48 protein-coding genes and 4 pseudogenes are annotated in these 52141 nt (G+C 73.7%); 39 read left to right on the plus strand and 13 right to left on the minus strand.

Going from position 1 to position 52141, the window contains the following annotated elements; genetic code table 11:
• A pseudogene (locus ACSNN9_RS10815) lies at positions 1 to 567 on the minus strand (hypothetical protein); the annotation flags it as partial.
• Between the two features lie 232 nt (positions 568 to 799).
• Here ACSNN9_RS10815 and ACSNN9_RS10820 point away from each other — a divergent pair.
• The 8 genes and pseudogenes from ACSNN9_RS10820 to ACSNN9_RS10855 all read left to right on the plus strand — a co-directional run bounded on the left by ACSNN9_RS10820 (position 800) and on the right by ACSNN9_RS10855 (position 10522).
• Positions 800 to 2785 carry a TIGR03960 family B12-binding radical SAM protein gene (locus ACSNN9_RS10820; protein WP_436672898.1) on the plus strand — a complete coding sequence of 662 codons (1986 nt, stop codon included), beginning with the start codon at positions 800 to 802 and terminating at the stop codon, positions 2783 to 2785.
• A gap of 142 nt (positions 2786 to 2927) precedes the next feature.
• Positions 2928 to 3662: a TIGR03936 family radical SAM-associated protein gene (locus ACSNN9_RS10825; RefSeq protein ID WP_357881116.1), complete on the plus strand. Its 735-nt coding sequence runs from the start codon at positions 2928 to 2930 to the stop codon at positions 3660 to 3662.
• Between the two features lie 131 nt (positions 3663 to 3793).
• Positions 3794 to 6958 (plus strand): Rne/Rng family ribonuclease, encoded by a 3165-nt coding sequence (locus tag ACSNN9_RS10830; RefSeq protein ID WP_436672899.1) that lies wholly within the window; start codon positions 3794 to 3796, stop codon positions 6956 to 6958.
• Positions 6959 to 7076: 118 nt separating this feature from the next.
• The gene (locus ACSNN9_RS10835) at positions 7077 to 7589 is read left to right on the plus strand and encodes a hypothetical protein (protein WP_436672900.1); all 513 of its coding nucleotides are present in this window, start codon (positions 7077 to 7079) and stop codon (positions 7587 to 7589) included.
• A gap of 166 nt (positions 7590 to 7755) precedes the next feature.
• Positions 7756 to 8070: a 50S ribosomal protein L21 gene (gene rplU, locus ACSNN9_RS10840; protein ID WP_088975625.1), complete on the plus strand. Its 315-nt coding sequence runs from the start codon at positions 7756 to 7758 to the stop codon at positions 8068 to 8070.
• A gap of 11 nt (positions 8071 to 8081) precedes the next feature.
• Entirely contained in the window at positions 8082 to 8336 is a 255-nt protein-coding gene (gene rpmA, locus ACSNN9_RS10845; RefSeq protein ID WP_013288010.1) for a 50S ribosomal protein L27, read from the plus strand.
• Positions 8337 to 8427: 91 nt separating this feature from the next.
• Positions 8428 to 9870, plus strand: a pseudogene (gene obgE / locus ACSNN9_RS10850) (GTPase ObgE); the annotation flags it as partial.
• 202 nt (positions 9871 to 10072) lie between these two features.
• Complete coding sequence (locus ACSNN9_RS10855) at positions 10073 to 10522, plus strand: GNAT family N-acetyltransferase (RefSeq protein ID WP_436672901.1); 450 nt, start codon at positions 10073 to 10075, stop codon at positions 10520 to 10522.
• A gap of 30 nt (positions 10523 to 10552) precedes the next feature.
• On the opposite strand, the gene ACSNN9_RS10860 is transcribed toward ACSNN9_RS10855, so the two are convergent.
• A complete protein-coding gene (locus ACSNN9_RS10860; protein WP_436672902.1) occupies positions 10553 to 11212 on the minus strand; it encodes a DUF6766 family protein in 660 nt (219 codons plus the stop codon).
• A 77-nt stretch (positions 11213 to 11289) separates the two neighbouring features.
• Positions 11290 to 11769: a DUF4383 domain-containing protein gene (locus ACSNN9_RS10865; RefSeq protein ID WP_436672903.1), complete on the minus strand. Its 480-nt coding sequence runs from the start codon at positions 11767 to 11769 to the stop codon at positions 11290 to 11292.
• 258 nt (positions 11770 to 12027) lie between these two features.
• Here ACSNN9_RS10865 and ACSNN9_RS10870 point away from each other — a divergent pair, with 258 nt between their 5' ends.
• The 3 genes from ACSNN9_RS10870 to ACSNN9_RS10880 are packed head-to-tail and all read left to right on the plus strand — an operon-like array spanning position 12028 to position 13971.
• A complete protein-coding gene (locus tag ACSNN9_RS10870; RefSeq protein ID WP_436672904.1) occupies positions 12028 to 12807 on the plus strand; it encodes a hypothetical protein in 780 nt (259 codons plus the stop codon).
• A gap of 31 nt (positions 12808 to 12838) precedes the next feature.
• On the plus strand, positions 12839 to 13291 hold the full coding sequence (locus ACSNN9_RS10875; protein WP_088998863.1) for a phage holin family protein: 453 nt from the start codon (positions 12839 to 12841) through the stop codon (positions 13289 to 13291).
• Complete coding sequence (locus tag ACSNN9_RS10880; protein ID WP_436672905.1) at positions 13288 to 13971, plus strand: DUF3618 domain-containing protein; 684 nt, start codon at positions 13288 to 13290, stop codon at positions 13969 to 13971. The genes ACSNN9_RS10875 and ACSNN9_RS10880 overlap by 4 nt, the downstream gene beginning before the upstream one ends.
• Before the next feature lie 115 nt (positions 13972 to 14086).
• Here the strand turns inward: ACSNN9_RS10880 and ACSNN9_RS10885 are convergent, their stop codons facing one another.
• Both ACSNN9_RS10885 and ACSNN9_RS10890 read right to left on the minus strand, forming a co-directional pair.
• Positions 14087 to 15133 carry a glycosyltransferase gene (locus tag ACSNN9_RS10885; RefSeq protein WP_436672906.1) on the minus strand — a complete coding sequence of 349 codons (1047 nt, stop codon included), beginning with the start codon at positions 15131 to 15133 and terminating at the stop codon, positions 14087 to 14089.
• Positions 15130 to 15867, minus strand: coding sequence for a class I SAM-dependent DNA methyltransferase (locus ACSNN9_RS10890; RefSeq protein WP_436672907.1), 738 nt, complete (start codon positions 15865 to 15867; stop codon positions 15130 to 15132). Before ACSNN9_RS10890 ends, ACSNN9_RS10885 begins: the two co-directional genes overlap by 4 nt.
• Positions 15868 to 16010: 143 nt before the next feature.
• Here ACSNN9_RS10890 and ACSNN9_RS10895 point away from each other — a divergent pair, with 143 nt between their 5' ends.
• Together ACSNN9_RS10895 and ACSNN9_RS10900 are read left to right on the plus strand one after the other, a co-directional pair.
• Positions 16011 to 16646: an SRPBCC family protein gene (locus tag ACSNN9_RS10895; protein WP_436672908.1), complete on the plus strand. Its 636-nt coding sequence runs from the start codon at positions 16011 to 16013 to the stop codon at positions 16644 to 16646.
• Entirely contained in the window at positions 16643 to 17815 is a 1173-nt protein-coding gene (locus tag ACSNN9_RS10900; RefSeq protein WP_436672909.1) for a zinc-dependent alcohol dehydrogenase, read from the plus strand. The genes ACSNN9_RS10895 and ACSNN9_RS10900 overlap by 4 nt, the downstream gene beginning before the upstream one ends.
• 56 nt (positions 17816 to 17871) lie before the next feature.
• On the opposite strand, the gene ACSNN9_RS10905 is transcribed toward ACSNN9_RS10900, so the two are convergent.
• Positions 17872 to 19119, minus strand: coding sequence for a cytochrome P450 (locus ACSNN9_RS10905; RefSeq protein WP_436672910.1), 1248 nt, complete (start codon positions 19117 to 19119; stop codon positions 17872 to 17874).
• Between the two features lie 306 nt (positions 19120 to 19425).
• Here ACSNN9_RS10905 and ACSNN9_RS10910 point away from each other — a divergent pair, with 306 nt between their 5' ends.
• Both ACSNN9_RS10910 and ACSNN9_RS10915 read left to right on the plus strand, forming a co-directional pair.
• Positions 19426 to 19818 carry a hypothetical protein gene (locus ACSNN9_RS10910; protein WP_436672911.1) on the plus strand — a complete coding sequence of 131 codons (393 nt, stop codon included), beginning with the start codon at positions 19426 to 19428 and terminating at the stop codon, positions 19816 to 19818.
• Positions 19819 to 20009: 191 nt separating this feature from the next.
• Positions 20010 to 21374 (plus strand): cellulase family glycosylhydrolase, encoded by a 1365-nt coding sequence (locus ACSNN9_RS10915; RefSeq protein WP_436672912.1) that lies wholly within the window; start codon positions 20010 to 20012, stop codon positions 21372 to 21374.
• A 16-nt stretch (positions 21375 to 21390) separates the two neighbouring features.
• Here the strand turns inward: ACSNN9_RS10915 and ACSNN9_RS10920 are convergent, their stop codons facing one another.
• On the minus strand, positions 21391 to 21609 hold the full coding sequence (locus ACSNN9_RS10920; RefSeq protein ID WP_088992395.1) for a DUF397 domain-containing protein: 219 nt from the start codon (positions 21607 to 21609) through the stop codon (positions 21391 to 21393).
• A gap of 69 nt (positions 21610 to 21678) precedes the next feature.
• Between ACSNN9_RS10920 and pepN the strand changes: the two genes are divergently transcribed.
• From pepN to ACSNN9_RS10980, 12 genes and pseudogenes are all read left to right on the plus strand, one after another.
• Positions 21679 to 24195 carry an aminopeptidase N gene (gene pepN, locus ACSNN9_RS10925; protein ID WP_436672913.1) on the plus strand — a complete coding sequence of 839 codons (2517 nt, stop codon included), beginning with the start codon at positions 21679 to 21681 and terminating at the stop codon, positions 24193 to 24195.
• A gap of 71 nt (positions 24196 to 24266) precedes the next feature.
• Positions 24267 to 24863: a nicotinate-nucleotide adenylyltransferase gene (gene nadD / locus ACSNN9_RS10930; protein ID WP_358091177.1), complete on the plus strand. Its 597-nt coding sequence runs from the start codon at positions 24267 to 24269 to the stop codon at positions 24861 to 24863.
• A gap of 110 nt (positions 24864 to 24973) precedes the next feature.
• Entirely contained in the window at positions 24974 to 25384 is a 411-nt protein-coding gene (gene rsfS / locus ACSNN9_RS10935) for a ribosome silencing factor (RefSeq protein WP_121400206.1), read from the plus strand.
• Positions 25381 to 26007 (plus strand): histidine phosphatase family protein, encoded by a 627-nt coding sequence (locus ACSNN9_RS10940; protein WP_436672914.1) that lies wholly within the window; start codon positions 25381 to 25383, stop codon positions 26005 to 26007. The genes rsfS and ACSNN9_RS10940 overlap by 4 nt, the downstream gene beginning before the upstream one ends.
• A gap of 39 nt (positions 26008 to 26046) precedes the next feature.
• Complete coding sequence (locus tag ACSNN9_RS10945) at positions 26047 to 26964, plus strand: DegV family protein (protein ID WP_436672915.1); 918 nt, start codon at positions 26047 to 26049, stop codon at positions 26962 to 26964.
• Between the two features lie 4 nt (positions 26965 to 26968).
• Entirely contained in the window at positions 26969 to 27538 is a 570-nt protein-coding gene (locus ACSNN9_RS10950) for a DinB family protein (RefSeq protein WP_436672916.1), read from the plus strand.
• 108 nt (positions 27539 to 27646) lie between these two features.
• Positions 27647 to 27751: pseudogene (locus ACSNN9_RS10955) on the plus strand (IS5/IS1182 family transposase); the annotation flags it as partial.
• A gap of 671 nt (positions 27752 to 28422) precedes the next feature.
• Positions 28423 to 28731, plus strand: coding sequence for a hypothetical protein (locus ACSNN9_RS10960; protein WP_436672917.1), 309 nt, complete (start codon positions 28423 to 28425; stop codon positions 28729 to 28731).
• Between the two features lie 480 nt (positions 28732 to 29211).
• Positions 29212 to 30186: a helix-hairpin-helix domain-containing protein gene (locus ACSNN9_RS10965; RefSeq protein ID WP_436672918.1), complete on the plus strand. Its 975-nt coding sequence runs from the start codon at positions 29212 to 29214 to the stop codon at positions 30184 to 30186.
• Positions 30183 to 32612 (plus strand): ComEC/Rec2 family competence protein, encoded by a 2430-nt coding sequence (locus tag ACSNN9_RS10970; RefSeq protein ID WP_436672919.1) that lies wholly within the window; start codon positions 30183 to 30185, stop codon positions 32610 to 32612. Before ACSNN9_RS10965 ends, ACSNN9_RS10970 begins: the two co-directional genes overlap by 4 nt.
• A 124-nt stretch (positions 32613 to 32736) precedes the next feature.
• The gene (holA, locus tag ACSNN9_RS10975) at positions 32737 to 33717 is read left to right on the plus strand and encodes a DNA polymerase III subunit delta (protein WP_436672920.1); all 981 of its coding nucleotides are present in this window, start codon (positions 32737 to 32739) and stop codon (positions 33715 to 33717) included.
• Positions 33714 to 34220 carry a hypothetical protein gene (locus ACSNN9_RS10980; protein WP_436672921.1) on the plus strand — a complete coding sequence of 169 codons (507 nt, stop codon included), beginning with the start codon at positions 33714 to 33716 and terminating at the stop codon, positions 34218 to 34220. Before holA ends, ACSNN9_RS10980 begins: the two co-directional genes overlap by 4 nt.
• A gap of 167 nt (positions 34221 to 34387) precedes the next feature.
• Here the strand turns inward: ACSNN9_RS10980 and rpsT are convergent, their stop codons facing one another.
• Together rpsT and ACSNN9_RS10990 are read right to left on the minus strand one after the other, a co-directional pair.
• Entirely contained in the window at positions 34388 to 34654 is a 267-nt protein-coding gene (gene rpsT, locus ACSNN9_RS10985) for a 30S ribosomal protein S20 (RefSeq protein WP_436672922.1), read from the minus strand.
• Between the two features lie 238 nt (positions 34655 to 34892).
• Positions 34893 to 35879, minus strand: coding sequence for a phosphotransferase family protein (locus ACSNN9_RS10990; protein ID WP_436672923.1), 987 nt, complete (start codon positions 35877 to 35879; stop codon positions 34893 to 34895).
• Between the two features lie 45 nt (positions 35880 to 35924).
• On the opposite strand from ACSNN9_RS10990, the gene ACSNN9_RS10995 reads away from it, so the two are divergent.
• From ACSNN9_RS10995 to ACSNN9_RS11030, 8 genes are all read left to right on the plus strand, one after another.
• Positions 35925 to 36461, plus strand: coding sequence for a DUF4240 domain-containing protein (locus ACSNN9_RS10995; protein ID WP_436672924.1), 537 nt, complete (start codon positions 35925 to 35927; stop codon positions 36459 to 36461).
• Between the two features lie 170 nt (positions 36462 to 36631).
• Positions 36632 to 38509 carry a translation elongation factor 4 gene (lepA, locus tag ACSNN9_RS11000; protein WP_357871972.1) on the plus strand — a complete coding sequence of 626 codons (1878 nt, stop codon included), beginning with the start codon at positions 36632 to 36634 and terminating at the stop codon, positions 38507 to 38509.
• 333 nt (positions 38510 to 38842) lie between these two features.
• Positions 38843 to 39130: a GlsB/YeaQ/YmgE family stress response membrane protein gene (locus tag ACSNN9_RS11005; RefSeq protein WP_358091157.1), complete on the plus strand. Its 288-nt coding sequence runs from the start codon at positions 38843 to 38845 to the stop codon at positions 39128 to 39130.
• 279 nt (positions 39131 to 39409) lie between these two features.
• On the plus strand, positions 39410 to 39697 hold the full coding sequence (locus tag ACSNN9_RS11010) for a GlsB/YeaQ/YmgE family stress response membrane protein (RefSeq protein ID WP_357871969.1): 288 nt from the start codon (positions 39410 to 39412) through the stop codon (positions 39695 to 39697).
• 230 nt (positions 39698 to 39927) lie between these two features.
• Positions 39928 to 41217 carry a sugar ABC transporter substrate-binding protein gene (locus ACSNN9_RS11015; protein ID WP_436672925.1) on the plus strand — a complete coding sequence of 430 codons (1290 nt, stop codon included), beginning with the start codon at positions 39928 to 39930 and terminating at the stop codon, positions 41215 to 41217.
• Positions 41214 to 42200 (plus strand): carbohydrate ABC transporter permease, encoded by a 987-nt coding sequence (locus tag ACSNN9_RS11020; protein ID WP_357871964.1) that lies wholly within the window; start codon positions 41214 to 41216, stop codon positions 42198 to 42200. Before ACSNN9_RS11015 ends, ACSNN9_RS11020 begins: the two co-directional genes overlap by 4 nt.
• A gap of 23 nt (positions 42201 to 42223) precedes the next feature.
• Complete coding sequence (locus ACSNN9_RS11025; protein ID WP_436672932.1) at positions 42224 to 43054, plus strand: carbohydrate ABC transporter permease; 831 nt, start codon at positions 42224 to 42226, stop codon at positions 43052 to 43054.
• Positions 43055 to 43157: 103 nt separating this feature from the next.
• On the plus strand, positions 43158 to 43799 hold the full coding sequence (locus tag ACSNN9_RS11030) for an MOSC domain-containing protein (RefSeq protein ID WP_358091151.1): 642 nt from the start codon (positions 43158 to 43160) through the stop codon (positions 43797 to 43799).
• 86 nt (positions 43800 to 43885) lie between these two features.
• Here ACSNN9_RS11030 and ACSNN9_RS11035 read toward each other — a convergent pair whose 3' ends face one another.
• From ACSNN9_RS11035 to ACSNN9_RS11045, 3 genes are all read right to left on the minus strand, one after another.
• On the minus strand, positions 43886 to 44821 hold the full coding sequence (locus ACSNN9_RS11035) for a phytanoyl-CoA dioxygenase family protein (RefSeq protein WP_121400220.1): 936 nt from the start codon (positions 44819 to 44821) through the stop codon (positions 43886 to 43888).
• A gap of 189 nt (positions 44822 to 45010) precedes the next feature.
• Positions 45011 to 45871: a hypothetical protein gene (locus ACSNN9_RS11040; RefSeq protein WP_436672927.1), complete on the minus strand. Its 861-nt coding sequence runs from the start codon at positions 45869 to 45871 to the stop codon at positions 45011 to 45013.
• Positions 45872 to 45968: 97 nt separating this feature from the next.
• Complete coding sequence (locus ACSNN9_RS11045; protein WP_436672928.1) at positions 45969 to 46781, minus strand: enoyl-CoA hydratase-related protein; 813 nt, start codon at positions 46779 to 46781, stop codon at positions 45969 to 45971.
• A gap of 20 nt (positions 46782 to 46801) precedes the next feature.
• Between ACSNN9_RS11045 and hemW the strand changes: the two genes are divergently transcribed.
• The gene (gene hemW / locus ACSNN9_RS11050) at positions 46802 to 48025 is read left to right on the plus strand and encodes a radical SAM family heme chaperone HemW (RefSeq protein WP_436672929.1); all 1224 of its coding nucleotides are present in this window, start codon (positions 46802 to 46804) and stop codon (positions 48023 to 48025) included.
• A 40-nt stretch (positions 48026 to 48065) separates the two neighbouring features.
• Here the strand turns inward: hemW and ACSNN9_RS11055 are convergent, their stop codons facing one another.
• Positions 48066 to 48740 (minus strand): DUF4870 domain-containing protein, encoded by a 675-nt coding sequence (locus ACSNN9_RS11055; protein WP_436672930.1) that lies wholly within the window; start codon positions 48738 to 48740, stop codon positions 48066 to 48068.
• Positions 48741 to 48982: 242 nt separating this feature from the next.
• On the opposite strand from ACSNN9_RS11055, the gene hrcA reads away from it, so the two are divergent.
• The 3 genes and pseudogenes from hrcA to ACSNN9_RS11070 all read left to right on the plus strand — a co-directional run bounded on the left by hrcA (position 48983) and on the right by ACSNN9_RS11070 (position 52119).
• Positions 48983 to 50005 (plus strand): heat-inducible transcriptional repressor HrcA, encoded by a 1023-nt coding sequence (hrcA, locus tag ACSNN9_RS11060; protein ID WP_101412363.1) that lies wholly within the window; start codon positions 48983 to 48985, stop codon positions 50003 to 50005.
• 73 nt (positions 50006 to 50078) lie between these two features.
• Positions 50079 to 51223, plus strand: a pseudogene (dnaJ, locus tag ACSNN9_RS11065) (molecular chaperone DnaJ).
• A 161-nt stretch (positions 51224 to 51384) separates the two neighbouring features.
• Positions 51385 to 52119 carry a 16S rRNA (uracil(1498)-N(3))-methyltransferase gene (locus ACSNN9_RS11070; RefSeq protein WP_436672931.1) on the plus strand — a complete coding sequence of 245 codons (735 nt, stop codon included), beginning with the start codon at positions 51385 to 51387 and terminating at the stop codon, positions 52117 to 52119.
• The last annotated feature ends 22 nt before the right edge of the window (positions 52120 to 52141 follow it).

Consider the following 52141-nt stretch of genomic DNA (forward strand, 5'->3'; position numbering starts at 1 on the left):
GTGCTCGGGCTGCTCGGGCGGGGGCGCCGGGGCCGGCACCGGGGGGATCTCGGCCGACTCGCCCCAGGCCCGTTTGCGGGGCTTCGGCGGGGGAACCGCCGCCGAACCACTCCAGCGGGGCGCGGGCGGCTCGGCCGGTCGCTCGTCGGCGGGGAACATCCGGGTGCCCTGCGGCCCCACGGCCGGCGGGCCGTCGTCGGGCAGCAGGCGGGTGCCCTCCGGGCCGGTGCCGGCCACCCGCTCGGGCCCGTCGTCCCGCGTGCCCTCCGCCCCGGCGTCGCCGGTGTCGGGTGGCGCGGTGGCGTCGCCCGCGTCGTGCCGTGCGGCGGCGTCGCCGGCGTCCCGCGGCCCGCCGTCGCCCGCGTCCTGCCGGACGTCGGTCGTCGCGGTCGGCCCGGGGTCGTCGGTGGGCAGCTCACGGGTGCCCTCCGGGCCCGTGCCGCCGGTGGGGGCGGGCGCTGCGGGGGAGGTCGGGGGCTCCTCGGTGACCGCCGGATCGTGACCCTGGTCCTGACCCGGGGGGCTCCCGTCGGCCGGCCGGTCCGTGCCCGGCTGCGGCTGCGGCATCGCGGCAATCTCCTCTCGCGCCGGTCCGAGGTTAGTACCGACGCGCCAGCGGGGCGATTCCGGCCACCGCCGTCGCCGGCACCGGACAAGGCCGGGCGGCGTGTCGCGGGCCCTCGCGACGTGCCGGGGACGCGGTGACCGACCTGCCGGGACCCGGCGACCGGCGACCCGGGGGCGGCGGTGACCGGCGTGCGCGCGGTGGCCGCCGCCGGGCCGCGTACCCTTGGGCATCATGAGCGTCCCGTCCACCACGCCGCGCCCCGCCGCGGCCAATTCGGTCTGGCCCCGGCTGGAGCCGCTGCTGCCCCAGGTGACCAAGCCCATCCAGTACGTCGGTGGCGAGCTGGGCGCGGTGGTTAAGGACTGGGACGCGGCGGCCGTGCGCTGGGCGCTGATGTACCCCGACGCCTACGAGGTCGGCCTGCCCAACCAGGGCGTGCAGATCCTCTACGAGGTGCTCAACGAGCTGCCCGACGTGCTCGCCGAGCGGACCTACGCGGTCTGGCCGGACCTGGAGAAGCTGATGCGCGCCCACGGCGTGCCGCAGTTCACCGTCGACGCGCACCGCTCGGTGCGCGACTTCGACGTCTTCGGCGTCTCCTTCTCCACCGAGCTGGGCTACACGAACCTGCTCACCGCGATCGACCTGGCCGGCATCCCGCTGCTGGCCGCCGAGCGCACCGACGCCGACCCGGTGATCGTGGCCGGCGGCCACGCCGCGTTCAACCCGGAGCCGATCGCCGACTTCGTCGACGCCGCCGTGCTCGGCGACGGCGAGGAGGCGGTCCTGGAGATCACCGGGATCGTGCGGGAGTGGAAGGCCGAGGGCTCCCCGGGCGGGCGCGACGAGCTGCTGCTGCGCTTGGCCCGCACCGAGAGCGTCTACGTGCCGCGCTTCTACGACGTGGACTACCTCCCCGACGGCCGGATCCAGCGGGTCGTGCCGAACCGGGCGGACGTGCCGTTCCGGGTGCACAAGCGCACGACCATGGACCTGGACGCCTGGCCGTACCCGAAGAAGCCCCTGGTGCCGCTCGCGGAGACCGTGCACGAGCGGTACGCGGTCGAGATCTTCCGCGGCTGCACCCGGGGCTGCCGGTTCTGCCAGGCCGGCATGATCACCCGGCCGGTGCGCGAGCGCTCCATCACCACCGTCGGGCAGATGGTGCGCGAGGGGCTGGAGTTCTCCGGCTTCCACGAGGTGGGCCTGCTGTCGCTGTCGTCGGCCGACCACTCCGAGATCGGCGACATGTGCTCGGGCCTGGCCCAGCAGTACGAGGGCACCAACGTCTCGCTCTCGCTGCCGTCGACCCGGGTCGACGCGTTCAACATCGACCTCGCGCAGGAGCTGTCCCGCAACGGCCGGCGCACCGGCCTGACCTTCGCCCCCGAGGGCGGGTCGGAGCGCATCCGCAAGGTCATCAACAAGATGGTGTCGAAGGAAGACCTGATCCGCACCGTCGTCACCGCGTACACGAACGGCTGGCGGCAGGTGAAGCTCTACTTCATGTGCGGCCTGCCCACCGAGACCGACGAGGACGTCCTCGAGATCGCCGACATGGCCCACGAGGTCATCCGGGCCGGTCGGGCCGCCACCGGCTCGAAGGACATCCGCTGCACGGTCTCCATCGGCGGGTTCGTGCCGAAGCCGCACACCCCGTTCCAGTGGGCGCCGATGGAGCGGCCGGAGGTCATCGACGGCCGGCTCAGGATGCTCAAGCAGGCGATCAACGCGGACCGCTCGCTCGGCCGGGCGATCGGCTTCCGGTACCACGACGGCGAGCCGTCGCTGATCGAGGGCCTGCTCAGCCGGGGTGACCGCCGCGTCGGCGCGGTGATCCGCCGGGTCTGGGAGAACGGCGGCCGGTTCGACGGCTGGAGCGAGCACTTCTCCTACCAGCGCTGGGTGCAGGCGGCGGCCGAGGTGCTGCCCGCCTTCGGGGTCGACCTCGACTGGTACACCACCCGGCAGCGCGACGAGCTGGAGGTCCTGCCCTGGGACCACCTGGACTCGGGCCTGGACAAGGACTGGCTCTGGCAGGACTGGCAGGACGCGCTCAGCGAGTACGAGCAGGACGACTGCCGGTGGACCCCGTGCTTCGACTGCGGCGTCTGCCCGTCGATGGACACCGAGATCCAGATCGGCCCGACCGGGAAGAAGCTCCTCCCGCTCACCCCGATCAACGGTCTGAAGCTCCCCACCGGCGCCCAGCAGTAGCCCGCCGTGCGTCGGGTTGATCATGTGGCTATCGTCAGCGGCACGCGAGTCGCGAGCAGTGCCGTCACGATCAACCGGTTCCGACACGAGGAGCACGACGATCAGTAGGAAACCACAGCCAGAGGGCGGCCAGGCACCCGTCGTGCAGCGGGTCCGGATCCGGTACGCCAAGCGCGGCCCGCTGCGCTTCACCTCGCACCGGGACTTCGCCCGGGCGTTCGAGCGGGCGCTGCGCCGGGCGGGCGTGCCGATCGCCTTCTCCCAGGGCTTCACCCCGCACCCGAAGATCTCGTACGCCAGCGCGGCCCCGACGGGCGTGGCGAGCGAGGCCGAGTACCTGGAGATCGGCCTCCGCGAGCAGGTCGACCCGGCGGAGCTGCGCGCCGCCCTTGACGCCGCCCTCTCGCCGGGGCTCGACGTGCTCGACGCCGTGGTGGCCACCGGCGGGAGTCTTGCCGACCGGATCGAGGCGTCGCACTGGCGCATCGAGCTGCCCGAGGTCGACCCGGCCGTCCTGCAACGGGCGGTTTCCGCCTTCACGGCCGCCGAGGAGGTGCTGGTCGAGCGGATGACCAAGCAGGGCCGGCGCACCTTCGACGCCCGGGCGGCGGTGATCCGTATCGATGTGATCGCGTCGCCGGAGACGCCTTCCGGGGCCCCGGCCGTACCGTGTGCGATACTCGAACTGGTCGTGCGGCAGGTCACCCCCTCCGTGCGACCCGATGACGTCCTTTCCGGCCTCCGCGTGGTGGCCGACCTGGAGCCGCCGGTCTCGCCGAGGGTGATCCGGCTGGCACAGGGCACGCTGACCGCGCAGGATGCGATCGCGGATCCGTTGGACGCGGACCGCGACGGGGCAACCATCGGTGAACGCTGACCGTCGGTCAGCGTTCAGGTAGGCAGACTTCGGCGGTCGCGCACCGTGCGCGCCCGGCGGAAACACTTTTGCGGCGACCCTGCGTGGCAGCGCTCACCCGCGCCCGGGGCAGCCAGAACTGGAGAACGTCCATGCTCGAGAACGAGCCCGAGGGCGGCGAACGGACCGGTTCACAGCCGGCCGGCGAGACCGCCGACACCAGCACCGTCGAGAACTCCGCCGGGGCGGGGAACACCGCCGGCGCCGGCACTGACGCCGGTACCGCCGGCATCGGCACCGATACCGGCGACGCCGGCACCGGCGGGGCCGAGCAGGCCCCGGCCGCACCGGCCCGGCGGCGTACCACCCGGCGGCGCGCCACGCCGCTGAACCAGCCGGAGCAGACCGAGGCGCCGGTCGAGGCGTCGACGGCGCCCGTGCCGGGCAGTGGCGAGGCGCCCCAGGCCGAGGTGTTCGCTCCCGTCTCCGGCGACCTCGACGCCGCCCCGAAGGCGACGCGCCGCCGCCGCAAGGCCACCACCGCGAAGGCCGCCGAGGACACCACCGGACAGCCCGCCGAGGGCACCGGGCAGCCCGCCGAGGGCACCGGGCAGCCCGCCGGAGAGGCGCCGGTCGCGGCGGAGCAGGCACCCGCCGAGCCGGCCGCGCCGCCGGCCAAGGCCACGCGTACCCGCCGGAAGAAGGCGGCCCCCGCCGCGGCCGAGCCGGCCGCGGAGACCCCGACCGACGTCGCCGCGCCCGCCGAGGTCGCGCAGCAGCCGCCGGCCGCCGCCGGAATCGAGCCGGAGGCCGGCACCGGCTTCGGCGCCGCCGCCCCGCCCGCCGCTGTCAGCGGCGCGGAGAGCCGGTCCGGCGAGGTTCCGCCGGGAGTGGCGGTCACCCCGCCCGCCGAGGAGGAGCCGACCGAGGAGGAGCCGACCGAGGCGGCCGAGCCGGTCGTCGAGCCCGAGCCCGTGGTCGAGCCCGAGCCGCGCACCCGCCGCCGGCGGGCCGCGCTCTCCGCGCCCACCGTCCTGTTCATGGCTCCGCAGCCGGAGGACGTCCCGGTCGTCCGGGTCGTCGCGCCGGCCCCGGAGCCCGAGCCGGAGGAGCCCGCCGCCGAGGAGCCCGCCGAGCCGGCGCGCCGTCGCCGGCGTGGCCGCCGCGACGTCGAGGCGGTCGAGGTCGTCGAGTCCGAGGAAGCGGTCGAGGAGGCCGAGGAGGCCGCCGAGGACGAAGACGAGGACGAGGACGAGAGCGCCGCGGCCCGCCGCCGGCGCCGGCGTGGCCGCCGCGGCCGTGGCCGGGGCAAGGGCGGCGCGGAGGACGCCGAGGACGACGAGTCCGAGGAGGCCGCGCAGGCCGAGGCGGAGGAGCCCGAGGGCGACGAGGACGAGGACGCCGAGGGCGGCGACGCGCTGACCCGCCGCCGTCGCCGTCGTCGCCGCCGGGGCGCCGGCGACGTCGAGTCGGGCGCCGACGACGGCGTGCCGACCGTCGTCAAGATCCGCGAGCCGCGCAAGACCGTCGACGAGGTGCAGGGCGTCTCCGGCTCCACCCGGCTGGAGGCCAAGCGCCAGCGCCGCCGCGACGGCCGTGAGCAGCGCCGTACCCGGCCGCCGATCCTCAGCGAGTCGGAGTTCCTGGCCCGCCGGGAGGCCGTCGACCGGGTGATGGCGGTACGCCAGCGCGGCGACCGGACCCAGATCGCCGTCCTGGAGGACGGGGTGCTCGTCGAGCACTACGTCACCCGCAACTCCTCCGGCACGATGGCCGGCAACGTCTACCTCGGCAAGGTGCAGAACGTCCTGCCCAGCATGGAGGCGGCCTTCGTCGACATCGGGCGCGGCCGCAACGCCGTCCTGTACGCCGGCGAGGTGAACTGGGACACCAGCGGCCTGGAGGGGCGCGCCCGCTCGATCGAGCAGGCGCTGCGCTCCGGCGACTCGGTGCTGGTGCAGGTCACGAAGGACCCGATCGGTCACAAGGGCGCCCGGCTGACCAGCCACATCGCGCTCTCCGGCCGGCACCTCGTCTACGTGCCCCACGGCAACGCCTCCGGCATCAGCCGCAAGCTGCCCGACACCGAGCGCAAGCGGCTGCGGGACGTGCTGAAGAAGCTGGTGCCGGACGGCGCGGGCGTGATCGTCCGGACGGCCGCCGAGGGCGCCAGCGAGGACGAGTTGGCGCGCGACGTCAAGCGGCTCCAGGCGCAGTGGGAGGACATCCAGGCCAAGGCGGCCGAGGGCGGCGCCCCGGTGCTGCTCTACGAGGAGCCCGACCTGGTGATCCGGGTCGTCCGGGACCTCTTCAACGAGGACTTCCGCGAGCTGGTGATCGAGGGCGAGCAGTCGTACGACATGGTCGAGTCGTACCTGTCGCACGTCTCGCCCGACCTGGTCGCCCGGCTGCGCCGGCACGTCGGCACCGCCGACGTCTTCGCCGAGTACCGGATCGACGAGCAGATCATCAAGGGGCTGGACCGTAAGGTCTTCCTCCCCTCGGGCGGTTCGCTGGTGATCGACCGGACCGAGGCCATGACGGTCATCGACGTCAACACCGGCAAGTACACCGGCTCCGGGGGCAACCTGGAGGAGACGGTCACCCGCAACAACCTGGAGGCGGCCGAGGAGATCGTCCGCCAGCTCCGGCTGCGCGACCTCGGCGGCATCGTGGTGATCGACTTCATCGACATGGTGCTGGAGTCCAACCGCGAGCTGGTGCTGCGCCGGCTGACGGAGTGCCTGGGCCGGGACCGCACCAAGCACCAGGTCACCGAGATCACGTCGCTCGGGCTGGTGCAGATGACCCGCAAGCGGATCGGTGCGGGCCTGCTGGAGGCGTTCAGCGAGACCTGCGAGTGCTGCAAGGGTCGGGGCCTGATCATCCACACCGAGCCGGTGCCGGAGAAGCCGCGTTCCGGCAACGGCGCGGGGGAGAAGGTCAAGGCGGTCGCCTCGGCGGTGGCCGCCCCGGCGGCGGCGGAGCAGGGCGCCGGCTCCTCCCGGCGGCGGGCGCGCAAGAGCGCGCCGGCCGAGCGCACCGTGGCCGAGGTCGTCGAGACCGACGCCGACGTCGACGCCGCCCCGGACACCGAATACCACGACACCATGGGCTACGACCTGTCCCGCTACGAGGCGGACACGGCCGCCGCCGGTGAGGTCGCCGACAGCCAGACGGGCGAGTCGGCCCGGCTGGCCGCCCCGGACGACCCGGACGCGCTCTCCGACGCCGACGCCGACGGCGACGAGTCGGAGGGCGGTGCGGGCCGGCGCCGGTCCCGCCGCAGCGGCGCGCGGCGGCGCACCCGGCCGTGACCGGCTGATCGGTCCGACGTGTGGCAGGGCCCCTTCCCCGGCGATGTCCGGCGGGAGGGGCCCTGTCGTATGGTCGATCCCCGGCCACGATCGGCCGCCTGCGGTCAGGAGAAGAACGATGCGCCCTCTGCTCGCCGTCACCGCGCTCACCGCTGTCCTGTTCGCCGGCGCCGGGTGCGCGGCCGAGCGGCCGGAGCGAGCCGGCCCGCCCGGCGGCGCCCCGGTCGGCGGCGTCGCGCCGGGCGGGCCCGGTGGCGGGGCGACGGGCGCGGGGCCGGGGGCCGGCAGCGGGGCGGCCGCGGGCAACGCGCCCGAGGTGTGTGCCGCGGCACAGCGCGCCGGCGAGACCGCCGTGCGGACGTACGTCGAGGAGCTCGGCAAGATGGTCGCGGCGGTCGGGGCGAACGACGCCACGGCGGCCCGGACCGCCCGCGACCGCATCTCCACCGCGCTGACCGACTGGCGGAGCACGCTGCGGCACGAGTCGACCCGGGCCGAGGACGCGCAGCTCAAGACGCTCCTCGCGGACATGGCGGCGGAGGTCGGCACGCTGGGCACCGACGTCGACTCGATCGACGAGACCGAGCTCGACCGGCTCCGGCAGCGCCTCGACCAGCTCTGCGCCCGCTGACCGACGGGGCCCGGTTTGGGTGTCGGCCCTCCGATGGCGTACGCTGGCCTGCGGTGCACTTTGGTGTACCGAGTTCTCGCGTGCCCGCGCCGCCGTGCCTCTGCTACCCGGCGAGCCGCCGCGGGAACACCCGCCAGCAGCCTCAACGACAGGGAGTCCGCCTCCGATGTACGCGATCGTCAAGACCGGCGGCAAGCAGTACAAGGTCGCCGAGGGCGACGTGATCGAGGTCGAGAAGCTCGTCGGTGCCCCCGGCGACGCGGTGAAGCTCACCGCGGTGCTCCTCGTCGACGGTGACGACCTGGTGACCGACGCGGCGAAGCTTGCCAAGGTCGCGGTGTCCGGCGAGATCGCCGCGCACACCAAGGGCCCGAAGATCCGGATCCACAAGTTCAAGAACAAGACCGGCTACCACAAGCGCCAGGGTCACCGCCAGCCGTTGACCCAGGTCAAGGTGACCGGCATCTCCAGCGGGAAGTAGGTCGTCCTCAGATGGCTCACAAAAAGGGTGCGTCCAGCTCGCGCAACGGCCGTGACTCCGCGGCGCAGCGGCTCGGCGTGAAGCGCTTCGGTGGTCAGGTCGTCAGCGCGGGTGAGATCCTCATCCGTCAGCGTGGCACCAAGTTCCACCCCGGTGACCTGGTCGGCCGCGGCGGAGACGACACGCTCTTCGCGCTGGCCGCCGGTTCGGTCCAGTTCGGCACCAAGCGCGGTCGCAAGACCGTCAGCATCGTGCCGCAGCAGTAGTTCGAAGGCGTTGCGGGCCGCGGACCTCGTGTCCCGCCCCGCTTCGCTTTTTTCGTGCGGGGCGTGAACCTCGCTGGAAGGATTGACGTCCGTGGCGACGTTCGTTGACCGGGTCGTCCTGCACCTGCAGGCCGGCGATGGCGGGCACGGTTGTGTCTCGATCCACCGGGAGAAGTTCAAGCCGTTCGGCGGCCCCGACGGCGGCAACGGCGGGCACGGCGGCAGCGTGTCCCTGGTGGTCGACCCGCAGGTGACGACACTGCTGGACTTCCACTTCCGCCCGCACGTGAAGGCCGAGAACGGCAAGGGTGGCGCCGGGTCGAACCGCGACGGCGCGAACGGCCGCAACCTCGTGCTCAAGGTGCCGAACGGCACGGTGGTGCAGGCCTCCGACGGCACCGTCCTGGCCGACATGGTCGGCGCCGGCACGACCTTCGAGGTGGCCCGGGGCGGGCGCGGCGGGCGGGGCAACGCGTCGCTGGCCAACGCCCGGCGCAAGGCCCCCGGCTTCGCCGAGCTGGGCGAGCCCGGCGAACAGCTCGACGTGGTGCTGGAGCTCAAGAGCGTCGCCGACGTCGGGCTGGTGGGCTTCCCGTCGGCCGGCAAGTCGTCGCTGATCTCGGTGATCTCGGCAGCCAAGCCGAAGATCGCCGACTACCCGTTCACCACCCTGGTGCCCAACCTGGGCGTGGTCCGGCTGGACAACCACACCTTCACCGTCGCCGACGTGCCCGGCCTGATCCCGGGGGCGGCCACCGGCAAGGGCCTCGGCCTGGAGTTCCTCCGGCACATCGAGCGCTGTGCGGTGCTGGTGCACGTCATCGACACCGCCACCCTGGAGCCGGGCCGGGACCCGGTCGCCGACATCGACACCATCGAGGCCGAGCTGACCGAGTACGGCGGCCTGGCCGACCGCCCCCGGCTGGTGGCGCTCAACAAGATCGACGTGCCCGACGGCCGGGACCTGGCCGAGATCGTCCGCCCCGACCTGGAGGAGCGCGGTTTCCGCGTGTTCGAGGTCTCCGCGGCGACCCGGGAGGGGCTCAAGGAGCTCATGTACGCCATGGCGGAGCTGGTGGAGCAGGGCCGCAGGGCCGCGCCGCCGGCCGAGGCGACCCGGATCGTGATCCGGCCGCAGGCGGTCGACGACGCCGGCTTCACCATCGAGGCCGCGACGGACGGCGCCTGGGTCGTGCGCGGCGTCCGGCCCGAGCGGTGGGTGCGGCAGACGAACTTCGACAACGACGAGGCCGTCGGCTACCTGGCCGACCGGCTGGCCCGCCTCGGCGTCGAGGAGAAGCTGGGCAAGGCCGGTGCGGAGCCGGGCGACCTGGTCCGGATCGGCGAGCGGGAGTTCGACTGGCAGCCGACCCTCTACGCCGGGGCCGACTTCATCCCCGGCAACCGGGGCACCGACGTCCGGCTGGAGGAGAAGTCCACCCGGGCGTCGGCCGCGGAGCGGCTGGCGGCCCGCAAGGCCCGTCGGCAGCGGCCGGAGGACGAGTTCGAGGGCACCGACGCCGACGTCTCGGACGACGTCGACCTGTCGGACGGGGACGGCTTCGACGGGGCCGGCCCGGCCCGGGACGCCGGCCCGGCCGACCGGGTGGGCCCGTCCCACGGGCTCGGCCCGTCCCGCGCCGCAGCCGAGGACGACGCCGAATAGCTCGTCGCGCTCCGTGAGCGGGTCGACTGCCGGAAACCTGCCCGAAATCCCCGCCACCTAGCGTGGCCTGATGCTGATCGAGTCACGCCCCGCCACCGATCCGGAGATCGACGCCCTGGTCACCGCCCAGCAGCGCGAGCTGCGGGCGGCCGACGGCGGGCTGGACGGCCAGGCGACCGTCACCCACGACGACATCCGCTACCTGGTGGTGGTCGCCGACGGGCGGGCGGTCGCCTGCGGCGGGATCCAGGCGCTCGACGCCGACACCGCCGAGGTGAAGCGGATGTACGTCCGCCCGGCGTACCGGGGGCGGGGCGTCGCCCGGCAGCTGCTGAGCGCCCTGGAGGAACTGGCCTTCCAGCAGGGGCACGCGGTGGTGTGCCTGGAGACCGGCACGTACCTGCCGGCCGCGATCGGGCTCTACACCTCCAGCGGGTACGAGCCGATCCCGGTCTACGGCGAGTACGTCGCCAACCCGTACAGCGTCTGCTTCGCCAAGCGGCTGCGCGTGCCGGCCTGACGGCGGCCGGGCCCGGCGGTGGCCGGTCGGTCAGTCGCCGGTGTGCGCGTGCACGGCGGTGACCGGCTTCGACTCCGGCGACGCGTGCTGACGTAGGAAGATGCTGAGCACGATCAGCGTGCCGACCGCGAGGAACTCGCTCTGCCAGTTCTGCATCGACTGGAACCAGAACTCGCTCGTGCCGAGGAACTCCCACACGCCGATCGGCGGCGCGCCGCTCTGCAACGCCTGCTGCTCGTTGTAGTCGGCGGTCCCGCCGAGCAGGTGGCCGACGAACGAGCCGGCGAAGATCAGTAGCAGCGCGATGGAGAGGCTGTTGCGGTAGACGACCAGGGGCAGTCCGCCGGCGCGTACCGGCCAGGGGGAGTCCGGGGTCGCCCGCCGCTCGTCGTCCTCGGGCCGGTCGGTCTGCCCCACCGGCTTCGACTCCGCCGAGCCGCGCTGCACCAGGTAGGCGGTGAGCAGGACGTAGCCGCCCATCTGGAGGAACTCCGACTCCCAGTTCTCGAAGACCGACTCCATGAAGTGCCCGCTGCGCAGGTACGCCGGCCAACTGGTCGGCGCGGCCCCGAACTCGGCCAGCTCCTGGTTGTGCGTCTGCCAACCGAACACGCTCTGCAGCACCAGGAAGACGAGGAACGCGCCGAACATCGCCACGGTCAGCGCGTTGTCACGCAGCCATCTCGGCATGTGGACCTCCTCGTCGACGGACCTCCGATCTCCGTGCCCGGACGGCCCACCAGGCAAACGCCGCGACGGTACGAGGGTCAGGGGCGGTCGAAGGGGTCGTCCAGCCGGGTGCCCGTGCCCACCTGGTTGGAGAGCAGCAGCCCGAAGGCGAGCATGCCGAAGCCGAGGACCAGGTGCAGCCAGTTGTCGGCGTCGTTGACCGGGATGAAGTTCGCCGCGCTCTCCCGGTCGATCGCGAAGCCGTACAGCCACAGGCCGAGGTAGAGGGCGCCGCCGCCGGCGAGGAAGACCCGCGCCCCGGCGACGCTGCGGGCCAGCAGCAGGCCGGCCAGCCCGAAGCCCAGGTGCAGCGCGTTGTGCAGGATCGACACCTGGAACAGGCCGAGCAGCCGGGCCTCGGAGTGGTGGCCGGCGAACGTCATGTCGTCGTAGCCGGTGGTGATGCCGGGGATGAACCCGAGCACCCCGATCAGGGCGAAGACCCCGGCCGCGGCCGCGGCGGCGAGCTGCACCCTCGGCTTCGGGCCCCGCGGGCCGCCGCGTCCGTTGCGTGCCATCGCTTCACCTCCGTGGACCCGCGGAACGCCCTGCCCGCGGCGCCGGCTGCGGGGGGACCGGCCGTCACTGTGCGCGACGGTGTCGCCACCACCCGACGATCCTCCATTTTGTAGACCGTCGGCGACGCGGCGCAGGAGAAGTCACGAAGGAGGTATGGAACCGGCGACGGAGGGTAGGTCAAGAGATGCGACGGCAGGAACGGCCGGCGCATCCCCCCAGCACAAACCCGCGGAGACTATCCGAGCGGAAGGGAAATCATGACCTACGATCTGTCACCCACGACTTCCACGTACGGGCAGGAGTCGAGCAACGGCGGCGGTGTCCGCGAGCAGGCCCGTCAGGTCGGCTCGGAGGCCAAGCAGGCCGGTGGCGCCGTCGCCGAGACGGCCAAGGAGCAGGGCAGGGAGGTCGTCGGCGAGGCGAAGCTCCAGGCGCGCAACCTCTACGGCGAGGCCCGCAGCCAGCTCGCCAGCCAGGCCGGCGACCAGCAGCGGCGTGCCGCCGGCGGGCTCCGCTCGCTGGCTGACGAGATGCGCTCGATGGCCGAGCAGGGCGGTCAGGCCGGGCCGGTGAGCGAGATCGCCCGCCAGGCCGCCGACCGGGTGCACGGCGTGGCCGGCTGGCTGGAGCAGCGCGAGCCCGGCGACCTCATCGCCGAGGTCCGCGACTACGCCCGCCGCAACCCGGGCACCTTCCTGGTCGGCGCCGCCGTGCTGGGTGTGCTCGCCGGCCGGCTGACCAAGAACATCTCCGCCGCCGGCGACGGCCAGAGCGGCAACGGCTACTCGGGGTACGACTCGGGCGCGGGCTACGACCCGGACCGGACCGCCGTCATCCCGACCCCGCCGGCCCCGCGCGCCGTGCCGGACGCCGTGCCGCCGGGCGGCTACCTCGACCCGACCCCGGGCGCGTACGTCGACCCGCAGACCACCACCAGCTACGCCGACCCCGCCGGTGGCGTCGGCCAGCCGCTGCCGCCGGTGAGCCAGACCGATCCGCTGCCGGGCGTGCCGTCGACCGGGACCACCCGTCCGTGAGCCAACGAATCACCCGAAGGGAGGCGGCGGCATGAGCATGCCGACGCAGGGGGCGGGGCTGGACTCCGGCTACCACCCCCACGACGCGGACGAGGTCAGGGGCAGCTCGATCGGTGAGCTGATGCGCCAGGTCACCAGCGACCTGTCCACCCTGATGCGGCAGGAGGTCGAGCTGGCCAAGGCCGAGATCCGCCAGGAGGGCAAGAAGGCGGGCAAGACCGCCGGCTTCTTCGGCGGCGCCGGCTTCGGCGGCTACATGGTGGCCCTCTTCCTCTCGCTGGCCCTCTGGGCCGGGCTGTCCAACGTGATGGACGCCGGCTGGGCGGCGCTGATCGTGGCCGTCATCTGGGGCGCGATCGCCGCGGTCCTCTACTCCAAGGCCAAGAAGAGCGCCGAGCACATCCGCGGCCTCAAGCAGACCAACGACAGCGTGCAGCGGATCCCCGACGCGCTCAAGCCCCACCCGCAGGAGGTCACCCGATGAGCACCGACCCCGACCAGATCCGCCGGGAGATCGAAGCCACCCGGAACAACCTGAGTTCCGACGTGGACGCGCTGGCGTACAAGGTCAGCCCTGCCCGCATCGTCGACGACCGCAAGCAGCGGGCCCGCAACGCACTGCAGAATGTGAGGGACAAGGTGATGGGAACCGCTTCCGACCTGGGTCACAGCACCAAGCACGGCGCCCACGCGGTGGGCGGTCACGCCTCCTCGGCGGCGTCCACCGTGAGCGACAAGGCCCACTCGGCCGCCTCGACCGTCAGCGACAAGGCGCACTCGGCCGCCTCGACGGTCGGTGACGCCGCGCAGCGCGCGCCGCAGGTGATCCGGCAGAAGTCCGAGGGCAACCCGCTGGCCGCCGGCCTGATCGCCTTCGGCGTCGGCTGGCTCGCCTCCTCGCTGATCCCGGCCACCCGCCGCGAGCAGCAGGTGGCGTCGCAGGTCAAGGAGAAGGCCGGCGAGCACGCCGGGGTGGTGAAGGAGAAGCTGGGCGAGGTCGCCAACGAGCTGAAGGAGGAGCTGCGCGAGCCGGCGCAGCACGCCACCCAGTCGGTTCGGTCCACCGCCCAGGACGCGGTGCACGCCGTCAAGGACGACACCCGGTCGGCCGCGCACGACGTGAAGGACCAGGCGCAGCAGTCCCGCGAACAGGTGCGGTACTGACCAGCCCGTTCACCGTACGCCGCAGCTCGCGGCCACTCCCGGAGCATGTTCCGGGGAGTGGCCGCGAGCTGCCGTGTGCGTCCCGGCCGGGTCCCGGTCGCGGGGCGGGGGCGCGTCAGCGGCGGTGGCGGCGGAGCGTGCGCTCGAAGTGTGCGGCGCGACGCACCCGGCCGCCGGCGTAGCGGACCCCACCGAAGAGCAGGCGCCGGCCGACGGCGAGCCAGCCGCACACGCCGCGCTCCAGCACCCAGAACGGGGCCGCCAGGGCGGTCGCCGGCGGGAAGACCGCCGTGCCCCCGCCCTTGCGGCGGCCCGCCTCGGCGAGCCCCACCGTGGTCACGGCCGCGCCGAGCAGCAGCCCCGGTCGCCGGGCCGCGACCGCCGCCGCCAGCGCCGGCAGGACCGCGAGCGAGCCCACCAGGCGGACCGGTTGGGCCAGGTCGTCGTACGCCTGACGGACCCGCTGGCCCAGGAAGTGGGCGGTGTCCGGCGGCAGCCGGCGTACGTGCAGCCAGGCGGGCGCCGCCTCGGTCCCCCCGTACGCGCGCACGGTGCGGATCAGCTCCAGGTTCTCGAAGAGCACGTCCGGGTCGTACCCGCCCATGGCGAGGAAGGTGCTGCGGCGTACCGCCAGGGTGCCGGGGTAGTCGGCGCCGAGCGCCCGGTTGAGCAGGGTGCGCCCGGTGTCCCACCACGCGTGCCAGGGCAGCGGGTCGAAGTAGTTCTGCGGGCGGACCAGGTCCACCCGGTCGAGCAGCCGGTGCACGGCGCGCAGCCCCGCCTCGTCGTACCGGACGTCGTCGTCGGCGATCACCACGTGCTCGTGCCGGGCCGCGCCGACGCCGGTGAGCACCCCGGTCACCTTGCCGTTGACGCCGCGCAGGGCGGGATCCGGCCGCAGGTGCCGGACCAGGCCGCGCCAGGTCTCGCCGTGCCGGGCGAACAGCTCCGGGGACGACCCGTCGACCACGGTCACGTCGACCAGGGTGCCCAGCCAGCGCAGGTACGCCGTCAGCCCGGCCAGGTCGGCGTCGTCGGTCCAGCGCAGCGGCAGGACGTACGCGACGGGAAGCCGGCGCCCGACGCCCCCCGCCGGCGACGCGACGGTGCCGTGGCGGTCGCCGCCGGGAGCGGCGCCGGCCGGGCGGGCCGGGGCGCTCACGCCTGCTCCGGGCGGCGGTAGACGGAGACGTGCTCGCGGCTCTGGTCGGTGAACGGCCGGCCGGTCCAGTCCTCCCACCGGTGCTCGCGGCGCATGCCGGCCAGCTCGGCCATCAGGTCCAGCTCCGCCGGCCAGGCGTAGCGGTGGTTGGCCGGCAGCAGGTGCACCCCGGCGTTGCTGAGCCGGACCTTCGTGGTGGTCATCCGCTGCTCGGCGGGGTGCAGCAGGGCCGCCTCCAGCAGCACCACGTCCTCCGCCACCCGCACCGGCCGTAGCGCGCCGCCGGCGCGGAAGGCGCCCGGGTCGGGCACCCACGCCTCGACGACGAACCGTCCGCCGGGGCGCAGGTGGGCGGCGGCGTTGCGGAAGCAGGCCACCTGCGCGGCCTGGTCCGGCAGCGCGAAGATCGTGTTGAACGCGAGCACCACCAGGGCGAACTCGCCGGGCACCCGGGTCTCGGCGAAGTCGCCGACGGCCACCTCGACGGCGTCCCCGCCCGGCTTGGCGCGCAGCCCGGCGGCCATCTCCGGGGAGCCCTCGACGCCGGCGACGGTCAGTCCCCGGGCGACCAGCGGCAGGGCGAGCCGGCCGGTGCCGATGCCGAACTCGCAGACGGGGCCGCCGTCGGCCAGCGCGGCGAGCCGATCCACCGCCGCGTCCGGTGTCAGGTGCGCGTACGTCTCGTCGTAGACCTCCGCGACGTGCCGGCCGTACTCGCTGGCGTCGAAGGACACGGTGCCTCCCGGTGGTGGTGGGTGCCCGCAGCAGGTGCCCGGTTATCGGCGGGCCAAACCGGTGCGTCGTTTCGGTCGGGCGGTGCCGGGTAGCGCAACCGGTGCGGGTGGTCCATCCCGGGCGCCCCGGTGGAGGAGACGTGATGACCAGCAACGGAACGAGGTGGGCGCTGCTCGGTGCCACCACGGTGACCGTGGTCGGCGTCGGTCGGGCGGTGGCCCGTCGACGACGCCGGCACCAGCCGGAGCGCCGCGACGGTTGGTACGTGGTGCGGCGCGGGGTGACGATCGACCGGCCGGCGGAGGCGGTGATCGGCTTCTGGACCGACCGGGAGCGGCTGGACCGGGCGCTGGCCGAGTGGGCGACCCTGGAGCAGCTCGACGACGACCGGTGGCGCTGCGTGGCACGGGACCCGGCCGGCGGGGGCACCGAGTGGCGGGCCGAGATCACGGTCGAGGGCCCCGGGCGGCTGCGCTGGCGGGTCACCGACGGGCCCGAGCAGGAGGGCACCGTCCAGCTGACGCCGGCGCCCCGGGACCGGGGCACGGAGGTCCGCGCCGAGCTGCGGTGGCGCTCCGGGCCGCTGCGCCGGGCGTTCGGGCTGCTCGGCGGCGACGATCCGGACCTGGCGCTGCGCGACGCGCTGCGCCGGGTGAAGGCGCTGGTGGAGTGCGGCCAGGTGATCGACACCCGGCGCGACCCGTCCGGGCGCGGACCGGCCCAGGAGAAGGCGACCGACAAGGTCCGCGACAGGCTGACGACGGGGGGACGGGCGTGAGGGCGCTCTGCTGGGAAGGCGTCGGCAAGCTGGCCGTACGCGACGTGCCGGAGCCGCGGATCCGCGCCGAGGGCGACGTCATCGTCAAGGTCGGCGCCAGCAGCGTCTGCGGCTCCGACCTGCACCTGATCAACGGCTTCCTGCCGGCGATGCGGGAGGGCGACGTCCTCGGCCACGAGTTCATGGGCGAGGTCGTGGAGACCGGCCCGGGCGTGCGGCGGCTGCGTGTGGGCGATCGCGTCGTGGTCGGCTCCGTGGTGGCCTGCGGCGGCTGCTGGTACTGCCGCACGGAGCAGTACTCGCTCTGCGACAACTCCAACCCGCAGCCGGTCTTCACCGAGAAGCTCTGGGGCCACTCGCCGGCCGGCATCCTCGGCTACTCGCACGCCGCCGGGGGCTACTCCGGCAGCCACGCCGAGTACATCCGGGTGCCGTTCGGCGACGTCGGGGCGTTCAAGGTCCCCGACGGGGTGCCCGACGACTCGGTGGTCTTCGCCTCCGACGCGATGCCCACCGGCTGGATGGCCGCCGACTTCTGCGCGCTGAAGGGCGGCGAGGTGGTCGCGGTGTGGGGTGCCGGCGGGGTCGGCCAGATGGCGGCCCGGTCCGCGCAACTCCTCGGCGCCGAGCGGGTGATCGTGATCGACCGGCTGCCGGAGCGGCTCGCCACCGCCGCCGAGCGGCTCGGCGTGGAGACAATCAACTACGCCGAGACCGACGTGCTGGAGGCGCTGCGGGAGATGACCGCCGGCCGGGGACCGGACGCGTGCATCGAGGCGGTCGGCATGGAGTCGCACGACGTCGGGCCGGTGTACGCGTACGACAAGGCGAAGCAGACCGCCCGGCTGCAGACCGACCGCCCCACCTCGGTACGACAGGCGATCATGGCCTGCCGCAAGGGCGGCACGGTGAGCATCGTCGGCGTCTACGGCGGCCTGGTGGACAAGTTTCCGCTGGGCGCGGCGATGAACAAGGCGCTGGTGTTGCGGATGGGACAGATGCACGCCCAGCGCTACATCCCGATGCTGCTGGACCGGATCGCGGCCGGCGAGATCGATCCCGGCTACCTGGCCACCCACCCGATGCCGCTGGAGCAGGGCGCGCGGGGCTACGAGATGTTCGAGAAGAAGGAGGACGGCTGCCTGCGTACCGTCCTGCACCCGGCCTGAGCGCGCCACGACCGCACCGCCCCGGGGCCGACGAGGTCCCCGGGGCGGTGCCGTGGTCAGGCCGTGCGGCGGACGTTGGCGACCACGAACCCGCTCGGCGGCAGCGCCGGCATCCGGCGCAGGCTCAGCGCCAGGTCCTGCGGCGGCACGTCGTACCGCATCGTCGTGGTCAGGTTCGTCACCGCCCGCTTCATCAGCTCGATCGTGATCCACTCCCCGGCGCAGCGGTGGCCGGTCAGGTGCTCGCCGCCGCCCTGTGGGACGAGGGCGAACGGGTCGCCCCGCCAACCGGTGAAGCGCTCCGGCCGGAACCGCTCCGGTTCGGGCCAGAGCGCCGGGTGGTGGTTGGTGCCGTACAGGTCGAGCAGCACCCGCCGACCGCGCGGGAAGTGGTAACCCTGCCAGTCGAACGAGCGGCGGACCCGGGCGGCGGCCACCGGGAAGAACGGGTAGTAGCGGCGTACCTCCTGCACGAAGTTCTCGGCGGCCTCGTCGCTCTCGCGGACCCGCTGCCGCCAGGCCGGGTGGTCGTGCAGGGCCAGCGCGGCGAAGACGACGAAGCGGTCGACGGCGACCGTGGGGCGCAGCACGTTGAGCACTTCGACGGCCGCGATCCGGCGGGGGAGCAGCCGGCCGTGGGCGTCCCGGTGCTCGGCGATCACCCGCAGCGCGCTGCCGTCGGGGGCCGGGAGCGTGCCGGCGCGCACCCGGTCGACGAGCCGGCCGACCCAGCGTTCGCCCTGGCGGCGGCCCCACAGGCCACGCCAGTGCCGGGGGCCGAGCGCCGCCGGCCCCTCGATCATCGCGTGCAGCTCGGCGGTACGCCGGTCCACCTCGGAGTCCGCGAGCGGCACGCCGGCCCAGGCGCAGACCGCGCGGGTCAGCATCCGGCCGACCTCGTCGTACAGCACCACCGGCGCGCCGGACTCCCAGGTCGGGACGCGGGCCCGCCACTCGTCGTCGAAGAGCTGCGCGAGGTGCCGGACCGCGGTCGGCGTCATGATCGACATGAACATGGCCTTGCGGTCGGCGTGCTCCGCCCCGTCGAGGCCCTGCACGCCGCCGCGGCCGGTCAGCGTGCGCTGCCCCCGCTTCGGCATCGCGCCCGCCCGGACGAAGCGCCCGGTGTCGTAGAAGAGCTCCGCCGCCGGCCGGCCGCGCAGGCAGATGGTGGGCTCCAGCAGCAGCCGGGCCTGGAAGATGTCGGTGCCGTGCCGGTCGCAGCGCCGGCCGACGAAACGGTAGCCGTCACGCAGGAACGCCACCGAGCTGTCGGGGCTGCGCTCCGTCGGGATGGTCGCCATCGGGCCTCCTGACCGGGGGTGGTGGCCGTCGCCGGCCGGGTCCTGTCCGTGCCTCTGCGTCTACCCAGGCCGGCGCGGCTGAATCTCGGGCCCGGGTCGGCCCGGCCCGCGGCCGGCGCGGAGACGTGCGGGGGAGGGGCCAGCGGGCGGCGACCTCCGCTGGCCCCTCCCAGGGCCGCGGAAAGCTGGTTGTCTCGGGGGAGCGGTCCGCCGGGCCGTCGCCGGCGTCCCGCCGGCGGCAGCCGCGACGGAACCCGGCGGTCCACCGGAGGAGGGGCCCGCCCACGATCGCCACGGGGAGGACTCATGCGTGACAACAGGCCGGCGTACTGGCGGCAACGGCAGGCGCTGGGGGCGCTCGGCACGGCTCGGGAGGTCGCCGGCACGTCGTTGATCACGTCGTCCCGCCGCTCGGCCCGGCCGGACCGGTTCTTCACGGTGCACCTCGGCTTCACCGCCTCCGACCTGGCGTCGGCCCGGGAGTTGGCCGTCGGCTACGCGGAGGCGCTGAGCCTGCTGCGCCCCGAGGTGGCCCTGGGCGCGTCGGCGCTGTCGCCGGCCGACGCCTGGCAGCGCGCCGAGCGGCTGTTCTGCGGCGCGTCCGGCCCGGACGGCGAGCGCTGCGCCGACGTGTCCGGCCATCCCGGCTTCCACCACGCCCCGGGGCCGGGCGGGCTGGGCTGGGGCGACGGCGACTGACCCCGCGGCATCGACAGCCCCCTATTGCCTTGCCCGTCTCGGCGCGGGTAGCTTGGCACCGTTGCCGAGCCGGGCCGGCCTCGCACCCGTACGTCGCACTCGTCACGAGCGCGCCGCGCACCCCACAGGCGTGCGCCAGGGCAGGCGTGCCTGCGCCCCGATCCGTCGGGGCCTCACCCCTGAGGTAGGCAATGAAGAGAAGGCTTCTCACCCTCGGCGCCGCGTTCCTGGTCGTCGTCGCGTCCGTCCTGGTGTTCGTCAAGCCGGCGGACGCGGCCGTGGGACTGCACGTCGAAGGGCGCACCATCGTCGAGGCGAACGGCCGGCCGTTCGTCATGCGGGGCGTCAACCATCCCCACGTCTGGTACACGGGCCGGACCGACTCGTTCGCCGACGTCAAGGCGCTCGGCGCCAACACCGTCCGGGTGGTGCTGGGCAGCGGCAAGCGGTGGGGTCCCTCCACCGACGTCGCGAACGTGGTCTCGCTGTGCAAGCAGAACCGGCTGATCTGCGTCCTGGAGGTCCACGACACCACCGGCTACGGCGAGGAGGGCGCCGCCGCGTCGCTCGACGAGGCCGTCGACTACTGGATCAGCCAGAAGAGCGCGCTGGTCGGCCAGGAGGGCTACGTGGTCATCAACATCGGCAACGAGCCGATCGGCAATGTGAACGCCGGCCAGTGGACCGCCGCGACCACCGCCGCGATCACGAAGATGCGGGCCAACGGCTTTGAGCACCTGCTCATGGTCGACGCGCCGAACTGGGGCCAGGACTGGCAGTTCGTCATGCGGGACAACGCGCAGACGATCCTGGACGCCGACAGCCGGCACAACACCGTGCTCTCCATCCACATGTACGCGGTGTTCAACACGGCCGCGGCCATCACCGACTACCTGGACCGGTTCGAGGCCAACGGCTGGCCGCTGGTGATCGGCGAGTTCGGCTGGCGGTTCAACGCCAACGAGGTCGACCACGAGACGATCCTGGCCGAGGCGCAGGCGCGTGGCCTGGGCTACCTCGCCTGGTCGTGGAGCGGCAACACCGACCCGATCCTGGACATGGCCACCGACTTCGATCCCGCGCGGCTCACCACCTGGGGTCAGCGGATCTTCAACGGCGCCAACGGCATCAAGGCCACGGCCAGCGAGGCCACGATCTTCGGCGGCGGGCCGACGCCGACGGCCACGGCCACCCCGACAGTCACGCCCACGGCCACCCCGACGGGCTCACCGACCCCCACCCCGACCGGCGGCGGCAAGGCGTGCGCCGCCGACTACCGGGTGGTGGGTCAGTGGCAGGGCGGCTTCCAGGGCGAGATCCGGGTCACCGCCGGAGATTCGGCGATCAGCGGTTGGACGGTGACGTGGACCCTCGCCTCCGGCCAGGCCGTCACCCAGGCATGGAACGCGACGGTCACCACCAGCGGATCCGCCGTCACCGCCCGCAACGTGAGCTACAACGGCAGTCTCGGCGCGGGCGCCGCCACGACCTTCGGCTTCCTCGGTTCGTGGAGCGGCACCAACGCCGTACCGCCCCTGTCCTGCACCGCCACCTGACCGACGGGCGTCGCCGTCAGTCCAGGTCGAACTCGCCGTCCTGGGCGCCGGCGACGAAGGCGTCCCACTCGGCCTGGGTGAAGACCAGGACGGGGCCGTCGGGCTCGGCGGAGTTGCGCATCCCGATCAGGTCGTCGACGAAGGCGACCTCGACGGCGCTCTCGGACGTGTCGCCCTCGGCCCGCTGCCAGACCGCCCGGGAGAGGTCGAAGTCGCCCTTGGGGTGCGAAGCCATCGTTCAGTCCTCCAGTGCCACGGGTCATGGGGGAGACACGTACGGTTCCCCATCGGGCAGGATAAGCGGATGCCGAGCCTGACCCGTGTAGAGGCGAGCGCGCGTGGCGCGGCGATCACCGTCGAGTCCTATCAGGTGGACCTCGACCTGAGCGGCGACGGCGAGCGGTTCCGCTCCGACGTCACCATCCGCTTCCGGGCGACCCCCGGCGCGGAGACCTTCGTCGAGGTCCAACCCGCGAAACTGCTGGCGGTACGCCTCAACGACCGCGACGTCGACCCGTCCACGCTGGACGACAACCGGCTGCCGTTGACCGGGCTGGCCGAGGAGAACACGCTCACCGTCGCCGCCGAGATGGCGTACTCGAACACCGGCGAGGGGATGCACCGCTTCGTCGACCCCGCCGACGGCGAGACCTACCTCTACGCGATGTCGTTCCTGGACAACGCGCAGCGCCTCTTCGCCGCCTTCGACCAGCCCGACCTGAAGGCCCCGGTCACCGTGTCGGTCACCGCCCCGCCGCACTGGGTCGTCGCGGCCAACGGTCAGCTCGCCGCCACGCCGCGCCCCGGGCGCTGGGAGTTCGCCCCGACGGCGCCGCTGGCCACGTACTTCGTCTCGCTGATCGCCGGCCCCTGGCACGTCCGGCGCGCCGAGCACGACGGCATCCCGCTCGGCGTCTACTGCCGGCGCTCCCTCGCCGAGCACCTGGACGCCGACGCCGAGGAGATCCTCACCGTCACCAGGCGGTGCCTCGACCGGTTCCACCAGCTCTTCGCCGAGCGCTACCCGTTCGGCAAGTACGACCAGGCGTTCGTGCCGGAGTTCAACGCCGGCGCGATGGAGAACCCGGGCCTCGTCACCTTCCGCGACGACTACGTCTTCCGCTCCGCCGTCACCGACACCGAGCGGGAGCAGCGCGCCACCACCATCGCCCACGAGATGGCGCACATGTGGTTCGGCGACCTGGTCACCATGCGCTGGTGGGACGACCTCTGGCTGAACGAGTCCTTCGCGGAGTACCTCGGCACCCGGGTGACCGCCGAGGCGACCCGCTTCGAGGCGGCCTGGACGACCTTCGCCCTGCGGCGCAAGGCCTGGGGCTACGCGGCCGACCAGCGCCCCTCCACCCACCCCGTGGCGCCCGAGGAGGTCGCCGACGCCGCCGAGGGCCTGCTCAACTTCGACGGCATCTCGTACGCCAAGGGCGCCAGCGTCCTGCGGCAGCTCGTCGCCTGGCTCGGCGACGACGCCTTCCTCGCCGGCCTCAACGCCCACTTCGCGAAGCACCGGTTCGGCAACGCCACCCTGGCCGACCTGCTCGGCAGCCTCGCCGCGGCCAGCGGGCGCGACCTGTCCGGCTGGGCGGAGCGCTGGCTGCGCTCGGCGCAGGTCAACACGCTGCGCGCCGAGGTCACCGTCGACGCGGACGGCCGCTACACCGAGGTGGCGATCGGGCAGACCGCCCCCGCGTCGCACCCGGTGCTGCGCCCACACCGCATCGGCGTCGGCCGGTACGCCGCCGACGGCACGGTCGTCCGGACGGAGGTCGACCTCGACCCGGACGCCGACGGCGGCCGGACGGTGCTCGCCGGGCTGGCCGGCGAGCCGGCGGCCCGGCTGCTGCTGCCCAACGACGGCGACCTGACGTTCGCCAAGATCCGGCTCGACCCCGCGTCGGCGGACGCCGTGCCGCTGGTGCTGCCCGGCCTGGCCGACCCGCTGGCCCGGGCGCTGCTCTGGGGCGAGGCGCTGGACGCCGCCATCGACGGGGAGCGGCCGGTCGCCGGCCTGGTCGCCCTCATCGCCGCCGCCCTCCCCGCCGAGACCGAGGTGATCATCGCCGAGGACGTGCTCGCGCTCAGCCGCTCGCTGGTCGACCGCTACCTCGACCCGCTGGCCCGCGAGGCCGCCCTGGCGCAGGTCGCCGCCGCCTGCCGGACACTGCTCGACGGGGCCCCGGCCGGCGGCTCGTTGCAGCTCGCGGCGGCCCGGGGCTGGCTCGCCGCCAGCACCGACGCCGACCGGCTCGCCGGCTGGCTCGCGGGCCGGGACGTCCCGCCGGGGCTGGCGGTCGACGCCGAGCTGCGCTGGTCGCTGCTGCTCCGGCTGGTGGTGCTCGGCGCGGCCGGCGAGGCGGAGATCGCCGCCGAGGCCGCGGCCGACCCGAGCGCCGCCGGCGCCGAGCGGGCCGCCCGCTGCCGGGCGGCGCTGCCCGATCCGGCCGCCAAGCGGGCCGCGTGGGAGATCGTCGTGTCGAACACGGAGCTGTCCAACCGGCTCGTCGAGGCGACCGCGGAGGGCTTCTGGCAGCCCGAGCAGGCCGAGCTGACCGCCGGCTACGTCGAGCGGTACTTCGCCGACATGCCGGCCGCCGCGCGCTCGCGTACGCCCTGGGTGGCGGACCAGATCGCGAAGTCGGCCTTCCCCCGCTACGCCGTGGCGCAGCCCACCCGGGAGGCGGCCGCGGCGCTGCTGGCCCGCGACGACGTCACCCCCGGCCTGCGCCGGGTGGTGACCGACGCCGACGACGACCTGCGGCGGGCCCTGGTCGCCCGGACGGCGGTCGCCGCGGCGGCGGCCTGACGCCGTCCGCCGGGCGGGACGGTCCGGCGGCCCCCCGGGGCCGCCGGTTCCGCCCGGCCTAGGATCGCGGGGTGGAGGAAGACATCCGGCGGGTCGGCATCATGGGCGGCACCTTCGATCCGATCCACCACGGGCACCTCGTCGCGGCCAGCGAGGTGGCGGACCGGTTCGGGCTGGACGAGGTGGTCTTCGTCCCCACCGGTCAGCCGTGGCAGAAGGCGGACGAGCCGGTCAGCCCGGCGGAGGACCGCTACCTGATGACGGTCATCGCCACCGCCTCCAACCCCCGCTTCCAGGTCAGCCGGGTCGACATCGACCGGGGCGGGCCCACCTACACCGTCGACACCCTGCGCGACCTGCACGCGGAGTACGGCCCGAAGGTGCAGCTCTTCTTCATCACGGGGGCGGACGCGCTGGAGCGCATCCTCTCCTGGAAGGACCTGGACGAGATCTTCGAGCTGGCCCACTTCATCGGCGTGACCCGGCCGGGCTTCGAGCTGACCGCCGCGCACCTGCCGGCCGACACGGTGAGCCTGGTGCAGGTCCCGGCCATGGCCATCTCGTCCACGGACTGCCGCGCGCGGGTCGCCCGGGGGGAGCCGGTCTGGTACCTGGTGCCGGACGGTGTGGTGCAGTACATCGCCAAGCGGCGCCTCTACCAGTCGTGATTCGGCCCGCTATGGGGCGGTTCGGGCGGGTAACGCGCCAGAACTGACGAGTCGGGATTCCGCCGGGTGTGAGACGCTTGGAGGATCGCACGGTTGATCGAAGGAGAACGGTGACAATTTCCGAACGCGCCCACGAGTTGGCCATCGCCGCCGCCCAGGCCGCGGCCGACAAGAAGGCGCAGGACATCGTCATCATCGACGTGGGCGACCAGCTCGCCATCACCGACGCGTTCCTGCTCGCCGCGGCTCCCAACGAGCGTCAGGTGCTCGCCATCGTCGATGCCATCGAGGAGCGGCTGCTCGAGCTGCCGGAGAAGGCCAAGCCGGTCCGGCGCGAGGGCGAGCGGGGCGGCCGGTGGGTGCTGCTCGACTACGTCGACATCGTGGTGCACGTCCAGCACACCGAGGAGCGCGAGTTCTACGCCCTCGACCGGCTGTGGAAGGACTGCCCGACGATCCCGTTCGTCGACCGGGACCTCGTCGACGCCGAGTCCGGCACCGGCTCCACCACCGCGGAATGACCCGCCTGATCATCTGGCGGCACGGCAACACCGACTGGAACGCCGCCAGCCGGGTCCAGGGGCAGACCGACGTGCCACTGAACGACCTCGGCCGCGAGCAGGCCCGCAGCGCCGCGCCCCTGCTGGCCGGGCTGCGGCCGGACGCCATCGTGGCCAGCGACCTGAGCCGCGCGGCGGACACCGCCGGCGCGCTGGCCGCGCTGACCGGGCTGCCGGTGCGCACCGACCCGCGGCTGCGGGAGCGGCACTTCGGGTCCTGGCAGGGGCTGGCCCTCACCGAGGCCGCCGAGCGCCACCCCGCCGAGTTCGCCCGCTGGCGGGCCGGCGACCCGGATCCGGGCGCCGGCATCGAGACCCTCGACGACCTCGGCAAGCGGGTCGGCGCGGCCCTGTCCGACGCCGCCGACGCCGTGCCCGGCGGCACCGTGGTGGTGGCCACCCACGGCGGCGCGGCCCGGCAGGGCTGCGGCCACCTGCTCGGCTGGGAGCACGCCGTCCTGCGCACCATCGGCTCGCTGCAGAACTGCCACTGGACCGAGCTGCGCCACGACGACACCCGGGGCTGGCACCTGCGCGCCCACAACGTCGGCCTGATCACTGTGCCGGCCACCGAGGCCGTCTGACCCGGGCGTTCCCCGGCGACATCGGCTAGCGTGCCGGGCATGCCCGTCGCGGTCGTCACCGACTCCACCGCCTACCTCCCGCCCGAGCTGCTGCGCGCCCACCGGCTGACGGTGGTGCCGCTGGCCGTCGTGCTCAACGGCGCCGAAGGGCTGGAGGGGGTGGAGACCACCCCCGCCGACGCCACCCGGGCGCTCGGCGGCCGGCGCGTCTCGGTGAGCACCTCGCGCCCCGCCCCGGAGCAGTTCGCCCGGACGTACCGGGAGTTGTTCGACGCGGGCGCCGACGGGATCGTCTCGGTGCACCTGTCGGCCGAGCTCTCCGGCACGGTGGAGGCCGCCCGGCTGGCCGCCGCCGAGTTCGACGACCGGGTCGCGGTGGTCGACAGCCGTTCGACCGGCATGGGCCTCGGCTTCCCCGCCGTCGCCGCCGCCACGGCCGCCGAGCGGGGCGGGGACCTGTCGGGGGTACGCGACGCCGCGGTGGCCGCCATCGCCCGCACCGGCATCTGGTTCTACGTCGACACGCTGGAGTTCCTCCGCCGGGGCGGCCGGATCGGTGCCGCCGAGGCGCTGCTCGGCACCGCCCTGTCGGTCAAGCCGATCATGCACATGCCGGACGGCGCGATCGTCCTCAGGGACAAGGTGCGTACCGCCAGCCGGGGCGTGGCGCGACTGGTCGACCTGGCCGTCGAGGCCGCCGGCGACGCCGAGGTGGACCTGGCCGTGCACCACCTCGCCGCGCCGCAGCGGGCCGAGGCGTTGTTGGAGACGCTGAAGGCCCGGCTGGGCGACCGCCTGCACGACTCGTACGTCTCGGAGGCCGGCGCGGTGGTCGCCGCGCACGCCGGGCCCGGCCTGGCCTGCGTCGTCGTGCACCGCCGGCCCCCGGTCACCGGCTGGGGCGCGTCCTGTCGATCATGCGGCGCGGCGCCGACACCTGACCGGATGCCATCGTGACACCATGAAGGACGACCTGCACAGTTACCTGAAGGGCGGCCGCGGCGCGCTGCTCTGGAAGCTCGACGGGCTCAGCGAGTACGACGTCCGACGCCCGCTGACCCGGACCGCGACCAACCTGCTCGGTCTGGTGAAACACGCGGCGGCCATGGAGATCCTCTACTTCGGCGTCGTGTTCGGCCGCCCGTTCGAGCGGGAGCTGCCGTACGTCGGCGACGCCGCCGAGACCAATGCCGACATGTGGGCGACGGCGGACGAGACCCGCGAAGAGATCGTCGCCCTGTACCGTCGCGCCAGCTCCCACGCCGACACCACCATCGACGCCCTCGCGCTCGACCACGTCGGCCGGGTGCCATGGTGGGGCGATGCGGCGGTCACACTGCACCACGTCCTGGTCCACGTCGTCGCGGAGACACAACGGCACGCCGGCCACGCGGACATCGTGCGCGAGCTGATCGACGGCGCGGCCGGGCTGCTGCCCAGGAACGACAACCTGCCGCCCGCTGACGACTTGTGGTGGCGGGACCACCGCCAGCGGGTGGAGCAGGCCGCCCTCGACGCCGGCAACCGCTAGGCGGTGCCTTCAAAGGATCTTGGTGTCGGATGGCGTGGCGCGTGGGTCGGCGTTGTGGGTCGTCTGACGTCGGGTGGGGGCACTGTCGGAGGTACCTGCCGTCGGCGGGACCGGCGGTCTCTACAACGGCGCAACGTCGTAGCGCGCTGCTTCAACCGGCTCAAGCAGTGCCGCAGCGTCGCCACCCGCTACGACAAGACCGCTACCTCGTACCAGGCCACATCACCATTGCCGCGCTACTGCAACAACTGTGAACTTTTGAAGACACTGCCTAGGGCAGAACCAATCTGCAATTGGTCCACGCCTGGGGACCTGACCGCGACTCGTTAACTCGCCTCCGCGCCGATCGCCATCACCACCTCAAGAGGAAGTAGCTCGCGGCCAACAACAGCATGGTGCGGCAGGTCAAAGGACTAATTACGGACCGGCCAGCGCCGCTCCGTGGTCACGCCCTCTGGGGGCTGACCCAATTTGACGGACAGTGACCACCGACTACGTCCGCCACGGCACCACCGACCTGTTCTCCGCGTGGGACGTGGCTCATCGGCCAGACCCAGCGCATGCATCGCCACCAGGAGTTTCTGCGCCTCCTGCGTCGTGGCTCACCCTTGGTCGAACTGGTTGCGCGAACCAACCTGCCGCGAACCACGTCGGTCGGCCCACCGCAGTCTCGCCGACCTGAAAGCCGATGTCACCGTCTGGATCGCGGCATGGAACGCCGACCCAGGCGTCTACCTGGACCAAGGCGGCGGACGGCATCCTCGAAACAACCGTCGAGGCCTATCAGCGAATGGACAGTTGCCAACGCCAGGCGCGATTGAATTGACAATGGTTGATTCTCGTGGCAGGCTCGCGGGCATCCATTCGAACAGAACGGAGCTTCAATGCGCGCGATTCGAAAGGTCCTCGCTGCCACCGCCGTCACCGGCGCGACCGCGGTGTCCCTGCTGGCGGGTGCGGCCCCCGCGTCCGCCGACGCGGGAGTCAACGCAGTCGGCTGGTACACGGGTTACGGCTCGGGATCCTCCGCCTCGTCCGCCATCTGGTCCGCGGAGAACGACGCCAAGTGGAAGGCACAGATGGGCGGCTTCAACGCCTTCCTCGACTGCCGCACGACCTACAGCAGCAGCACGAAGATCAGCGAGTACTACTACACCGCCAACGTGCAGTTGTACTGCTACACCTTCAACTGAGCCACCGCTCGCCGATCGCTGCAAGGAGTTCGTCGGGCACCGTCAGGCGTGCTCCTTCCGGTCGTCGGCGATCTGCCCGGGGCGCGGAGGGCGTACCAGCTCGTCCGCAAAACGCACGACGTCGCCGCGGTGCGTCCGCTGGTCGACCGGCACTCCGCTCCCCGGGCTCCTTTTCTCGCCGCCACCCCAACAAGATCGTTATCTGGTTCGACGAGCCGTGCCGTCGCAGCGTCCAGCGAGGAGCCGTACGACGGCGGCGATGAGCACCGGGAGGGCGCGGAGCAGCAAGCGCGCCAACGCGACGGACGCCGCGGACGGGGTAGGCGAGCGGTCTCGGTCCCGATGCGCGCTGAGCTGCGGTTCTTCGCCGCCCTAGCACACCGCCCGCATGATCAGGCGGTTGTCCACAGGCGGCGCCGTCGTCCACAGCCGGACCCCGGCCGGCCGCGCGCCCGGGGCTCGCGGACCTAGCTTCGCGTCGTGTCAGCAGACGAGGAGACGGTGGTCCGGGAACGACTGCGCCGGCTGGTGGCGGGCCGGCCGTCGCGCGCCGCGCGGGCGCAGCCGGGCGGGCCCGCCGAACCCCTGGAACGGCCCGGCGAACCCGCCGGGCCGTCCGACGACCGTCAGGGGCCGGCCGGGCCGTTCGGCGATCATCGCAGGCCCGCCGGGCCGTTCGTCGACCGTCCGGGCTCGGTCGGGGCGCCGGAGCCGGTCGTGGCGCTGCCGCCCCGCACACCGGCGTCGCCGGCCGGCGCGGCGGCGCTGCCGGAGCCCGGCCCCCCGGCCCGCGCCCCGGGGACGGCGTCCCGGTTGCCGGGGCCGGGGGCGTTCGACCCCGGGCGGCGGGGGGTGCGGGCGCTGGCCGCCGTCGCCGTCCTGGTGGTGCTCGGGGCCGGCTTCTGGGCCTGGCGGTCCCGGCCGCAGGCCGAGCCGGTCCGCCCGGTCGTCACCGCCGAGGCGTCCGGGCCGGCGGTGACCGGCCTCGCGGAACCGGCCGCCACCCCGACCGGCGAGCTGGTGGTCGCGGTCGCCGGCAAGGTGCGCCGGCCCGGGCTGGTCCGGGTGCCGGCCGGGGCGCGGGTCGCCGACGCCGTGGCGGCGGCTGGCGGGGCGCTGCCCGGGGTGGACGTGGCCCTGCTCAACCCGGCCCGCAAGGTCACCGACGGGGAGCTGATCCTGGTCGGCGTCGCGGCCCCACCGGGCGCGGCGCCCCCGCCCGGGACGGCTGCCGGCGGCGCGCCGGGGGCGCCCGGCGCGGCTGGCCGGCTCAACCTCAACACCGCGACGCTCGCGCAGCTCGACGCGCTGCCGGGCGTCGGCCCGGTGCTCGCCCAGCGCATCCTCACCCACCGCGACCAGCAGGGCGGCTTCCGCTCGGTCGGCGACCTGCGCCAGGTCGACGGCATCGGTGACGCCCGCTACGAGCAGCTCAAGGACCTGGTGACGGTGTGACGGCGGGCAGCGGGTTCAGCCCGTCCGGGCCCGGGGCGTCCGGCGTCGGCGGTCGGGGCGAGCGGGTCGCGGCGGCCCTCGACCTGCGGCTGGCCGGCCTGGCGGTGGCCACCTGGCTCGCCGCGCTGGCCGGGCTGCACCTGACCGCCGGCGCGACCCTGCTGGTGGCCGCGGTGGCCGCCGGGGCCGCAGGGGCGGGCGGGCTGCACCTGGCCGGCGTCCTCGGGCGGCCGGCCGCCCCGACCCGGCGGTACGGCTGGATCGCCGTCGCCGTGCTGCTCGGCGTGGTCTGCGGCGCGTCGGCGACCGCGGCGCGGCTGTCCGTCCGCGACGCCGGGCCGGTCCGGGCCCTGGTCGAGGAGCGGGCGGTCGTCACCGCCGACCTGGTCGTCCGCGACGATCCCCGTCCCGTACGCGGGGCCGCCGGGCGCCCGGCCACCCTGCTCGTGCCGGCCGGGCTGACCCGGTTCACCGGCCCGGACGGGCGGTGGGTCGCGGCGCCGGCCCGCGTGCTGGTCCTCGCCACCGATCCCGGCTGGAGAGGGCTGCTGCCCGGGCAGCGGCTCACCGCCGAAGGGCGGCTGGCCGCACCGCGCGGCGGCGACCTGACCGCGGCGGTGCTGAGCGCGGCCGGGCCGCCGGTGCCGCACGGGGCCGCCCCGTCGCCGCAGCGGGCCGCCGGGTCGCTGCGTGCCGGTCTGCAACGCGCCTGCGCGCCACTCCCCGACGAGCAGGGCGGGCTGCTGCCCGGCCTGGTGGTCGGCGACACGAGCCGGCTGCCGTCCACCGTGGAGGAGGACTTCCTCGCCACCGGCATGACGCACCTGAACGCGGTCTCCGGCTCCAATGTGGCCATCGTCGTCGGCGCGGTGCTGCTGCTGGCCCGCTGGGCGCGGGCCGGGCCCTGGCTGGCCGCCGGGCTCTGCGGGCTGGCCCTGGTGGGCTTCGTCGTCCTGGTCCGCCCCTCGCCGAGCGTGGTACGCGCCGCCACCATGGGCGCCATCGGGCTGGCCGCGTTGGCGGCCGGGCGTCCCCGCGCGGCGCTGCCCGCCCTCTCCGCCGGGGTGGCCGCGCTGGTGCTGGTCGACCCGGAGCTGGCCGGCGACGCCGGCTTCGCGCTCTCCGTGCTGGCCACCGGCGGTCTGCTGCTGCTCGCCCCGAGGTGGCGCGACGGGCTGCGCCGCCGCGGGGTGCCGGCCGGGCTCGCCGAGGCGCTGGCCGTGCCGGCGGCCGCGCAGCTCGCCTGCGCCCCGGTGGTGGCCGGGATCTCGGGCACGGTGAGCCTGGTCGCCGTGCCGGCGAACCTGCTCGCGGTGCCGGCCATCGCGCCCGCCACGGTGCTCGGGGTGCTGGCGGCGACGGTGTCGCCCGTATGGCCGGCCGGGGCGGAGTTCGTCGCGTGGCTGGCGAGCTGGCCGGCCTGGTGGCTGGTCACGGTGGCGCGGCACGGCGCGCGCCTGCCGGCGGGCACGCTGCCGTGGCCGGGCGGGGTGACGGGGGCCCTGCTGCTGGCCGGGCTGACCGTCGCGCTGCTGGTGGCCACCCGGCACCCGGTGGTCCGCCGGCTGGTGGCGGTGGTCGTCGTCGCCGTGGTGGCCGGCACGCTGCCGGTACGGCTGGCCGCCCCCGGCTGGCCCCCGGCGGGCTGGGTGGTCGCCGCCTGCGCGGTCGGCCAGGGCGACACCGTCGTGTTGCCGGTGGCGGCCGGCCGGGCGGTGGTGGTCGACGCCGGGCCCGACCCGGGGGCGGCGGACGGCTGCCTGCGCCGGCTGGGCGTACGGGAGGTGGCGCTGCTGGTGGTCAGCCACTTCCACGTCGACCACACCGGCGGCGTCGCGGGCGTGTTCCGGGGTCGACCGGTGGGCGCGGTGCTCACCCCGCAGTGGCCGGAGCCCGCCGCCGGGCGGGAGCTGGTCCGCGCCGAGGCCGCGGCGCACTCCGTCGACGTGGTGGTGGGCGGGGCCGGCTGGCGGTACCGGGAGGGTGGGGTCGAGTTCACCGTCATCGGCCCGCCCCATCCGTTGCGCGGCACCCGGTCGGACCCCAACAACAACTCGTTGATGCTGCTCGCCACCGTCTCCGGCGTACGGATCCTGCTCGCCGGGGACGCCGAGACCGAGGAGCAGCGGGCGCTGCTGGACGACACGGCGCCCGGCGGGCTGCGGGCCGAGGTGCTGAAGGTCGCGCACCACGGGTCGGCCTACCAGGATCCGGCCTTCCTGGACGCGGTCCGCCCCCGGATCGCCCTGGTGCCGGTGGGGGCGGGCAACACCTACGGCCATCCCAATCCGGCGGTGCTGGGGCGGCTGGCCCGCGGCGGGGCGCGGGTGCTGCGTACCGACACGGAGGGGGACGTGGCGGCGGTGCTCGGCCGGGGAGGTCTCGGGGTGGTGACGCGCGGCACGCCACCGGGCCGGCAACCGTAGGAGATCGATGCGGATTGCCGGCTTTAGCGGCGCACTGAGGTAAATGTCTGGATTTGCACTGAGTGCGGGCTCTGCCGCCGGAGTGCCGACGAGCAGACTGGATCCGGCCGTCGACCGTGCGAATATGGGCGGCGTGACCGCCGCCAGCCTCGCTCCTATTCTGCTCGTCCTCGGCGACGAGGAGCTGCTCGCCACGCGCGCGGTCACCGAAGCCGTCGCGAAGGCCCGCAGCGTCGACCCCGACGTGGACGTCCGCGAATACCAGGCCGGCGCCCTCGTCGTCGGCGAGATCGCCGAGATGCTCAGCCCCTCCCTCTTCGGCGGGCGGCGGGTGCTGGTGCTCCGGGCCGGCCAGGACGCCCGCAAGGACCTGGTGGCGGCCCTGCTGGCGTACGCGAAGAATCCCGATCCGGAGGTGCAGCTGATCGTGCTGCACCTCGGCGGGGCCAAGGGCAAGGCGTTCGCCGACGGACTGAAGGCGGCCGGCGCGACGGTGGTGCCGGCGGCCAAGCTCAAGGGGCACCGCGACCGGGTGGCCTTCGTCCGGGACGAGATCCGCCGGGCCGGTGGGAAGTGCACCGACGACGCCGCCGAGGCGCTCATCGCGGCGGTCGGCAACGACCTGCGCGAGCTGGCCGCCGCCTGCTCCCAGCTGATGGCCGACACCGACGGCCGGATCGGCGCCGACACGGTCTCCCGCTACTACCGGGGGCGGGTCGAGGTGACCGGCTTCACCGTCGCCGACGCCGTCATGGTGGGCGACGTGCCGGGGGCGCTCGAGGCGCTGCGCTGGGCGCTGCACGTGGGGGTGGACCCGGTGCCGATCGCCGACGCGATCGCCGACGGCGTCCGCACCGTGGCCCGCGTCGCGTCCGCCGGTCGGGGCGACCCCTACCAGTTGGCGGGCACCCTGGGCATGCCGGCGTGGAAGATCAGGTCCGCGCAGCAGCGGGCCCGTGGCTGGACGCCCGAGGGGCTGGTCCAGGCGATGCGGGCCGCGGCGGAGTGCAACGCGGCCGTCAAGGGCGGCTCCGACGACCGCGCGTACGCGCTGGAGCGGGCCGTCTTCTCGGTCGCCGCCGCCCGACAGGGTGGCGCCCGGTGAGCGGTGCACCCCGCGGCTCGTGGGCCACGATCCCCGCCGACGAGGAGCGCTACCGTCCGCTCTACGCGCGCCTCCTCGGGCTGCGCTTCGTCAACCCGGGCGGGGTGCTCTGCTTCCTCTTCTTCGAGGGCGCCGTCGCGCTCGCCGCGCTGCTCGCCCTCGCCGAGCTGGTCACCTGGTGGGCGGTGGTCATCCTGCCCGCCACGGTGGCCGCGATGGTGAAGCTCAACGACATGGTGGCCGCGATGGTGGTCCGCTCCGCCGCCCTCGTGCCCGAGCAGGAACGGGACCGCTTCCGCCAGCAGATGGAGCCCGTGGTCGGGCGGGCCAGGGTCGACTGGGTCACGCACAGCGTGCCGGGCGTCGTCGTCACGGCGTCGCCGGTGCCGCGCGCCGCCCGGGCCGGACGCGACCGGCAGGGCCACGGAGACCCGCGCCACGGCGCGGGGGAGCGGGACGCCGGGCTCGGGCCGCAGCCCGCCCGCCCTGATCCGCTGGCCTGACGATCCTGCCGACCGCCGGCCCGCCGACAACCGATCGCTGACCTGGCGACGACGAAAGCCCGGCGGGGGAAGACCCCGGCCGGGTGGTGGTGCGCAACGTCGAGCGCCAGACAGCCGGAAGCCCCGGGAAGTGCCCGGGGCTTCCGGTCAGGTCTGAGGTCGCCTCGTCAGGCGGAGAGCGACACCACGCGCCTGGCGATCGCGGACTTGCGGTTCGCGGCCTGGTTCGAGTGGATCACGCCCTTGCTGACCGCCTTGTCCAGCTTGCGCGAGGCGTCGCGCATGAGGACGGTGGCCTTCTCGACGTCACCGGCCTCAGCAGCCTCGTTGAACTTCCGGACGGCGGTCTTCAGCGACGACTTGACCGACTTGTTACGCAGCCGGCGCTTCTCGTTCTGCCGGTTGCGCTTGATCTGGGACTTGATGTTCGCCACGCGACAGCCTCGTCTTGATAGCTCGGGTTGGTCTGCTTCCGCGCGCGACGAGCATGCGTCATCGCTGCGCGAAGAGCCAGGTTACCAGGTCGCCCGGGACGAGCCAAAACGGCTCGGTCCCCGCCCTGGTGGGCACCGCGTCCCACGGCCCGGCAACCGGCCCGGTGCGCCCCCGCGCGACCGCCCCACGCACGGCCGGGAGCAGGCTCGGCGGGCCCGCCGGCTGACCGGCGTCCGGTCAGGTCCAGCCCTGCCGGCGGGCGAGCCAGGCGAGTGACTGCTCGCCGCTCCACCGCTGGTGCGCCGGGAGGTGCGGCGACGCGGTCCCGGGCGTCGAGGCGGCGGTGGTGAGGAAGTAGCCGGAGAGGGCGGCGAGGGTGGCGTCCAGCGCGTCGGGGGGCGCGCCGGCCGCCGCCGGGTGGCGGGCGAAGAGGGCGTCGGCGTCCAGGCCGTCGGCGTACGCGGTGAGCAGCAGGGTCACCAGGTCGAACCAGGCCGGCCCCCGGCAGAGCCACGTCCAGTCGCAGAACCAGGCCCGCCCCGCCCCGTCGACGAGCACGTTGTCCAGCCGCAGGTCGCCGTGGATCAGGCCGGTCGCGCCGGCGGCGTACGCCGGGAGGCGGGACTCCAGCGCGACCAGGTCGGGCAGGCGGTCCCGGACCGGCGCGGGTAGCGGCGGTGCCGGCTCCCGGCCGGCGGCCACCTCGCCCCACCAGAGGATGTCGTCCCGGGCCAGGTCGGCGAGGTGGGGCAGCCCGAGTCCGAGCAGTTCGGCCGGGGGGTCGGCCAGCGCGGCGGCCACGTCGACGTAGCCGGACAGGGTCGCGGTCAGCTCGGCCGGGGCCCAGGGCAGCCGGGGCGTGTGCCCGTCGACGACGTCCAGGCAGAGCGCGAACCAGCCGGCCTCGTGCAGCGTCCACCGGGGGCGGGGCACCCGCAGCCCGTCCGGGAGCCGGTCGAGGACCGCGGCCTCCCGGGCGTACCAGTCGACCAGTCGCGGTTGCTGGGCGGCGGCCGCGGCCTTGACGAAGGCCCGGCCCCCGGCGGCGGTGTGGAGCACGGCGGCGAAACCGCGGGTGAAGCCGGCGCCGGCGACGCGGGCCGCGACCACGGGCGCGCCGAGCCGGTCACCGATGGCGGCGCGCAGCGTCGCCGGCAACGTCGCCCACTCCGGCCGGCGGGCGGTCGCGTGGTACGGCACGGGAGGTGGGGACGTCGGGGTCACGCCCACCATGCTGCCGGGCGGCCCGGTCTGCCAGACTGCCAGGCCATGAGGACCGACGACTTCTGGCAGTTGATCGACCGGGCCCGGGCCGGCGGCGGGGGAGAGCCGCACGCGGTCGCCGCGCGGGCCGTCGCCCTGCTCGCCGAGCGCGACCCGGAGGACATCGTCGGGTACGCCCGCCACCAGACACGGGTGTTGTCGGCCTCGCACAAGGTCGACCTCTGGGGCGCCGCCTACCTGATCAACGGCGGCGTGTCAGACGAGGGCTTCCACCACTTCCGGGGCTGGCTGATGACCCAGGGCCGTGAGGTCTTCGCGCGCGCCGTCGCCGACCCGGACTCGCTGGCCGGGCTGCCGCAGGTCAGGGCGGCCTCGCTGAGCGGGGAGGAGTTCTCGGCCGCGGAGATGCTGGCGGTGCCGTGGGACGCGTACCGCCGGGCCACCGCCGCCGAACTGCCGGCGGACCGCGAGCCGGCGCCGGTGCCCGACCTCAACGACTTCTGGGACTTCGACGACGAGGAGGAGGCGAAGCGGCGGCTGCCGAAGCTCGCCGCCCTCTTCGTCGAGCCCCCCGCCGAGTGAGCCCGGCCGGGCCCGCGGCGGTCGGCGCGACGCGGGACCCGACGGCGCCCGCGGGGTGGTTCCGGCGGTGGGGATCGCCCGCGCAGCGGACGCGCGGCGGCGACGTGGGAGCATAGAGGGGGCCGGCGTCGTGCCGGCCCGCTCACGTCAGCCGACCAGAACGGACCGCTGTGCCACCGACGCTCGATTCCGGCGCGAACGCTCCTGGTGCCACCGACCCGGCGCGCATCCGGAACTTCTGCATCATCGCCCACATCGACCACGGGAAGTCGACCCTGGCCGACCGGATGTTGCAGCTCACCGGCGTGGTCGACCCCCGGCAGATGCGTGCGCAGTACCTCGACCGGATGGACATCGAGCGCGAGCGCGGCATCACGATCAAGAGCCAGGCCGTCCGGATGCCCTGGACCATCCGGGAGGGCGACCGGGCCGGCGAGACCGCCGTGCTCAACATGATCGACACCCCGGGCCACGTCGACTTCACCTACGAGGTGTCCCGGTCGCTGGCCGCCTGCGAGGGCGCGATCCTGCTGGTCGACGCCGCGCAGGGCATCGAGGCGCAGACCCTGGCGAACCTCTACCTGGCGCTCGAGAACGACCTGCACGTCATCCCGGTGCTCAACAAGATCGACCTGCCGGCCGCCCAGCCGGAGAAGTACGCCGAGGAGCTGGCGCACCTCATCGGTGGCGACCCGGCGGACTGCATCAGGGTCTCCGGCAAGACCGGCGAGGGCGTGCCCTACCTGCTCGACGAGATCGTCCGGCAGTTCAAGCCGCCGGTCGGCAACGCGGAGGCGCCCGCCCGCGCCATGATCTTCGACTCGGTCTACGACGTCTACCGGGGCGTGGTCACCTACGTCCGGGTCATCGACGGGCGGATCAGCGCCCGCGACCGGATCAAGATGATGTCCACCGCCGCCGTGCACGAGCTGCTGGAGATCGGCGTCATCTCGCCGGAGATGGTGAAGGCCGACGCGCTCGGGGTCGGCGAGGTCGGTTACCTGATCACCGGCGTGAAGGACGTCCGCCAGTCCCGGGTCGGTGACACGATCACCATCAACTCCCGGCCGGCGACGGAGGCCCTGGGCGGCTACAAGGACCCGAAGCCGATGGTCTACTCGGGCCTCTACCCGATCGACGGCTCCGACTATCCCAACCTGCGCGAGGCGCTGGACAAGCTCAAGCTCAACGACGCCGCGCTCGACTACGAGCCGGAGACGTCGGGCGCGCTCGGCTTCGGCTTCCGGTGCGGCTTCCTCGGCCTGCTGCACCTGGAGATCATCCGGGAGCGGCTGGAGCGCGAGTACAACCTCGACCTCATCTCCACCGCGCCGAACGTGGTCTACCGGGCCATCACCGAGGACGGCCAGGAGATCGTCGTGACGAACCCGAGCGAGTACCCCACGGGCAAGATCGCCGAGGTGTACGAGCCGGTCGTGCGCGCCACGGTGCTCACCCCGAACGACTACGTCGGCGCGGTGATGGAGCTCTGCCAGGGCCGCCGGGGCAGCCTGCTCGGCATGGACTACCTCTCCGCCGACCGGGTGGAACTGCGCTACACGCTTCCCCTCGCGGAGATCATCTTCGACTTCTTCGACCAGTTGAAGAGCCGCACCAAGGGCTACGCCTCGCTGGACTACGAGCCCTCCGGGGAGCAGGCGTCCGACCTGGTGAAGGTCGACATCCTGCTGCACGGCGAGCCGGTGGACGCGTTCAGCGCCATCGTGCACAAGGACAAGGCGTACAACTACGGCGTCACGATCGCGGCGAAGCTGCGCAACCTGATCCCGCGCCAGCAGTTCGAGGTGCCGATCCAGGCCGCGATCGGCAGCCGGGTCATCGCCCGGGAGACCATCCGGGCGATCCGCAAGGACGTGCTCGCCAAGTGCTACGGCGGTGACATCAGCCGTAAGCGCAAGCTGCTGGAGAAGCAGAAGGAGGGCAAGAAGCGGATGAAGATGGTGGGCCGGGTGGAGGTCCCCCAGGAGGCCTTCATCGCCGCGCTCTCCTCCGACTCCGGCGACGCCAAGGCCCCCGGCAAGAAGTGACCCGCCGCCGGCCCGTCCGGCGGATGACGACGTACGACGGCCGGCGCCCCGGCCGGGCTGCGGACCCCTCGGTGGTCCCGCCCGGCCGGGGCGCCGGCCGTTCGCGTCGAAGGTTTTTTCGCCCCGCCGCCCCCGGGTTCCGCCCGCCCGGACGGAAGGGCGCCACCTGCGTGGATGACCGCGCGAGCGCAATCGCCGCGCGATGCGCCATTGATGTACGACGTCGCCCTCGTCGGTCGGAGCGGTTTGGGTTTTCGGCGGGTCGGGAACTTAGCGGTCACGACAGGAACACCACAGACCGTGGTACTGAATCTTTTAGAGAAGGAGGGCGACGTGGAGCTCACCGTTTGGGGCATCGTCACTGCGCTCATCGTTGGTCTTATCATCGGCGCTCTGGGTCGCCTGCTCGTGCCGGGGCGTCAGAACATGCCGATGTGGCTGCACATGCTGATTGGTGTCGGCGCCGCGCTGCTGGGCACCGTGCTGGCTCGGGCGATGGGTATCGCCACCGAGACCGCGGGCATCGACTGGGGCGAGCTGCTGGTCCAGATCGTGCTGGCGGCGATCGCCGTGGCGCTGGTCGCCGGTGTGGGTCGTCGCCGCAGCGTCACCCACCGGTAATCCCCGTACCGCTGAAACGGGCGTCCGACCGCACAGGTCGGGCGCCCGTTTCGCGTCCGCCCGGGGCTCTCGCGGACGGGGTCCGGGCGTCGGTCCGCCCGGCCCCGCTGGACAGGGCGCCCGTGCGGGCCGCGTTCCGGGTGGGCCGGAAGTCCCGTCTGGGCGCGGCTCGGAGCGGTGCCCCGGAAAGTCGGTTTGGATTTTTGACGGGTCGGGAACTTAGCGGTCACGACAGGAACACCACAGACCGTGGAACTGATTCTTCTTGAGGAGGGCGACATGGAGCTCACCGTTTGGGGCATCGTCACTGCGCTCATCGTTGGTCTCATTGTCGGCGCTCTGGGTCGCCTGCTCGTGCCGGGGCGCCAGAACATGCCGATGTGGCTGCACATGCTGATTGGTGTCGGCGCCGCGCTGCTGGGCACCGTGCTGGCTCGGGCGATGGGTATCGCCACCGAGACCGCGGGCATCGACTGGGGCGAGCTGCTGGTCCAGATCGTGCTGGCGGCGATCGCCGTGGCGCTGGTCGCCGGTGTGGGTCGTCGCCGCAGCGTCACCCACCGGTAATCCCCGTACCGCTGAAACGGGCGTCCGACCGCACAGGTCGGGCGCCCGTTTCGCGTCCGCCCCGATCGTCTCGGTGCGCCCGGTTTCGTCCCGGCACCGGACCCGCGCACGGTCCGTTCGCTGCGGTACCGTCGCCTCTCTTCCGCCGACCGCCCACTGTCGTAAAGGAATTTTTCCTACTAAGGTGCGGCGGAGAAGGTTAGTGCCAAGCGGCGCGAGGGAGATGTGGCGTGAACAGGTGGAAGCGGCTGGCCCCGGTCACCGCCGTCGTGGCCTCGGCCGCGATGGTTCTGGCCGGTTGCGGTGGCTCCGATGACGACAAGGCCGCCGACAACAGCAAGCTCACGGTCTGGATGATGGGCGAGGGCAGCGAGGCGCAGACCAAGTTCCTCGACGGCGTCGAGACCGAGTTCCGGCAGAAGCACCCGGACACGGACGTGGTGGTCCAGTACATCCCCTGGCTCGAGGCGCCGAAGAAGTTCCAGGCCGCCCTCGCCGGCGGCGAGGGACCGGACGTCACCGAACTGGGCAACACCGAGACCCAGGGTTGGGCGGCGCAGGAGGCGCTGGCCGACGTGACCGACCGGATGAACGGCTGGTCCGAGGGCAAGGACATCCTCCCCGACCTGGTCAAGAACGCCCAGCTCGACGGCAAGCAGTACGGCGTGCCGTGGTACGCCGGCGTCCGGGGGATGTACTACCGCACCGACTGGTTCGCCGAGGCGGGCGTGAAGCCGCCGACGAACTGGGAGGAGCTGATCTCCGCCGCCAAGGCCGTGCAGGCCAAGAAGCCGAACACCTACGGCATCGCGCTGCCCGGCAACTCGGAGCTGCCCTTCTACTCGTTCCTCTGGGGCGCGGGCGCGGAGATCGCGACGAAGCAGGGCGACTCCTGGAAGTCCGGCTACAACACGCCCGAGGCGCAGAAGGCCGTCAAGTTCTGGACCGACCTCGTGACCGTGCACAAGGTGGCCCCGCCGGCCGCCGCGGGCTGGAACGAGATCGACGCCCGGACCCAGTTCGCCACCGGCAAGGCGGCGATGGCGTTCGGCGGCAGCTGGCAGCAGAACGCCATCAAGAAGGACAACCCGGAGATCGAGAAGGTCTGGGGCACGTTCCCGATCCCCGGCCCCGACGGCAAGGCGGCGCCCGGCTTCGCCGGCGGTTCCGACGTCGCGATCTGGAAGGACAGCGAGCGCCAGGACCTCGCCTGGGACTACCTGACCGTGCTGCTGAACAAGAAGAACGACCAGGCCTTCGCCGACAGCCTCGGCTTCTTCCCGGTCTACAAGGACCTGGTCGGTGGCGACAAGTACGCCAACGACAAGATCATGGCGGCGTTCGCCACCACGATGCAGAACACCAAGCTCACGCCGCTCACCCCGAAATGGGTGGAGGTCAGCCGCACCAAGACGGTGACCCAGGCGATGAACAGCTCGGTCATGAAGGGTCAGAAGACGGTCGAGAAGGCTACCGCCGACGCGGCCGCGGAGATGGAAAGCATCCTCAACGCCAAGTGACCACGCTGACCGAGGCGCCGGAGACGGCCGCCGCGCGGGAGACCCCCGCGCGGCGGCGTCGCCGGGTGGACCGCCTGCCCTACCTGCTGCTCCTGCCCTGCCTGGTGATCATCTGTGTCCTGCTGCTCTGGCCGCTCGGCCAGGTGGTGGTGATGTCCTTCCACCAGCTCAACAACGTCCGACAGTTGCGCGGCGACCGCGAGTGGCCGTGGGTGGGCCTCGGCAACTACGCCGAGATCCTCAGCGATCCGTTCTTCCTGACGGTGCTGCGCAACACCGTCCTCTTCGCCGTGGCCAACGTCGCGCTCACGATGGTCCTGGGCACCCTGGTCGGGCTGCTGCTCAACCGGCTCGGCAAGCGGATGGCCGCCTTCGTGGCCAGCTGCGTGATGCTCGCCTGGGCCACCCCGGCGCTGACCGGCACGATCGTCTGGAAGTGGATCTTCGACGACACCAGCGGCCTGGTCACCTGGCTGTTCAATGCACTGCCCGACGGGCTGTCGCAGAGCCTCTTCGGGCGCAGCGACTGGACCGGCTACGGCTGGTTCAACTCGCCCCTGCTGTTCTTCTCGATCCTGACCCTGGTGGTGGTCTGGCACTCGTTCCCGTTCATCGCGGTCAGCGTGCTGGCCGGCCTGAAGAGCGTGCCGAGCGAGCTGCACGAGGCGGCCCGGGTCGACGGGGCGGGGCCGTGGAAGGTCTTCTGGAAGATCACCTTCCCGCTGCTGCGGCCGGTCTTCGGGATCCTGATCGTGCTCTCCACCATCTGGGACTTCAAGGTCTTCACCCAGCAGTTCGTGCTGGCGGGCGGCACGCAGGACCGGCCGACCTTCATGCTCTCCATCTACTCGTACGCGGAGGCGTTCTCGCCCCCGCCCAAGTACGGTCTCGGCGCCGCGATCGCGGTGATCCTCACCCTGATCCTGCTGGTGGTGACCGGCCTCTACGTCCGCATGGTGCTCAAGCAGGAGGAGGACGCGTGACGCGACGTGGCGGCGGCGCAGGCGTGAAGCGCCTCGCCCTCAACGGCGCGGGGCTGCTGGTGGCGCTCTTCGCCGCGTTCCCGGTCTACTGGATGATCGCGACCTCGCTGAAGCCGAGCTCGGAGATCTTCTCGTCCACCCCCCGGCCGGTGCCCACCGAGCCGACGCTGGAGCACTACCGGCAGATCCTCACCGGGAACCTGATCCCGGGCGTCACCTTCGCCGACTTCTTCCTCAACAGCGCGCTGGTCGCGGTCTGCACCGTGGTGCTGAGCGGGTTGGTCGCGCTGCTGGCCGCCACCGCGGTGGCCCGGTTCCGGTTCAAGCTGCGAACCACCTTCCTGATCATGCTGCTGGTGGTGCAGATGATCCCGCTGGAGGCGCTGGTCATCCCGCTGTTCCTGATGATCCAGCGGCTCGGGCTCTACAACACCCTGCCCAGCCTCATCCTCACCTACCTCGGCTTCTCGCTGCCGTTCGCGGTCTGGATGCTGCGCGGCTTCGTCGCCGCCGTGCCCAAGGAGTTGGAGGAGGCCGCCGCCATCGACGGGGCCAGCCGGGCGCAGACCTTCCGGAAGGTCCTCTTCCCGCTGGTGGCGCCCGGGCTCGTGGCCACCAGCATCTTCTCGTTCATCACCGCCTGGAACGAGCTGATCTTCGCGCTGACCTTCATCAACGACCAGGACAGCTACACCCTCCCGGTCGCGATGACGTTCTTCTTCGGCCGCGACGACACGGCCTGGGGTCCGGTGATGGCCGCCTCCACGCTGTTCACCCTGCCGGTGATCGTCTTCTTCCTGCTGGTGCAGCGGCGGATGGTCTCCGGGCTGGTGGCCGGGGCCGTCAAGGGCTGACCCCCGCGTCAGGAACCTGCGGCCCCCCGTCGACGCCCCGGCATCGACGGGGGGCCGTTCCGCGGGCGCGTCGGGGGCGTCCGCGCGGGCTAGGCTGACCGCCATGACGGGCAGGCTGGCTTCGGTGAACATCGGCGTCGTGACCGAGGCGGAATGGGCGGGCGACGCGAGCGGCCGCAGCGGCATCGACAAGCGGCCGGTCGACGGCCCGGTGCTGCTGCGCGCCGACGGGGTGGCCGGCGACTTCATCGGCGAACGCGCCCACCACGGCGGTCCGGAGCAGGCGGTCTACGCGTACGCCGAGGAGGACGCGTCCTGGTGGGCGGGGGAGATCGGCCGGGGCATCCGCCCCGGCGGCTTCGGGGAGAACCTGACCACGTACGCGGTGGACGTGACGGGCGCCGTGATCGGCGAGCAGTGGGCGGTCGGGTCCGCCCTGCTCCAGGTGACCAAGCCGCGCACCCCGTGCACCACCTTCGCCGGCTTCTGGGGCGTGCCCGACCTGATCAGACGGTTCACGGTGCGGGCGACGCCCGGCGCGTACCTGCGGGTGCTGCGCGAGGGCGAGGTCGGCGCGGGGGACCCGGTCGAGGTGGTGGACCGGCCCGCGCACGGGGTGACGATCGGCGAGGTGTTCCGGGCCCTGAGCCTGGAGCCGGAGCTGCTGCCCCGGCTGCTCGACGCGCCGGACCTGCCGGAGGGGGTCCGGGAGAAGGCGCGCCGCCGGCTCGCCGGCCCGAGCTGACCGACGCCCCTTGCACGGGAACGGGCCCCGTCCCATCGGGGAGGGGGCCCGTCCGGCGTCGGCCCGGCGCGCGCCGGGTGACCGGCTCAGCGCAGCCAGGGCACGCTGCGGTCGAGCAGACCGCGCTGCTTGAGCTCCTTGCGCAGCGGGATCTCGTCGTCGATGTAGCCGTCCCAGTTGATGCCCCAGTAGTTGGCGGTGTGGGTGCCCTCACCGCAGAGCTGGCGCTGCACCGGCGTGCGGTTGGCCCACCACTCGCCGTCCTTGTCGATGTGCAGCTCGTCCAGCGGCCGGATCCACCGGTAGGTGTAGCCGACGAAGAGCATCTTGCGGGTGATGGTCGACAGGTTCGTCGACCGCGAGTGCCACTGGCGGCGGTCGAAGATGAAGGCGTCACCGGGGTTGGCGGTGATCTCCACCGTGCCCTCCGGGTCCGGGTTGTGCACGGAGGTGTCCTCCGGGCGGGGCAGCGAGTTCCACAGGTGGCTGCCCGGGATCACCTTGGTGGCGCCCCGGCCCTTCTCCGACAGGTCGGACAGGACGTAGGCCACCTTGAGCGAGAACATCGGCCGAGGCAGGTTCGGGTCCATCGTCTCCGGGTCGGAGTTCTGCCGGTACCCGTCCTGGTGCCACCCCCAGTAGGGCTTCTCCGGCTCCGCCGCCGGCGGGGTGACGTCCAGGTGGTTGTGGTGGGTGTAGATGTTCCAGCCGGCCAGGCCCCACATGTACGGGAAGGCGATCGGGTGGGTCAGCAGGTCGCCGAAGAGCTCGTCGCGCTCCAGGAAGCCCAGCAGGTGCAGGGTGCCGTCCTTGGTGGTGGTGCCCTTCGCCTTCTCCTCGGCGTAGACGCGGTCCACCGCCGCCTCCAGCGCCGCCCGGTGGTCCTCCGTCAGGACGTTGCGCAGCAGGAGGAAGCCCTGCTCGTGGAACTCCTTGCGGTCGGTGTCACTGATCGGTTCGTAACCGGTCCGGTCGCCGTAGTCGAACACTTCGACGTACCCCTCCCCATGAGGCGAAACCATTGCTGGCACAGGCCGCCGATCGTAACCCGCTGGTTCCGGGGCGGGGTACTGCCCAGCACGATATGCGACCGTTGTCCGGACTCTGAGGAGCGACATGGTGGCGGTGCGTCATGGGCCCGCCGCGCGGCGTGGCTTATCTCCGGGAATGCCGGTTTGCGCGGTGACTGCCGGTAAGGAGATCGGGGGCCACTACGCCTCGGCGAAGACCTCCGCGACGACCTGCCCGGCGGCCGGGGCCTCGTCGGTCCGGTTCCAGGTGCCGTCGCGGGCCGTCCACTCCAGGTCGCCGAAGCGCACCCGCTTCACGCCGTGGTCCTGGGCGTGCGAGACCAGCCAGTGCGCGTACCGCCAGCCCCGGCGCTCGTCGGCGGCCGGGACCGTCAGGCCCGTCAGGTCCGCCGCGGTGCTCGCGCCGGCCAGGCCCCAGTCCAGCAGGAGGCCGCGGGTCAGCGCGCTCGCCGCGGCCTCGCCGCGCATCGCCGGGTCGCGCCCCACCGTGCAGGCGACCGCGCCGGTGGCGTGTCCGACCAGGGCCCGGGTCAGCACCTCGGACTCGTCCGCCCACTTCTGGTACGCCTCCGGGAAGGCCGAGCGCTGCACCCTCTGCGCCGCGTCGGTGACCCGCATCTGCTCCCAGCCGCGCACCTTCTTCAGCCCGGAGTAGAACTTCCCGGCCGCGTAGCGGGGATCGCGGATCTGCTCCGGGGTGCCCCAACCCTGGCTCGGGCGCTGCTGGAACAGCCCGATCGAGTCGCGGTCGCCGCCGGCGAGGTTGCGCAGGCCGGATTCCTGGTAGGCGGTGGCCAGCGCGACGACGACGGCCCGCTCGGGCATCTTCCGCTGGATGCCGATGGCCGCGATCGTCGCCGCGTTGGCCATCTGGTCGGGGTCCAGGGCGACCCGACCGTCCGCCTGTACCGTGCACGTCCGGCTGGCCAGGGGCAGGCGCAACTCCCCGCCCAACTGCCGGACGACGATCCAGATCCCGACCGCGGCGAGGACGACGAGGACGACGCCGCCGGCCACGACTGCCCGAGTACGCACCCACACCCCCTGATCGACAGTCCGACAAGCGTACGTCCCCCGTGGTGCCTTCCGGGTCGTCCGACCGGTTCTCCACGACCGTCGGGCGTGGCACCGGCCGGCGCTACCGGCGGGCGCCCGCCGCGGCGTCGCCGTCGGCGGCGGGCACCCAGCGCGCCGGCCGCTTCTCCCGGAACGCCAGGACGCCCTCGCGCCCCTCCTCCGACAGGAAGTACCCGGTCGAGAGGGTGGACAGCCCGGCGATCTCCGTCCGCAGGTCCGCGGCGGGCGGCCGGCGCAGCAACTGCTTCGCCCCGGCCAGCGCACCCGGTGCCCCCCGCACCAGAGAGTCGCAGTACCCCGCAACCGCCGCGTCCAGTCCGTCCGCCGGCACGGCGGCGGTGACGAGGCCGATCTCGGCCGCCCGCCGCCCGTCGAAGGTGTCGCCGGTCAGGTAGAGCTCGGCCGCCGCGCGGGGGTGCAGCCGGGGCAGCACGGTCGCGGAGATCACCGCCGGCACCACGCCGATCCGCACCTCGGTGAAGGCGAACGTCGCCTCCTGCGCGCAGACCGCCAGGTCGGCCGCCGCGATGAGGCCCAGGCCGCCGGCCCGCGCCGGGCCGGCCACCCTCGCCACCACCGGCTTCGGGCACTCCCAGACCGCCGCGAGCACGTCGCCGAGCATCCCGGCCGGCACGGTCCCGCTGGCGTACGCGGCGGCGGTCTCCTTGAGGTCCGCCCCGGAACAGAAGACGGGGCCCGTGTGGTCGAGCACGATCACGCGTACGGCGTCGTCGGCGACCGCCTCGGCGAGGCCGGCCAGCAGCTGGGTCATCAGCGGCGTGGAGAGCGCGTTGCGGTTGTGCGGGCTGTCGAGGGTGAGGGTGGTCACCCCACGGGCCGTGGCGGCCCGCACGAGCACGTCGGGAGAGGTCATGGAAGGGCACACTAGTGGCCATGCCCGGCGTCCTTCCAGAAGGCGAAACCGTCCCGTTCGACGGCTCGCTGCCCGCCACCGCCACCCGTGCCGTCGGCGCGCGCGGCTTCGGCGTGTACGTGCACGTGCCGTTCTGCGCCAGCCGCTGCGGCTACTGCGACTTCAACACGTACACCGCCGCCGAGCTGGGCGGCGGGGCGGGCCGGGAGGACTACGCCGACACCGTGCTGGCCGAGCTGGCGCTCGCCCGCCGGGTGCTGGGCGACGCCCCGCCGCCCCGCGTCGACACGGTCTTCGTCGGCGGCGGCACCCCGACCCTGCTCCCCGCCGACGACCTGGCCCGGATCCTCGACGGCATCGACCGCGCCTGGGGGCTCGCGGCCGACGCCGAGGTGACCACCGAGGCCAACCCGGAGTCGGTCACGCCGGAGTCGCTGAGGACGCTGCGGGCCGCCGGCTACACCCGGATCTCGCTGGGCATGCAGTCCGCCGCGCCGGGGGTGCTGGCGATCCTCGACCGCACGCACAGCGCCGGCCGGGCCGTCGCCGCCGCCCGCGAGGCGCGCGACGCCGGTTTCGACCACGTCAACCTGGACCTGATCTACGGCACGCCGGGGGAGACCGAGGCGGACTTCGCCGCCTCCCTCGACCAGGTCGTCGCCGCCGGGGTGGACCACGTCAGCGCGTACGCCCTGATCGTGGAGGACGGCACCCGGCTGGCCGCCCGGATGCGGCGCGGCGAGCTGCCGTACCCCTCCGACGACGTCGCCGCGGACCGCTACCTCGCCGCGGAGGCCGCCCTGGGCGCGGCCGGTCTGTCCTGGTACGAGGTGTCGAACTGGGCCCGCGACGAGGCGGCCCGGTGCCGGCACAACCTGCTCTACTGGACGGGCGCCGACTGGTGGGGGCTCGGCCCGGGGGCGCACAGCCACGTCGGCGGCGTGCGCTGGTGGAACGTCAAGCACCCCACGACGTACGCGAAGCGGCTGGCCGCGGGCGGCTCGCCCGGCCTGGCCCGCGAGGTGCTCACGGCCGACGAGGCGCACATGGAGGACGTCATGCTCCGGCTGCGCCTCGCCTCCGGGCTGCCCCTGGACGCCCTCGACGACGCCGGCCGGACCGGCGCCGCGCGGGCCCTCGCCGACGGGCTGCTGGCCGCCGACGAGCACGCGGCCGGCCGGGCCGTGCTGACCCTGCGGGGCCGGCTGCTCGCCGACGCGGTCGTCCGTGACCTGCTGCCCTGAACCGCGTGCCGGGGCCGGCCGGGGGAGCGGCCGACCCGGGTCACCTGGTGAAGCCGTAGGTCATCGGGTAGCGGTAGAGCACGCCCTCGTTGGCCTTGACCCCGCCGACGATGCCGAAGATCAGCGGCACCAGCCAGACGAGCATCGGGACGAAGAACAGCACCCCGCAGGTGATCAGCGTGACCACCCAGCTCAGCACCCCGACGATCGTCCAGGTGAGCTGGAAGTTCAGCGCCGCGACGGCGTGCGCCCGGGCGGTCGGCGACTGCTGCCCCCGCGCCATCAGCGCGATGAGCGGCGCGAGCCAGCCGAGCAGGCCGCCGCCGACGATCACGCCGACCGCGCCGCCGAAGTGGGCGATCAGGGCCCAGTTCTTGTCGTCGTTGCTGGCGTAGCCGCCCGTCGGCGGGCCGTAGCCGCCGCCGGCGGGATAGCCGGCCCCCGGCGGGTAGCCGCCGGGCGGAGGGTGACCACCCGGCGGGGGATAGTCACCGGGCGGAGGGTAGGCGCCAGGCGGAGGGTAGGCGCCGGGCGGGGGATAGCCGCCCGACGGTGGATGGTCACCGGGCGGAGGATGGCTGCCCGGGCCCGGCGCCCCGGACAGTGGTGCGGTGGGGTCGCCGGAGCCGGCGTGGCCGGGAAACCCCGACGGAGCGGTCGGGTCCGGCGGGAAGCCGGGGTCCCCCGCTCCGGGAGGGCGAGGTGGTTCAGTCATGGAGGTCACGGTAGGGGCAGCCGGCAAGGCCGCACCAGCGTGACACCGGCCGGGATGTCCGGATGGCCGGTTCCCGGCGGCGTCGGGTCGGCCCGCGCGGTCGCCGATCGGACTGATCGCCCCAGGTCGATCATCGCGTCGGCGGCCCCGCCGACGTAGACTGGCACTCGCTACAGTCGAGTGCCAGCAGCCCGCCCGGTCCCCCGCGTGCCGGGGGCGACGTGCGACAGGAGGTGGGGAGGATGGGTCTCGACGACCGCAAGCTCGCCGTGCTGCGCGCGATCGTCGAGGACTACGTCGCCACGCAGGAGCCCGTCGGCAGCAAGGCGCTGGTCGAGCGGCACCAGCTGGGGGTCTCACCGGCGACCGTCCGCAACGACATGGCCGTGCTGGAGGAGGAGGGCTACATCCGCCAGCCGCACACCAGTGCCGGCCGGGTGCCCACCGACCGGGGCTACCGGCTCTTCGTGGACCGGCTGTCCCGGGTGAAGCCGCTCAGCCCGGCCGAGCGCCGGGCGATCGAGCGTTTCCTGGTCGGCGCCGTCGACCTCGACGACGTGGTGCACCGCACCGTCCGCCTGCTGGCGCAACTCACCCGGCAGGTCGCCGTCGTGCAGTACCCGAGCCTGGCCCGCTCCTCGGTGCGACACCTGGAACTGGTGCCGATCTCCACCACCCGCCTGATGCTGGTCATGATCGCCGACACCGGCCGGGTCGAGCAGCGGCTCGTCGAGCTGCCCGCGCCGATCCCCGCCGACGACGTCACGGACCTGCGCCGGCTGGTCAACGAGAAGCTGGTCGGCACCCGGCTGTCGGAGACACCGCCGCTGGTGCAGGCGCTGGTCGAGGAGTCGGTGCCGCACCTGCGGCCGGCCATGACCACCCTCTCCACCGTGCTGCTCGAGACGCTGATCGAGCGGCACGAGGAGCGGATCGCGCTGGCCGGCACGGCCAACCTCACCCGTGGGGGCCTGCTCGACTTCCAGGGCTCCCTGCGCCCCATCCTGGAGGCGCTGGAGGAGGAGGTCGTCATGCTCAAGCTCATCGGCGAGGCGGAGCCGAGCACGACCCGGGTCCTGATCGGCGACGAGAACGAGATCGACAACCTGCGCGCCGCCTCGGTGGTCAGCACCGGCTACGGGCCGGGCACGACCAGCGTCGGTGGCCTCGGTGTGCTCGGGCCGACCCGGATGGACTACCCCGGCACCATCGCCACGGTGCGGGCCGTGGCACGCTACGTGGGCGAGCTGCTGGCCCAGAACTGACCAGTCAGGGCCGACGGCCGGCTCCAGCCGCCGACCGGCGCAACGCGAGACGAACATGAGGACACGGAACGCAGTGGCCAGGGACTACTACGGCATTCTCGGGGTGAGCCGGGAAGCCTCCGACGACGAGATCAAGCGCGCCTACCGCAAGCTGGCGCGACAGTTCCACCCGGACGTGAATCCGGATCCGGAGGCACAGGAGAAGTTCAAGGACATCAACGCCGCGTACGAGGTCCTCTCGGACGACCGGAAACGGCAGATCGTCGACCTGGGCGGCGACCCGCTCGCCCCCGGCGGCGGGGGTGCGGGGGGCCCGGGCGGCCCCGGCGGCGCCGGGCCGTTCGTCGGCTTCCAGGACATCATGGACGCGTTCTTCGGTGGCGCGGCCGGCGGCTGCGGGGTCCGCGGCCGCGGACCCGGCCCGGCGCCGACGCGATCCTGCGGCTGGAGTTGGACCTGCACGAGACCGCGTTCGGGGTCGAGGCGCCGATCACCGTCGACACCGCCGTGCTCTGCACCACCTGCTCCGGCGCCGGCACGGCGGCCGGCACCCACCTGGCGACCTGCGAGGCGTGCGCCGGCCGGGGCGAGGTGCAGTCCGTGCAGCGCACCTTCCTCGGTCAGGTGGTCTCCGCCCGGCCGTGCACGGTCTGCCAGGGCTACGGCACCACCATCCCGCACCCGTGCCCGACCTGCGCCGGCGACGGCCGCGTCCGCACCCGGCGTTCGCTGACCGTCAAGATCCCGGCCGGTGTCGAGGACGGCATGCGCATCCGGCTCGCCCAGCAGGGCGAGGTCGGCCCGGGCGGCGGCACGGCCGGCGACCTCTACGTGGAGATCCACGAGCGGCCGCACGACGTCTACTCCCGCAAGGGCGACGACCTGCACTGCCGGGTCACGGTGCCGATGACGGCGGCGGCCCTCGGCACCCGGCTGACCATCAAGACGCTGGACAGCGAGGAGACGGTCGACGTCAAGGCCGGCACCCAGCCGGGCAGCACGCTGCGGCTGCGCGCCCGGGGCGTGCCGCACCTGCGCGGCACCGGCCGCGGTGACCTCTACGTCCACCTCGACGTGCGCACCCCCACCAAGCTCGACGCCGACCAGGAGAAGATGCTGCGCGACTTCGCCAAGACCCGGGGCGAGGAGGTCGCCGAGCTGACCAAGCAGGGCGGCTTCTTCTCCCGGATGCGCGACGCCTTCAACGGCCACGCCTGACGGTCCCGGGGGGTCGCCGCCCGCCGCGGCGACCCGTCGGCCCGGCCCGATCCGTCGGCCCGGCCGGCCTGGCGGTCGGGTGCGTGTCGACCTGCCCGGTGCGCGGCGGCTCCGCCGGCCTGACCGCCCCGGCGCCCGCCGGGGCGGCTAGCCTGATCGTCGTGTCCGCGCCGCTGTTCCTGGTCGACCCGCTGCCCACCGCCGACCGGCTGACCCTCGACGGTCCCGAGGGGCACCACGCCGCCACCGTGCAACGGCTGCGCGTCGGCGAGGAACTGCTGCTCGCCGACGGCCGGGGTGGCACCGCCGCCGCAGTGGTCGCCGCCGTCGGCCGGGGCACCCTCGACCTCGAGGTCACCTCCCGGGGGTACGTCGACGCGTCCGTCCCGCGCCTCGTGGTGGTGCAGGGCATCGCCAAGGGCGACCGGGGCGAGCTGGCCGTGCAGGCGATGACCGAGGTCGGGGTGGACGAGATCGTGCCCTGGGCGGCCGCCCGATCGGTGACCCAGTGGCGCGGCGACCGGGGCGTACGGGCGCGCGAGAAGTGGGCGGCGACCGCCCGGGAGGCGGCCAAGCAGGCCCGCCGCGCCTGGCTGCCCGTGGTGGCCGGCGCCCCCGACGAGTCCACCACGACGGTGGCCCGCCGGATCGCCGGCGCCGCCGCCGCATTCGTGCTGCACGAGGAGGCGAGTGAGCGGCTGACCACCGTCGAGCTGCCCGCCGCCGGTGAGATCGTGCTGGTCGTCGGCCCGGAGGGCGGCATCGCCCCGGCCGAGCTGACCGCCTTCACCGAGGCCGGCGCCCGCCCGGTGCGCCTGGGCCCCTCGGTGCTGCGCACCTCCACCGCCGGCGTGGCCGCCCTCTCGGTCCTCGCCACCCGCCTAACCCACTGGTGACCCGCCCACCCTGACACCCACC

Origin of the sequence: Micromonospora sp. URMC 107 (assembly GCF_051386315.1) — a bacterium.
Lineage (GTDB): Bacteria > Actinomycetota > Actinomycetes > Mycobacteriales > Micromonosporaceae > Micromonospora.

What these genes read in the sequence shown, in the direction of transcription:
- rplU (WP_088975625.1), top strand. Translation starts at nt 7,756, where the DNA reads ATGTACGCGATCGTCAAGACCGGCGGCAAGCAGTACAAGGTCGCCGAG.
- ACSNN9_RS10880 (WP_436672905.1), top strand. Translation starts at nt 13,288, where the DNA reads ATGAGCACCGACCCCGACCAGATCCGCCGGGAGATCGAAGCCACCCGG.
- ACSNN9_RS11055 (WP_436672930.1), bottom strand. Translation starts at nt 48,740, where the DNA reads ATGACTGAACCACCTCGCCCTCCCGGAGCGGGGGACCCCGGCTTCCCG.
- ACSNN9_RS10860 (WP_436672902.1), bottom strand. Translation starts at nt 11,212, where the DNA reads ATGCCGAGATGGCTGCGTGACAACGCGCTGACCGTGGCGATGTTCGGC.
- ACSNN9_RS10940 (WP_436672914.1), top strand. Translation starts at nt 25,381, where the DNA reads ATGACCCGCCTGATCATCTGGCGGCACGGCAACACCGACTGGAACGCC.
- ACSNN9_RS10910 (WP_436672911.1), top strand. Translation starts at nt 19,426, where the DNA reads ATGCGTGACAACAGGCCGGCGTACTGGCGGCAACGGCAGGCGCTGGGG.
- ACSNN9_RS11045 (WP_436672928.1), bottom strand. Translation starts at nt 46,781, where the DNA reads ATGACCTCTCCCGACGTGCTCGTGCGGGCCGCCACGGCCCGTGGGGTG.
- ACSNN9_RS10950 (WP_436672916.1), top strand. Translation starts at nt 26,969, where the DNA reads ATGAAGGACGACCTGCACAGTTACCTGAAGGGCGGCCGCGGCGCGCTG.
- ACSNN9_RS10895 (WP_436672908.1), top strand. Translation starts at nt 16,011, where the DNA reads ATGACCAGCAACGGAACGAGGTGGGCGCTGCTCGGTGCCACCACGGTG.
- ACSNN9_RS10960 (WP_436672917.1), top strand. Translation starts at nt 28,423, where the DNA reads ATGCGCGCGATTCGAAAGGTCCTCGCTGCCACCGCCGTCACCGGCGCG.
- hrcA (WP_101412363.1), top strand. Translation starts at nt 48,983, where the DNA reads ATGGGTCTCGACGACCGCAAGCTCGCCGTGCTGCGCGCGATCGTCGAG.
- ACSNN9_RS11035 (WP_121400220.1), bottom strand. Translation starts at nt 44,821, where the DNA reads ATGGTTTCGCCTCATGGGGAGGGGTACGTCGAAGTGTTCGACTACGGC.
- ACSNN9_RS10915 (WP_436672912.1), top strand. Translation starts at nt 20,010, where the DNA reads ATGAAGAGAAGGCTTCTCACCCTCGGCGCCGCGTTCCTGGTCGTCGTC.
- hemW (WP_436672929.1), top strand. Translation starts at nt 46,802, where the DNA reads ATGCCCGGCGTCCTTCCAGAAGGCGAAACCGTCCCGTTCGACGGCTCG.
- ACSNN9_RS10820 (WP_436672898.1), top strand. Translation starts at nt 800, where the DNA reads ATGAGCGTCCCGTCCACCACGCCGCGCCCCGCCGCGGCCAATTCGGTC.
- ACSNN9_RS10995 (WP_436672924.1), top strand. Translation starts at nt 35,925, where the DNA reads ATGAGGACCGACGACTTCTGGCAGTTGATCGACCGGGCCCGGGCCGGC.
- holA (WP_436672920.1), top strand. Translation starts at nt 32,737, where the DNA reads ATGGGCGGCGTGACCGCCGCCAGCCTCGCTCCTATTCTGCTCGTCCTC.
- ACSNN9_RS10855 (WP_436672901.1), top strand. Translation starts at nt 10,073, where the DNA reads ATGCTGATCGAGTCACGCCCCGCCACCGATCCGGAGATCGACGCCCTG.
- ACSNN9_RS10920 (WP_088992395.1), bottom strand. Translation starts at nt 21,609, where the DNA reads ATGGCTTCGCACCCCAAGGGCGACTTCGACCTCTCCCGGGCGGTCTGG.
- ACSNN9_RS11010 (WP_357871969.1), top strand. Translation starts at nt 39,410, where the DNA reads ATGGAGCTCACCGTTTGGGGCATCGTCACTGCGCTCATCGTTGGTCTC.
- ACSNN9_RS10865 (WP_436672903.1), bottom strand. Translation starts at nt 11,769, where the DNA reads ATGGCACGCAACGGACGCGGCGGCCCGCGGGGCCCGAAGCCGAGGGTG.
- ACSNN9_RS10870 (WP_436672904.1), top strand. Translation starts at nt 12,028, where the DNA reads ATGACCTACGATCTGTCACCCACGACTTCCACGTACGGGCAGGAGTCG.
- ACSNN9_RS10835 (WP_436672900.1), top strand. Translation starts at nt 7,077, where the DNA reads ATGCGCCCTCTGCTCGCCGTCACCGCGCTCACCGCTGTCCTGTTCGCC.
- ACSNN9_RS10945 (WP_436672915.1), top strand. Translation starts at nt 26,047, where the DNA reads ATGCCCGTCGCGGTCGTCACCGACTCCACCGCCTACCTCCCGCCCGAG.
- rpmA (WP_013288010.1), top strand. Translation starts at nt 8,082, where the DNA reads ATGGCTCACAAAAAGGGTGCGTCCAGCTCGCGCAACGGCCGTGACTCC.
- ACSNN9_RS10830 (WP_436672899.1), top strand. Translation starts at nt 3,794, where the DNA reads ATGCTCGAGAACGAGCCCGAGGGCGGCGAACGGACCGGTTCACAGCCG.
- pepN (WP_436672913.1), top strand. Translation starts at nt 21,679, where the DNA reads ATGCCGAGCCTGACCCGTGTAGAGGCGAGCGCGCGTGGCGCGGCGATC.
- ACSNN9_RS10905 (WP_436672910.1), bottom strand. Translation starts at nt 19,119, where the DNA reads ATGGCGACCATCCCGACGGAGCGCAGCCCCGACAGCTCGGTGGCGTTC.
- ACSNN9_RS10875 (WP_088998863.1), top strand. Translation starts at nt 12,839, where the DNA reads ATGAGCATGCCGACGCAGGGGGCGGGGCTGGACTCCGGCTACCACCCC.
- ACSNN9_RS11030 (WP_358091151.1), top strand. Translation starts at nt 43,158, where the DNA reads ATGACGGGCAGGCTGGCTTCGGTGAACATCGGCGTCGTGACCGAGGCG.